Annotated in this window: 40 protein-coding genes (1 of these 40 only partly in view); 22 read left to right on the forward strand and 18 right to left on the reverse strand. The window is 65.1% G+C overall.

What is annotated here, in order from left to right:
- The 5 genes from JQ617_RS32885 to JQ617_RS32905 all read right to left on the reverse strand — a co-directional run.
- Positions 1-498, reverse strand: the 5' portion of a protein-coding gene (locus JQ617_RS32885) for a suppressor of fused domain protein (protein ID WP_212030001.1). The gene continues 144 nt to the left of window position 1, outside the view; only the first 498 of its 642 coding nucleotides appear in the window; the start codon lies at positions 496-498; the stop codon falls past the left edge of the window.
- 147 nt (positions 499-645) lie between these two features.
- The gene (locus JQ617_RS32890) at positions 646-1719 is read right to left on the reverse strand and encodes a malate/lactate/ureidoglycolate dehydrogenase (RefSeq protein ID WP_212030002.1); all 1074 of its coding nucleotides are present in this window, start codon (positions 1717-1719) and stop codon (positions 646-648) included.
- An 11-nt stretch (positions 1720-1730) separates the two neighbouring features.
- Positions 1731-2642: an NAD(P)-dependent oxidoreductase gene (locus tag JQ617_RS32895; RefSeq protein ID WP_212030003.1), complete on the reverse strand. Its 912-nt coding sequence runs from the start codon at positions 2640-2642 to the stop codon at positions 1731-1733.
- A gap of 12 nt (positions 2643-2654) precedes the next feature.
- The gene (locus tag JQ617_RS32900; protein ID WP_212030004.1) at positions 2655-3905 is read right to left on the reverse strand and encodes a Zn-dependent hydrolase; all 1251 of its coding nucleotides are present in this window, start codon (positions 3903-3905) and stop codon (positions 2655-2657) included.
- 123 nt (positions 3906-4028) lie between these two features.
- Positions 4029-4946, reverse strand: a complete 918-nt coding sequence (locus JQ617_RS32905; RefSeq protein WP_212030005.1) for a LysR family transcriptional regulator — start codon at positions 4944-4946, stop codon at positions 4029-4031.
- A 119-nt stretch (positions 4947-5065) separates the two neighbouring features.
- On the opposite strand from JQ617_RS32905, the gene JQ617_RS32910 reads away from it, so the two are divergent.
- From JQ617_RS32910 to JQ617_RS32935, 6 genes are all read left to right on the forward strand, one after another.
- Positions 5066-5881, forward strand: coding sequence for a putative hydro-lyase (locus JQ617_RS32910; RefSeq protein WP_212030006.1), 816 nt, complete (start codon positions 5066-5068; stop codon positions 5879-5881).
- An 89-nt stretch (positions 5882-5970) separates the two neighbouring features.
- Entirely contained in the window at positions 5971-7215 is a 1245-nt protein-coding gene (locus JQ617_RS32915) for an ABC transporter substrate-binding protein (RefSeq protein WP_212030007.1), read from the forward strand.
- 196 nt (positions 7216-7411) lie between these two features.
- Positions 7412-8245, forward strand: a complete 834-nt coding sequence (locus JQ617_RS32920) for a branched-chain amino acid ABC transporter permease (RefSeq protein WP_232995254.1) — start codon at positions 7412-7414, stop codon at positions 8243-8245.
- On the forward strand, positions 8245-9228 hold the full coding sequence (locus tag JQ617_RS32925) for a branched-chain amino acid ABC transporter permease (protein WP_212030008.1): 984 nt from the start codon (positions 8245-8247) through the stop codon (positions 9226-9228). The genes JQ617_RS32920 and JQ617_RS32925 overlap by 1 nt, the downstream gene beginning before the upstream one ends.
- Positions 9225-9956, forward strand: coding sequence for an ABC transporter ATP-binding protein (locus JQ617_RS32930; protein WP_212030009.1), 732 nt, complete (start codon positions 9225-9227; stop codon positions 9954-9956). The genes JQ617_RS32925 and JQ617_RS32930 overlap by 4 nt, the downstream gene beginning before the upstream one ends.
- Positions 9940-10644, forward strand: a complete 705-nt coding sequence (locus JQ617_RS32935) for an ABC transporter ATP-binding protein (protein WP_145663667.1) — start codon at positions 9940-9942, stop codon at positions 10642-10644. The genes JQ617_RS32930 and JQ617_RS32935 overlap by 17 nt, the downstream gene beginning before the upstream one ends.
- Positions 10645-10833: 189 nt before the next feature.
- Here JQ617_RS32935 and otnC read toward each other — a convergent pair whose 3' ends face one another.
- The gene (otnC, locus tag JQ617_RS32940) at positions 10834-11520 is read right to left on the reverse strand and encodes a 3-oxo-tetronate 4-phosphate decarboxylase (RefSeq protein ID WP_212030010.1); all 687 of its coding nucleotides are present in this window, start codon (positions 11518-11520) and stop codon (positions 10834-10836) included.
- 102 nt (positions 11521-11622) lie between these two features.
- Here otnC and ltnD point away from each other — a divergent pair, with 102 nt between their 5' ends.
- The 6 genes from ltnD to JQ617_RS32970 all read left to right on the forward strand — a co-directional run bounded on the left by ltnD (position 11623) and on the right by JQ617_RS32970 (position 21115).
- Entirely contained in the window at positions 11623-12540 is a 918-nt protein-coding gene (gene ltnD / locus JQ617_RS32945) for an L-threonate dehydrogenase (RefSeq protein WP_212030011.1), read from the forward strand.
- A 16-nt stretch (positions 12541-12556) separates the two neighbouring features.
- On the forward strand, positions 12557-13339 hold the full coding sequence (otnI, locus tag JQ617_RS32950; RefSeq protein ID WP_145663663.1) for a 2-oxo-tetronate isomerase: 783 nt from the start codon (positions 12557-12559) through the stop codon (positions 13337-13339).
- On the forward strand, positions 13336-14610 hold the full coding sequence (otnK, locus tag JQ617_RS32955; protein ID WP_212030012.1) for a 3-oxo-tetronate kinase: 1275 nt from the start codon (positions 13336-13338) through the stop codon (positions 14608-14610). The genes otnI and otnK overlap by 4 nt, the downstream gene beginning before the upstream one ends.
- 166 nt (positions 14611-14776) lie before the next feature.
- Entirely contained in the window at positions 14777-16468 is a 1692-nt protein-coding gene (locus tag JQ617_RS32960) for a methyl-accepting chemotaxis protein (RefSeq protein ID WP_212030013.1), read from the forward strand.
- A gap of 278 nt (positions 16469-16746) precedes the next feature.
- Positions 16747-19926: an efflux RND transporter permease subunit gene (locus tag JQ617_RS32965; protein WP_212030014.1), complete on the forward strand. Its 3180-nt coding sequence runs from the start codon at positions 16747-16749 to the stop codon at positions 19924-19926.
- Positions 19913-21115, forward strand: a complete 1203-nt coding sequence (locus tag JQ617_RS32970) for an efflux RND transporter periplasmic adaptor subunit (protein WP_145663654.1) — start codon at positions 19913-19915, stop codon at positions 21113-21115. Before JQ617_RS32965 ends, JQ617_RS32970 begins: the two co-directional genes overlap by 14 nt.
- A 255-nt stretch (positions 21116-21370) precedes the next feature.
- Here JQ617_RS32970 and JQ617_RS32975 read toward each other — a convergent pair whose 3' ends face one another.
- Positions 21371-22879, reverse strand: a complete 1509-nt coding sequence (locus JQ617_RS32975; RefSeq protein ID WP_212030015.1) for an acetyl-CoA acetyltransferase — start codon at positions 22877-22879, stop codon at positions 21371-21373.
- 202 nt (positions 22880-23081) lie between these two features.
- Positions 23082-24215 carry a nitronate monooxygenase gene (locus JQ617_RS32980; RefSeq protein WP_145663648.1) on the reverse strand — a complete coding sequence of 378 codons (1134 nt, stop codon included), beginning with the start codon at positions 24213-24215 and terminating at the stop codon, positions 23082-23084.
- Positions 24216-24469: 254 nt separating this feature from the next.
- Between JQ617_RS32980 and JQ617_RS32985 the strand changes: the two genes are divergently transcribed.
- Entirely contained in the window at positions 24470-26128 is a 1659-nt protein-coding gene (locus JQ617_RS32985) for a flavin-containing monooxygenase (RefSeq protein WP_212030016.1), read from the forward strand.
- Between the two features lie 117 nt (positions 26129-26245).
- Positions 26246-27124 carry a glutathione-dependent disulfide-bond oxidoreductase gene (gene yghU / locus JQ617_RS32990; protein WP_212030017.1) on the forward strand — a complete coding sequence of 293 codons (879 nt, stop codon included), beginning with the start codon at positions 26246-26248 and terminating at the stop codon, positions 27122-27124.
- Positions 27125-27225: 101 nt separating this feature from the next.
- Here the strand turns inward: yghU and JQ617_RS32995 are convergent, their stop codons facing one another.
- From JQ617_RS32995 to JQ617_RS33010, 4 genes are all read right to left on the reverse strand, one after another.
- Entirely contained in the window at positions 27226-27843 is a 618-nt protein-coding gene (locus tag JQ617_RS32995; protein ID WP_212030018.1) for a flavin reductase family protein, read from the reverse strand.
- A 134-nt stretch (positions 27844-27977) separates the two neighbouring features.
- Positions 27978-29255: an acyl-CoA dehydrogenase family protein gene (locus JQ617_RS33000; RefSeq protein WP_063691163.1), complete on the reverse strand. Its 1278-nt coding sequence runs from the start codon at positions 29253-29255 to the stop codon at positions 27978-27980.
- A 298-nt stretch (positions 29256-29553) separates the two neighbouring features.
- A complete protein-coding gene (locus JQ617_RS33005) occupies positions 29554-29934 on the reverse strand; it encodes a VOC family protein (RefSeq protein ID WP_212030019.1) in 381 nt (126 codons plus the stop codon).
- Between the two features lie 112 nt (positions 29935-30046).
- A complete protein-coding gene (locus tag JQ617_RS33010; protein ID WP_212030020.1) occupies positions 30047-30826 on the reverse strand; it encodes an SDR family NAD(P)-dependent oxidoreductase in 780 nt (259 codons plus the stop codon).
- Positions 30827-31009: 183 nt separating this feature from the next.
- On the opposite strand from JQ617_RS33010, the gene JQ617_RS33015 reads away from it, so the two are divergent.
- From JQ617_RS33015 to JQ617_RS33025, 3 genes are read left to right on the forward strand one after another with little or no spacing between them, the layout of a single operon-like run.
- Positions 31010-31798, forward strand: coding sequence for an enoyl-CoA hydratase/isomerase (locus tag JQ617_RS33015; protein WP_212030021.1), 789 nt, complete (start codon positions 31010-31012; stop codon positions 31796-31798).
- Positions 31795-32781, forward strand: a complete 987-nt coding sequence (locus tag JQ617_RS33020; protein ID WP_212030022.1) for a phosphotransferase family protein — start codon at positions 31795-31797, stop codon at positions 32779-32781. The genes JQ617_RS33015 and JQ617_RS33020 overlap by 4 nt, the downstream gene beginning before the upstream one ends.
- 3 nt (positions 32782-32784) lie before the next feature.
- Positions 32785-33162, forward strand: coding sequence for a DUF6285 domain-containing protein (locus tag JQ617_RS33025; RefSeq protein WP_212030023.1), 378 nt, complete (start codon positions 32785-32787; stop codon positions 33160-33162).
- A 310-nt stretch (positions 33163-33472) separates the two neighbouring features.
- Here JQ617_RS33025 and JQ617_RS33030 read toward each other — a convergent pair whose 3' ends face one another.
- The gene (locus JQ617_RS33030; RefSeq protein ID WP_212030024.1) at positions 33473-34252 is read right to left on the reverse strand and encodes an enoyl-CoA hydratase-related protein; all 780 of its coding nucleotides are present in this window, start codon (positions 34250-34252) and stop codon (positions 33473-33475) included.
- 213 nt (positions 34253-34465) lie between these two features.
- Between JQ617_RS33030 and JQ617_RS33035 the strand changes: the two genes are divergently transcribed.
- Positions 34466-35740 carry an acyl-CoA dehydrogenase family protein gene (locus tag JQ617_RS33035; protein WP_212030025.1) on the forward strand — a complete coding sequence of 425 codons (1275 nt, stop codon included), beginning with the start codon at positions 34466-34468 and terminating at the stop codon, positions 35738-35740.
- 260 nt (positions 35741-36000) lie between these two features.
- Here JQ617_RS33035 and JQ617_RS33040 read toward each other — a convergent pair whose 3' ends face one another.
- Positions 36001-37581: a fatty acid--CoA ligase gene (locus JQ617_RS33040; protein WP_212030026.1), complete on the reverse strand. Its 1581-nt coding sequence runs from the start codon at positions 37579-37581 to the stop codon at positions 36001-36003.
- 362 nt (positions 37582-37943) lie between these two features.
- The gene (locus JQ617_RS33045; RefSeq protein ID WP_145663616.1) at positions 37944-38816 is read right to left on the reverse strand and encodes an SDR family oxidoreductase; all 873 of its coding nucleotides are present in this window, start codon (positions 38814-38816) and stop codon (positions 37944-37946) included.
- Positions 38817-38921: 105 nt separating this feature from the next.
- Between JQ617_RS33045 and JQ617_RS33050 the strand changes: the two genes are divergently transcribed.
- The 4 genes from JQ617_RS33050 to JQ617_RS33065 all read left to right on the forward strand — a co-directional run bounded on the left by JQ617_RS33050 (position 38922) and on the right by JQ617_RS33065 (position 42923).
- Positions 38922-39731, forward strand: a complete 810-nt coding sequence (locus JQ617_RS33050) for a crotonase/enoyl-CoA hydratase family protein (protein WP_212030027.1) — start codon at positions 38922-38924, stop codon at positions 39729-39731.
- A gap of 167 nt (positions 39732-39898) precedes the next feature.
- Entirely contained in the window at positions 39899-41443 is a 1545-nt protein-coding gene (locus tag JQ617_RS33055; protein WP_212030028.1) for an acyl-CoA synthetase, read from the forward strand.
- 130 nt (positions 41444-41573) lie between these two features.
- Positions 41574-42368: an enoyl-CoA hydratase/isomerase family protein gene (locus JQ617_RS33060; protein ID WP_212030029.1), complete on the forward strand. Its 795-nt coding sequence runs from the start codon at positions 41574-41576 to the stop codon at positions 42366-42368.
- Between the two features lie 150 nt (positions 42369-42518).
- Positions 42519-42923, forward strand: a complete 405-nt coding sequence (locus JQ617_RS33065; RefSeq protein WP_063691139.1) for a YccF domain-containing protein — start codon at positions 42519-42521, stop codon at positions 42921-42923.
- A gap of 28 nt (positions 42924-42951) precedes the next feature.
- Here the strand turns inward: JQ617_RS33065 and JQ617_RS33070 are convergent, their stop codons facing one another.
- From JQ617_RS33070 to JQ617_RS33080, 3 genes are all read right to left on the reverse strand, one after another.
- Positions 42952-44148, reverse strand: coding sequence for an MFS transporter (locus JQ617_RS33070; RefSeq protein ID WP_212030030.1), 1197 nt, complete (start codon positions 44146-44148; stop codon positions 42952-42954).
- A gap of 237 nt (positions 44149-44385) precedes the next feature.
- The gene (locus JQ617_RS33075) at positions 44386-46473 is read right to left on the reverse strand and encodes an ATP-binding protein (RefSeq protein WP_212030031.1); all 2088 of its coding nucleotides are present in this window, start codon (positions 46471-46473) and stop codon (positions 44386-44388) included.
- On the reverse strand, positions 46466-47968 hold the full coding sequence (locus tag JQ617_RS33080) for an ATPase domain-containing protein (RefSeq protein ID WP_212030032.1): 1503 nt from the start codon (positions 47966-47968) through the stop codon (positions 46466-46468). The genes JQ617_RS33075 and JQ617_RS33080 overlap by 8 nt, the downstream gene beginning before the upstream one ends.
- Between the last annotated feature and the right edge of the window lie 1350 nt (positions 47969-49318).

Below are 49318 nucleotides of genomic sequence, written 5' to 3' on the forward strand. Positions count from 1 at the left end.
ATCGCCCGCGATCTCCAGCGCCTCGGCGATCTCCTTGTCGGGGCCGATGACCGGCGTCAGAAACAGGAATGTCTGGAAGTCCGTGCCCGCCACCGGCGGCCTCGGCAGCGCGACTCGATGGCCGAAGCCGAACCAGGTCGTGTCGATGAACGGTAAATTGGCGAGCCAGCGCAGATTGTCGCAGACATCCGGCGTCGGCTTGCGGACGTACCACATCAGCTCGGCGCGGTGCTTGGCATCTCCACGTACTCCCGGCATCCGCTGCTCGCTCATGCCGTTGGTCAGGAGCACGTAGCCTTCGTCGGATCCCTCCTGGCACACCGGCACGAAATCGCGACCGAAGGCGTGGATGTCGATGCGGCGCTCGGCGATGTCGGGGAAGCTGTACTCGGTCTCGCCAAGCTCGCTCTCATAGACGTCGAGCCGATGACGGTAGAGGTCGACGGCCTGGGGCAGCGCGCTGGAGCCGGAGACGAGCTTTGCGAGACGGGAGAACATGTGAACCTCTGAGGCGGTGTGGACCGGGATATCCGCGTTGTCGCAAGACAACGCGGGCCGGTTCAAATCCGTCCCGCGGGTGCGCTGATGTTTCGCCGTAGTCCAGACTCCCGTGCGCGATTGTACAGTCGCGCCGGGAGCTATCGATCAGCCCGCGATCTTCTCGATCGCCGCCTGATCCAGCCCGAACTTCTTCCCCGCCTCGAGAATCTCCTGCCAGGTGGTCGGATCGACCGGAATGCCTTCGGCGAGGCGCTTCTTCTTGGTCTCGCGCTCGGGCTCGCCCGCGATCTTGACCTTCTCTACGCCCGGACCGGGAGGCGAGCCGGTATGCCAGGCCACAAAACTCTCGACCTCGCCCGCGAGGTTTTCGCCGGTGCCGAGCTTGCCCGGATCGATGACGATCGAGAGCATGCCGTTGAGGACGTTGTACTTGCCGTCGGACGGACCCTTGACCACCTGCCCGCCGGAGAGCGCGCCGCCGAGGATCTCGCACACCAGCGCGAGCCCCGAGCCCTTGTGCTCGCCGAACGGCAGGATGGCGCCGTGCGGCGGGATCACGGTGTAGCGCGGATTGGTGGTCGGCTTGCCTTCATTGTCGATGATGGTGCCGGGCTCGAGCTCGACGCTCTTGTTGTGGGCGACGCGGGTCTTGCCTTGCGCGATCCGGCTGGTGGCGAAGTCGAGCACGATCGGATCCTTGCCCCGGCGCGGAATGCCGACGCAGAACGGGTTGGTGCCGTGGCGCGCATCGCTGCCGCCCCAGGGCGCCACGATCGGGCGCGAGATCACGTTGACGAAATGGATCGAGACCAGGCCGTGGTCGATGCACTGCTCGGCCCAGTGGCCGATGCGGCCGATATGGTGCGAGTTGGAGAGGCCGACGAGGCACACGCCGTTTTTCTTGGCGCGCTCGGCCGCCAGCTCCATCGCTTCATGGCCGATCACCTGGCCATAGCCGGTGACGCCGTCGAGGGTGAGAAGCGGGCCGGTATCGAGCACGGTCTTGACGTGCGCGTTCACGGCGAGGCCGCCGTTCACGACGCTCTGGGCGTAGCGCGGGATCATGCCGACGCCGTGCGAGTCGTGGCCTTTGAGATTGGCTTCGACGAGATTGGTGGAGACGAGCTCGGCTTCACGGTCCGAGGAGCCGCCGGCCTTGACGATGGCGCGGATGGCGTTGGTGAGCGGCTCTGCCTTGAAGGTGCGATAGTCGGCCATTGTTGTTGCTCTTATCCTTTCACGATCCGGCGGCAGTGGATCCATGCCGCTTCAATCAGGTTCTCGCTTGCTTCCGGCGTCCGGAATGCCGAATGCGCCGACAGTGTCACGTTCGGAATCTTCGTCAGGGGGTGATCCGCGGGCAGCGGCTCGATGTTGAAGACATCGAGGCCGGCGTGGCGAATGTGGCCCGACTTCAGCGCGTCGATCATGGCGGCTTCGTCGACGATCGCGGCGCGGGCGGTGTTGACGAGGATGACGCCGGGCTTCATCGCAAAGATCTTCTCGCGCGTGATCATGCCGCGCGTCTCGTCGTTGAGCAGCAGGTGCAGCGACACGACGTCGCTCTTCGCCAGCACCGTGTCCAGATCGGTAAACTCGACACTCGGGTGGCTCTTCGGCGAGCGGTTCCAGGCGATCACCTTCATGCCCGAGCCGGACGCGATGCGCGCGACCTCGGCGGCGATGCCGCCGAAGCCGATCAGGCCGAGCGTCTTGCCGGTGAGCTGCATGCCGTCTTCGCGCAGCCAGCTGCCGGCACGCATCTCGCGGTCCATCATCGCGATGACGCGGGCCGAGGCCCACATCAGTGCGATCGCGGATTCCGCCACGGCGGTGTCGCCATAGCCCTTGATCAGATGCACGGAGATGCCGAGCTCGGCAAGCTCCTCCGGGTTCATGTAGCTGCGCGCGCCTGTGCCGAGGAACACGACGTGCTTCAGCCCGGTGCACTTCTTCGCCACCTCGGTCGGCAGCGCGGTGTGATCGACGATCGCGATCTCGGCGCCGTCGAGAATCTCCGGATATTGCTCGGGCTTGATATCGGGATCCCGGTGGATCCGCACCTTGGGATCACCGGATTTCTCCAGCCGCTCCATGATCACGGCGAGGGCTTCGTTGGCGTCGACGAAAACTCCGCGCATGGCTTTCTCCGGTCAGGATGCGACGCCGGCGATCGCCAGCACGGTATGCATGAGCACGTTGGTGCCCGCGGCGCAGTCGGGCTGCGTGGCATCCTCCAGCTCGTTGTGGCTGATGCCGTCCTTGCAGGGCACGAACACCATCGCCGCCGGGATGACGGTGTTGAGGTTGCAGGCATCGTGGCCGGCGCCGGAGGTGATGCGGCGGGAGGAATAGCCGAGCGTCTTCGCGGCGTTCTCGACCGCTGCGATCAGCTTGGGATCGAAATGCGTCGGCGGCTTGCGCCAGACGAGATCGACCTTCACGTCGACCTTGCGGCGCGCGGCGATCTCGGCAATCGCGGCACGCAGGTCACGATCGAGCGCGTCCATGATCGCGCCGTCGGCGCTGCGGCAGTCCATGGTGAAGGCGATCTCGCCGGGAATGACGTTGCGCGAGGGATTTGTGATCACGGCTTCGCCGATGGTGCCGACCGCGTTGGGGCCGAGCTTCTTCGCAATGGCTTCCATTGCCAGCACGATCTCGGACAATGTCGCCAGCGCATCGCGCCGCAGCGGCATCGGCGTCGAGCCTGCATGACTTTCGAACCCGGAGATCTTGCCGTCGTACCAGAGTACGCCCTGGCCGGAATCGACCACGCCGATGGTCTTGCCCTCGGCCTCCAGGATCGGGCCCTGCTCGATGTGCAGCTCGACGAAGCAGCCGAGCTTCTGGAAGCCGACCGGCTTGTCGCCGCGATAGCCGATGCTGTCGAGCGCCTGGCCGACGGTCGTGCCGTCGATATCCTTGCGCGACAGGATGTCGTCGGTGGTGAAATCGCCGACATAGGCGGCGGAGGCCATCATCGCCGGTGCGAAGCGCGAGCCTTCCTCGTTGGTCCAGTTGACCACGCAGATCGGCGCATCGGTCTCGATCCCGGCGTCGTTCAGCGTGCGGATCACTTCCAGCGCGCCGAGCGTTCCCAGGATGCCGTCATACTTGCCGCCGGTCGGCTGGGTGTCGAGATGCGAGCCGATGCCGACGGGCAGCTTCGACATGTCGCGGCCCTTGCGCAGGCCGAACTGCGAGCCGAGTGCGTCCGTGTGCACCTCGAGGCCGGCGTCCTCGCACGCCTTGCGGAACCAGTCGCGCACCTGCTTGTCTTCGTTGCTCAGCGTCAGCCGTCGCACGCCGCCCTTGGCCGTCGCGCCGAATTGCGCGGTCTCGTGGATGGAGCCCCAGAGGCGGGCGGAATCGATTTGCAGGTTGGTGGCGGCTCGGCTCATGCGGTCGTTTTCCATTTGTCGCTGTCATTCCGGGGCGCCCGAAGGGCGAACCCGGAATCTCGAGATTCCGGGTTCGATGCTATCGCATCGCCCCGGAATGACGGGAGAAAGTCCGGCCCTTTTTCAATGACCCGCCAGCGCGGGCGCGTCAACCGCGAGGCTGCTCTGCGCAATCTGCCGTGCAAGCTCGGCGACGCGCTCGACGGCGACGACGTCGGGGGAGGCGAGCCAGCTCGCCGTGAACGTCAGCGGCGCGATGGCGAGCTCGGTATCGAGCAGTTGCAGTCGCCCGTCGGCGAGCTCGTTCTCGACGATGGCGTCGGGGATCACGGCGATGCCGAGGCCTTCGACCGCCATGTGGATGACGGTGGCCAGCGACGCGGAAGCGTGCAGCCGGATCGGCGGCAGCTCGGGCCGGTCGAACACCTCGCGCACGACCTCGTAAGGCTTGGTCTTGCGCGGGAAGGTGATGATCGGAAACCGCGCCAGCTCGGCCGGCGTCACCGGACCCTTGCCGAGGCCGAGCGAGGGACTTGCGAGGAATCCGATCGGATAGTCGGCAAGCACGCGGTTGTGCACGCCGGAGGCGGACAGCGGTCCCACCACGAACGCAAGCTCGATCTCCTGCGCGAGCAGCCGCGCGGAGAGGTTCGGCGTGATGTCGACCTCGATCTCCAGCGACAGGTTCGGATAGATCTCGTTCACGCTCTTCACGAGGCGCGGCAGCCAGGTGTGCACGATGGTCTCGGCGACGCCGAGCCGCATCACGCCGCGCATGGCGGAGCGGTCGCCGATCTCAGCCATCATCTGTGCGCGCAGGCCGATCAGCTTCTCCGCATAGACCATCATCTGCCGTCCGCTCGGTGTCGGCGAAGCGACGCGATGATCCCGGTTGAGCAGCTTGACGCCCATCTCGCGTTCGAGCTGGGCGATGCGCTGGGAGATCGCCGGCTGGGTCGTATTGAGCCGTGCCGCGGCGCCGCGGAAGCTGCCGAGCTTCACAACCCAGAGGAAGGTTTCGATCGACCTGAAGTCCAGCATTGGAAGGATTTTCCCGATCGATAAAACCAATTTATCGATATCGATTAGAAAGGAAGATTAGACTTTATAGCACGCTTGGTGTTGGCTGTCTTTGTCGAGTTTATAGGCAGGTCAATCAGATGACTGTTTTGGTGGCAGCGCAGCAAACTGAAACGCCCGACACGCTTTCGAGCCGCCAGGCCCGGCTCGATTATCGCGCCGGCAAGGTGGGCTCCACGGCCGGGGTCGCCCCCGGCTTCGTCCAGGGCAATCTCGCGATCCTGCCGGCGGAATACGCCGGCGCCTTTCACCGCTTCTGCCAGCTCAATCCGAAACCGTGCCCGATCATCGGCATGTCCGACGTCGGCAGCCCGCACATCCCCGCGCTTGGCGCCGATCTCGACATCCGCACCGACGTGCCGCGCTACCGCGTCTGGCGCGACGGCGAAGTCGTCGACGAGCCGACCGACGTGACGAAATATTGGCGCGACGATCTCGTGACCTTCGTGCTCGGCTGCTCGTTCTCCTTCGAAGAGGCGCTGCTCGACGAGGGCATGCCGATCCGCCACATCGAGCAGGACGTGCGGGTGCCGATGTACCGCACCAACATCGCGTGCGGCGAGGCCGGCCCGTTCGCCGGTCCCATGGTGGTGTCGATGCGCCCGTTCAAGCCGGCCGATGCGATCCGCGCTGTGCAGATCACCTCGCGTTATCCGGCCGTGCACGGCGCGCCCGTGCATCTCGGCCATCCGCATCTCATCGGCATCAAGGACATCGCCAAGCCCGACTACGGCGACCCGGTGCCGGTTGCCGATGACGAGATCCCGGTGTTCTGGGCCTGCGGCGTGACGCCGCAATCGGTCATCAACGCCGCAAAGCTCCCGTTCGCGATCACGCATTCGCCCGGCCTGATGCTGGTGACGGATCTGAAGAACAGGACCATGGCCGTGATTTAGTGGGCAGCGTTTGCTGCTTCTTCGGGCTTTACCGCATCCATCAATCGCTTCATTCGATCAGCCGGAATTCCGTAACAGAGGACTTTGCCATGACGATCTCTCGCCGCGACGTGTTGCTGGGTGCCACCGCCACAGCAGCGCTGGTGCCGCTCGCTGCACGCGCCCAGACCACCGAGGTCGTGATTGGCGTGATCTATCCGTTCTCCGGCGGCAGCGCGCAGCAGGGCGTCGACGCGCAGAAGGCCTATGAGACCGCGCTCGAAGTCATCAACAAGGACACCGACTTCGATCTGCCGCTGGCCAAGGGCGAAGGCCTGCCGGGGCTCGGCGGCGCCAAGGTGCGCCTCGTGTTCGCCGATCACCAGGCCGATCCGCAGAAGGGCCGCGCCGAAGCCGAGCGCCTGATCACGCAGGAGAAGGTCTCCGCGATCATCGGCACCTATCAGAGCGCCGTCGCCGTCACCGTCAGCCAGATCTGCGAACGCTACCAGATCCCGTTCGTCTCTGCCGACAACTCCTCGCCGAGCCTGCATCGCCGCGGCCTCAAATATTACTTCCGCGCCGCGCCGCACGACGAGATGTACTCGGCCGCGATGTTCGACTTCTTCGATGCCATGAAGAAGAAGGGCACCAAGATCGAGACGCTGTCGCTGTTCCACGAGGACACCATCTTCGGCACCGACTCCGGCAATGCCCAGGCCAAGATCGCCGGCGAGCGCGGCTACAAGATCGTCACCGACATCAAGTATCGCGCCAACTCGCCCTCGCTCTCGGCCGAGGTGCAGCAGCTCAAGACCGCCAATGCCGACGTGCTGATGCCCTCGAGCTACACCACCGACGGCATCCTGCTGGTCAAGACCATGGCCGAGCTCGGCTACAAGCCGAACGCGATCGTGGCGCAGGACGCCGGCTTCTCCGAGAAGGCGCTCTATGACGCCGTCGGCGACAAGCTCGAAGGCGTGATCTCGCGCGGCACCTTCTCGCTCGACCTCGCGCAGAAGCGCCCGATGGTCGGCAAGATCAACGAGATGTTCAAGGCGCGCTCGGGCAAGGACTTCAACGATCTCACCTCGCGCCAGTTCATGGGCCTGATCATCCTCGCCGACGCCATCAGCCGCGCCAAGTCGGCCGACGGCGAGAAGATCCGCGATGCGCTCGCGGCGACCGACATCCCGGGCGAGCAGACCATCATGCCCTGGAAGCGCGTCAAGTTCGACGAGGCGGGCCAGAACAACGATGCCGATCCGGTGCTGCTGCAATATGTCGGCGGCAAGTTCGTCACCATCTTCCCGCCGCAGGCCGCGATCGCCGAGGCGATCTGGCCGATGAAGTAAGACTGGGACGCGGGAGCTCAGATGGAGCTCCCGCCCTCATCCTGAGGAGCGGGCGGAGCCCGCGTCTCGAAGGACGAGGGCTGGGCCATCCTTCGAGACGCGCGCTCGTGCGCGCTCCTCGGGATGAGGACGTATTTCGGGGGACAGACTTTTGACAGCCCAAGCCATTATCCAGAGTCTCGCGAGCGGCCTGCTCATGGGCCTGCTCTACGGATTGATCGCAGTCGGCCTCGCGCTGATCTTCGGCCTGATGGACGTCACGAACTTCGCCCATGGCGAGTTCCTGATGATCGCGATGTACCTGTCCTTCTTCCTGTTCGCGTTCTTCGCGATCGACCCCTTGCTGTCGGCGCCTCTGGTCGCGGCGGCGCTCTTCGTCTTCGGAGCGGTGATCTACCTGCTCCTTGTGCGCTTCGCCATGCGGGCCAAGGCCAATGCCGGCATGGTGCAGATCTTCACCACTTTCGGCCTCGCCATCGTCATGCGCGGCCTCGCGCAGTACTTCTTCACGCCTGATTATCGCAGCATTCCGCAGTCCTGGCTCGGCGGCAAGACCATCTCGATTGCCGGCATCTTCCTGCCGGAGCCGCAACTGGTCGGCGCGCTGGTCTCGATCCTCGCCTTCGTAGGTCTCTATTTCTTCATCCACCGCACCGACTTCGGCCGTGCGATCGAAGCCACCCGCGAAGATCCGGGCGCGGTCGCGCTCGTCGGCATCGACAAGAACCGCGTGTTCGCGTTCGGCTGGGGCCTCGGCGCCGCGCTGGTCGGCCTCGCCGGCGCGATCATGGCGGTGTTCTTCTACATCTATCCTGACGTCGGCGCGTCCTTTGCCTTGATCGCCTACGTCACCGTGGCGCTCGGCGGCTTCGGCAGCGTGTTCGGCGCCTTTGCCGGCGGCATCATCGTCGGTCTCGTCGAAGCGGTCACCGCGCTGGTGCTGCCGCCGTCGCTGAAATCGGTCGGCATCTACGCGGTCTATCTGCTGGTCGTTTTCATCCGGCCGCGCGGCCTGTTCGGATCGATCTGATGGACAAGGATTTTGCAGCGCGGCGCCGCCGCGACCTCATCATCGCCGCGGTGCTCGCCGCGATTGCGGCGCTGACGCCCTTGTTCGTGAAGGACGTCGTCGTCCAGAACATCATGATCCTGACGCTGATGTATGCGGGACTGTCGCAGAGCTGGAACATCCTGTCGGGCTATTGCGGGCAGATCTCGCTCGGCCACGCGCTCTATTTCGGCCTCGGCGCCTACACCACCGAGCTGCTGTTCACCAAGTTCGGCGTGCTGCCCTGGTTCGGCATGCTGGCGGGCGGCGCGGTGTCGGCGCTGATCGCGATGGGGCTCGGCTATCCCTTCTTCCGCCTGCGTGGCCATTACTTCGTGATCGCCACCATCGTTATCGCCGAGATCGGCCTGCTGCTGTTCCACAACTGGGAATGGGCAGGCGCCGCGATGGGCATCACCATTCCGATCCGCGGCGACAGCTGGCTGAAATTCCAGTTCCTGCGCACCAAGCTGCCGTACTTCTATTTCGCACTGGCGCTGTGCTGCCTTGCCTGGTTCGTGACCTGGTGGCTGGAAAACTCCAAATGGGGATTCTGGTGGCGGGCGGTCAAGGACAATCCCGAGGCGGCCGAGAGCCTCGGTGTCGACGTGTTCAACTCCAAGATGGGCGCGGCTGCGGTCTCCGCCTTCCTGGTTGCCGTCGGCGGCAGCTTCTATGCCCAGTTCGTCTCCTACATCGATCCCGAAAGTGTCATGGGCTTCCAGTTTTCGCTGCTGATGGCGCTGCCCGCCGTGCTCGGCGGCATCGGCACCCTGTGGGGCCCGGTGCTCGGCGCCGCCATCCTGATCCCGCTGACCGAGCTGACGCGCTTCAAGTTCGGCGGCTCGGGGCGTGGCGTCGACCTCATCGTCTACGGCACGCTGATCGTCATGATCTCGCTGGCCTTGCCGCGGGGACTGCTCAGCCTGTTCTCCCGCCCGAAGAAGACGGGAGCCGCACGATGACCGCGCTGCTTGAAACCCGCGGCGTCTGGCAGCGCTTCGGCGGCCTCGTCGCCAACAGCGACGTCTCGATCTCGGTCGGCCGCGGCGAGATTGTCGGCCTGATCGGGCCGAACGGCGCCGGCAAGTCGACGCTATTCAACCTGATCGCCGGCGTGCTGCCGCCGACGCAAGGCTCGATCATCTTCGACGGCGAGGACGTCACCAATCTGCCGGCGGCCGCGCGCTGCCAGCGCGGGGTGGGGCGCACCTTCCAGGTCGTCAAGAGCTTCGAGACCATGAAGGTCATCGACAACGTCATCGTCGGCGCGCTGGTGCGCAACACGGTGATGCGCGAGGCGCGCCGCAAGGCGCATGAGGTGCTGGAATTCACCGGCCTTGCCGCCCGCGCCGACGTGCTCGCCAGCGATCTCGTGCCGGCCGAGAAGCGCCGCCTCGAAGTCGCCCGCGCGCTCGCGACCGAGCCGAAGCTGTTGCTGCTCGACGAAGTCCTCACCGGCCTCACGCCGACCGAGGCGCAGACCGGTGTCGCGCTGGTGCGCAAGGTGCGCGATGCCGGCATCACCGTGCTGATGGTCGAGCACGTCATGGAGATCGTGATGCCGCTGGTCGACCGCGCCATCGTGCTCGATCTCGGCAAGGTGCTGGTCGAGGGCAAGCCCGCCGACGTCGTCCGCGATCCCAAGGTGATCAAGGCATATCTGGGAGATCGTCATGCTGTCGGTGCGTGAAGTCACCACCGCCTATCAGGGCCTGGTCGCGATCTCCGCGGTCTCGATCGAGGTCGAGAAGGGCGAGATCGTCTGCGTCGCCGGCGCCAACGGTGCGGGCAAGTCGACGTTGCTGAAATCCATCGCCGGTGCCGAGCGTCCGCGCTCGGGCTCCGTGACGTTCGACGGCAAGCGCCTCGACGGCATGGCGCAGCACCACATCACCGCCACCGGCATCGCCTATGTCCCGGAGAACCGCCGCCTGTTTCCGCGCCTGTCGGTGCGCGACAATCTTCGCCTCGGCAGCTATCTTTTCCGCGGTGAAGCGGAACGCGAGAAACCGCTCGATCTCGTCTTCAGCCTGTTTCCGCGCCTGTCCGAACGCCTGGAGCAGCGCGCCGAGACGCTGTCCGGCGGCGAGCAGCAGATGCTGGCGATCGGCCGCGCGCTGATGACGCGCCCGCGCCTCTTGATGCTCGACGAGCCGTCCCAGGGCATCATGCCGAAACTGGTCGACGAGATCTTCCAGGCCGTGAAGCGCATCCGCGACGCCGGCATGACCGTGCTGATCGTCGAGCAGCGCATGGCCGAGTGCCTGGAGATCGCCGACCGCGCCTACATCCTGCAAACCGGCCGCGTGCTGATGCAGGGCCCGGCAGCCGAGATCAAGGGCAATCCGGACGTGCGCAAGGCGTATCTGGGGCTGTGATGCTGCCGTAGCCCGGATGAGCGAAGCGACATCCGGGGCAGGTGGTCCCGCATATCGCTTCGCTCATGCGGGCGACAGGTGGGGCCACAACCGCCGCCATTGCGAGCGCAGCGAAGCAATCCAGACTGCCGCCGAGGAAAGACTCTGGATTGCTTCGCTGCGCTCGCAATGACGAGGTTAGAGCCGGGCTCAATGCCCGTGCCCGTGCTCCGGCAGCGTCACCCCGAATACCTTCACCAGATCCTTCACCTGTTCCGGCGACAGATAGCGCGGGTTCAGCCCGCGCAGCAGCAGGTACAGCTTCGCCGTCTCCTCCAGCTCTTCGGTCGCGAACACCGCGGCTTCCAGCGTGTCGCCCGCGACCACCGGGCCGTGATTGGCGAGCAGCACGGACGAGTATTTTCCGGCCAGTCCCTTGATCGCATCCGCCACCGCGGGATCGCCGGGGCGGTAATAGGGGACGAGCGCGGTGGCGCCGCATTTCATCAGGTAATAGGCCGTCATCGGCGGCAACGCGGCGCGCGGATCGATCTCGGGCAGCATCGAGAGCGCGACCGAATGCGTGGAGTGCAGGTGCACGATCGCGCGTGCGCTGCCGCGCGTGTCGTAGAGCGCGGTATGCAGCGGAACTTCCTTGGTCGGGGCATCGCCCGACACCAGCCGGCCCTGATCGTCCAGCCGCGACAGCTTTGCCGGATCGAGGAAGCCGAGCGAGGCGTTGGTCGGCGTCACCAGCCAGCCGCCGCCGTCCAGCCTGACGCTGATATTGCCGGAGGAGCCGGGCGTCAGCCCGCGCTCGAACAGGGACCGTCCGAAGCGGCAGATATCCTCGCGCAGCCTTGTCTCGTTGCTCGTTTCGGTTTTCATGGCCGTCATGTCTGCTTGTCTCACGCTTTGGCAGCGCGGCCAAGCCGTGTTATGCGGTTGCCAAGCTGCCGCAAAGGGCGGCCATTCGGGAAACGTTCAAGGGTCAGTTGCATGTCCGCCTCCAGCTCACAGAACCAGCGTATCGCCGTCGTCGGGCTCGGCTCGATGGGATTTGGCATGGCGACCTCGCTGAAGCGCGCCGGCCATGCCGTCACCGGCTGCGATGTCTCGGCTGACGCGGTGGCGCGGTTCGTGAAGGACGGGGGCGCGGGCGCCAGGACGCCGGCCGAGGCGGCCAGGAATGCCGACATCGTCGTCAGCGTCGTCGTCAATGCCGCGCAGACCGAGGCGATCCTGTTCGGCAAGGACGGCGCGGCCGAGACCATGCCGAAGGACAGCGTGTTCATCTCCTCCGCCACCATGGACCCGGACGTGGCGCGGCGCCTCGCCAAGCAGCTCGAGGCGACCGGCCGGCATTATCTGGATGCGCCGATCTCCGGCGGTGCGCAGCGCGCAGCCCAGGGCGAGCTGACGATCCTTGCCTCCGGCAGCGCGGCCGCCTTCGCAAAGGCGCGGCCGGCGCTCGATGCCATGGCGGCAAAGCTCTACGAGCTCGGCGATGCCGCCGGGCAGGGCGCCGCGTTCAAGATGATCAACCAGCTTCTCGCCGGCGTGCACATTGCCGCTGCGTCGGAAGCGATGGCGTTCGCGGCCAAGCAGGGCCTCGACATCCGCAAGGTCTACGAGGTGATCACGGCCTCCGCGGGCAATTCCTGGATGTTCGAGAACCGCATGCCGCACGTGCTCGACGGCGACTACACGCCGCGCAGCGCGGTCGAGATCTTCGTCAAGGACCTCGGCATCATCCAGGACATGGCGCGCAGCGCCAGATTTCCCGTGCCGGTCTCGGCCGCCGCGCTCCAGATGTTCCTGATGACGGCGGCCGCCGGCATGGGCCGCGATGACGATGCCTCGGTGGCGCGCATGTATGCGCAGGTCACCGGCGTCGAGCTGCCCGGCGACAAGTAGAGCCAGGAGGATTCCCATGCCCCGTTTCGCCGCCAACCTCTCGATGATGTTCACCGAGGTCCCGTTCCTCGATCGCTTCGATGCCGCCGCGCAGGCCGGCTTCACCGCCGTCGAGTTTCTCTTTCCCTACGAGCATCCCGCCGAGACGGTCGGGGAGCGGCTCAAGCGCAACGGCCTGACCCAGGCGCTGTTCAACCTGCCGCCGGGCGACTGGAATGCCGGTGAGAAGGGTTTTGCCGCGCTGCCCGCGCGCTTCAACGAGCTCAAGGCGAGCCTCGAGACCGCGCTGCCCTATGCCAAGGCAACCGGCGTCAAGCGGTTGCACCTGATGGCCGGCATTGCCAATCGCGGCGAGCGCGTCGCGATCGAGGCCTTCTACAAATCGGTGACCTGGGCTGCGGAGTTCTTCGCGCCCCACGGCATCGACATCGTGCTGGAGCCGATCAATGCGCGCAACGTGCCCGGCTATTTCCTCAACGATTTCGGTTTCGCCCGCGACCTGATCCAGGAGCTGCGGCTGCCGAACCTCAAGCTGCAGTTCGACATCTATCACTGCGGAATCATCCATGGCGACGTCACCATGCGGCTGCGCGAGATGATGCCGATCATCGGCCACATCCAGATCGCCAGCATCCCCTCGCGCAACGAGCCCGACGGCGAGGAGCTGAATTATCCGTTCCTGTTCGAAGAGCTCGACCGGCTCGGCTATGCCGGCTTCGTCGGCTGCGAATACAATCCGCGCGGCAAGACCACCGATGGCCTCGCCTGGTTCAAGCCTTATGCGGGAGTGAAGCCGTGACCCTTGCTCTGGGCTGCATCGCCGACGACTACACCGGCGCCTCCGATCTCGCCAACACGCTGACGCGCGCGGGCCTGCGCACGGTGCAGACCATCGGCATCCCCGCCGACGATCTGGCGCTGCCCGAGGTCGACGCCGTCGTGGTGTCCCTGAAGAGCCGGTCGATCGAGGCCGGCCTTGCGGTCTCGCGCTCGCGCGCGGCAGACAAATGGCTGCGTGGCCGCGGCGCGAGCCACGTGCTGTTCAAGATCTGCTCGACCTTCGATTCGACCGACGCCGGCAACATCGGCCCCGTCATGGACGCGCTGCGCGCCGATTGCGGCGAGGCGAACGTGCTGGTGACGCCGGCCTTCCCGGAGACCGGCCGCACCGTCTATCAGGGCAACCTCTTCGTCGGCGCGGTGCCGCTCAACGAGAGCCCGCTGAAGGACCATCCGCTCAACCCGATGCACGATTCCAACCTGGTCCGCGTGCTGGCGCGCCAGAGCAGGACGCAGATCGGCCTCGTCGACCTCGCCACCGTCACCCGCGGCGCGGATGCCGTGCGGGCGCAGCTGGCGGGGCTCGCCGCCAACGGCATTGGCGCTGCGATCATCGACGCCGTCTTTGACCACGATCTCGAGACCATCGGTCTCGTCGCCGCCGAGCACCGGCTGTCGGTCGGGGCCTCCGGCATGGGACTTGGGCTGGCGCGGGCGCTGGTGTCCAGCGGCAAGGTCAGATCGGCCGCAGCCAGCGGAGAGGCCGGCGCGGCCGTCGGCGGACCGGCGGCCTGCCTTGCCGGAAGCTGCTCGCAGGCGACGCTCAGGCAGATCGCCAGCGCCGAAAAAGTCATGCCGGTGCTCCATCTCGACCCGGACCGTATTCTTACGGGAGGAGGCGAGGCGCAGCGCGCGCTGGACTGGGCAAAGCCGCGACTCGCTGAAGGACCGGTGCTGATCGCATCGAGCTCGACGCCCGATCAGGTCACCGCGCTCCAGGCCCGTCACGGCCGTGACGCGGCCGGGCATGCCATCGAGCAGACGATGGCCGACATCGCCCAAGGCCTTGTAAAATCAGGCGTGCGGCGTTTGGTCGTCGCCGGCGGCGAGACGTCCGGCGCCGTCGTCGATCGATTGAAGATTCCCGGCTTTCTCGTAGGGGTGGAAATCGCCGCGGGCGTCCCGGTGCTGCGCGCGGTCGGTGTTGAAGGCGATATGCTGCTCGCGCTGAAGTCCGGAAATTTTGGCGGCGCGGAGTTTTTCTCGGACGCGCTTGGGCTCATGCGCTGAACGCAGGGCATTCTTAGCCCCTCATTCATCTCTTTCGGCTTCGGTACGTGTGCGGAGTCGTAGTTAACAACTGCCCAGTCGCTTTGTTGTTGGATGCCGGCGTCGCAACTTTTGGTTGATCAACCATTTCCGGACGCGCCGCCGCGCCAACGCAAAGAGACCGCTCATGTTCGCCAAGATTTCCATCCGCGCCAAGATCATCAGTGTCGTGGCGTTCCTGTTGGTCGCGATGGCCGGCATGGGCATCCTCGCCGTCATGAAGATGCGGTCGATGAATGCCAACACCACCGACATCACCACGAGCTGGATGCCGAGCGTGCGGGTGCTGGGCGAGCTCAGGGCCTCCGTCATCACCTACCGCAACGTGGTCCGTCAGCACATGCTGTCCGAGACGCTCGAGGAGAAGCTCGCGAACGAGAAGACCGCGGGCACGGTGAACGAGGCGCTCGCCAAGGCCCGCAAGAACTACGAGCCGATGATCACCTCTCCCGAGGAGCGGCGGCTGTACAACGAATGGGCCAAGCTCTGGGAAGAGTACAAGAAGGGCACCGAAGAGGTGATGGCGCTGTCGCGCAAGGAGGCCGGCAAGGTCCCGCATGAGGCGCAGGAGCTGAACACCAAGACGGTCAACAAGATCGGTCTTGCCTCGGATGAGGTCCTGACGAAGGACATCGAGCTCAACACCAAGGGCGGCGACCAGGCCGCGCAGGATGCAGCGGACAGCTATTCCTTCGCCTTCATGCTGGTCTCGATCATCCTCGGCGCCGCCATCCTCGCCGGTATCGGCATCAGCTTCTATCTCGTCCAGGACGTCTCGAAGGGCATCAACTCGATCATCGAGCCGATGCAGGCGCTGGGTCGGGGCGACCTCTCGGCCGAAGTGCCGCATCGCGGCGAGAAGACCGAGATCGGCGCCATGGCCGACGTGCTCCAGATCTTCAAGGAGGCGCTGATCGCCAAGAAGGCCGCCGACGAGGCCGCCGCGGCCGATGCCGAGGCCAAGATCGAGCGCGGCCGCCGCGTCGACAACATCACCCGCGAGTTCGAAACGATGATCGGCGAGATCGTCCAGACCGTTTCGTCGGCTTCGACCCAGTTGGAGGCTTCCGCTTCGACCCTGACCTCGACCGCCGACCGCTCGCAGCGGCTGGCGACCACGGTTGCGGGCGCTTCCGAGGAAGCCTCGACCAACGTGCAGTCGGTGGCCTCGGCCACCGAGGAGATGGCCTCGTCCGTCGGCGAGATCAGCCGTCAGGTCCAGGAATCGGCCCGGATGGCAGGCGATGCCGTCGGCCAGGCCCGTGCCACCACCGAGCGCGTCAGCGAGCTCTCCAAGGCGGCCTCCCGCATCGGCGACGTCGTCGAGCTGATCAACACCATCGCCGGCCAGACCAATCTCCTGGCACTGAACGCGACCATCGAGGCCGCGCGCGCGGGTGAAGCGGGTCGCGGCTTCGCCGTCGTCGCTTCCGAGGTGAAGGCGCTTGCCGAGCAGACCGCGAAGGCGACCGGCGAGATCGGCCAGCAGATCTCCGGCATCCAGGCGGCGACCAACGATTCGGTCGGCGCCATCAAGGAAATCTCCTCGACCATCGAGCGCCTGTCGGAAATCTCCTCGGCGATCGCCGCGGCCGTGGAAGAGCAGGGCGCGGCGACGCAGGAGATCGCCCGCAACGTGCAGCAGGCGGCGCAGGGCACCCAGCAGGTCTCCTCCAACATCACCGACGTGCAGCGCGGCGCGACCGAGACCGGCACCGCCTCCTCGCAGGTCCTGTCGGCGGCGCAGATGCTGTCGAACGACTCGAGCCGGCTGAAGACTGAAGTCAGCAAGTTCCTGACCAACGTCCGCGCTGCGTAAGCTGCGCCGACAGGCATCCATTGACGAAAGGGCGGCGCGCCAAGCGCCGCCCTTTTCCGTCTCAAGCTCGACGTCGCCAAGTTCCTGGGCTCGGTCCGCGCCGCCTGAGGCGTCTGGCTGCATGGCTGCGATGTAGATTTCGCAGTGCGGTAGCAGGGAAGTGAATGCAGCGAAGGCGCCGGAGATTAGCGTTTCCTCCGGTGCTCGGGTAAAGGGGAAAAGGGGGATCCCCGTGGGGCGGATTCCATATTCTCGCTTGACCTGGAATTGCCTGGCGCATGATTGCTCTGGTCCGTATTGCCCTGAGCCGACCCTATACTTTCGTCGTGCTCGCGCTCCTGCTGCTGATCATCGGGCCGCTCGCCGCGCTGCGGACGCCGACCGACATCTTTCCTGACATCCGCATCCCCGTGATCGGCGTGGTCTGGCAGTACACCGGCCTGCCGCCCGACCAGATGTCGGGCCGCATCACCACGCCGTTCCAGCGCGCGCTCACGACCACCGTCAACGACATCGAGCACATCACCGCCAATTCCTATAACGGCTTCGGCATCATCAAGATCTTCTTCCAGCCGAACGTCGATATCCGCACCGCCAACGCGCAGGTCACCGCGATCTCGCAGACGCTGCTCAAGCAGATGCCGCCGGGCGCGACGCCGCCCTTGATCCTGAACTACTCCGCTTCGACCGTGCCGATCATCCAGGTGGCGCTGTCGGGCGACGGCCTCACCGAGCAGAACCTCGCCGATATCGGCATCAACAATCTGCGCACGCCGCTGGTCACCGTGCCCGGCGCGGCGATCCCGTATCCGTTCGGCGGCAAGCAGCGCCAGGTCCAGATCGACCTCGATCCGACCGCGCTCCAGGCCCGCGGCCTGTCCGGCCAGGACGTCGCCAACGCGCTGGCCGCGCAGAACCTGATCACGCCGGTCGGCACCCAGAAGATCGGCACTTTCGAATACAACATCCAGCTCAACAACTCGCCGCTCAGGATCGACGAGCTCGGCAATCTGCCGATCAAGACCGTCAACGGTGCGATGGTCTATGTCCGCGACGTCGCGACCGTACGCGACGGAAATCCGCCGCAAACCAACATCGTCCATGTCGACGGCAACCGCTCGGTGCTGATGATGGTGCTGAAGGCGGGCGCGACCTCGACGCTCGATATCATCTCCGGCATCAAGCAGAAGGTGATCGACGTCAAGGACCAGCTGCCCGATGCGCTGAAGATCGGCTTCATCGGCGACCAGTCGGTGTTCGTCCGCGGTGCGATCGAGGGCGTCGCCTTCGAGGGCGTGATCGCCGCGCTGCTCACCAGCGTCATGATCTTGCTGTTCCTCGGCAGCTGGCGCTCGACCATCATCATCGCGGTCTCGATCCCGCTGTCGGTGCTGGGCGCCATCATCATGCTGTCGGCGATCGGCGAGACGCTGAACATCATGACGCTCGGCGGCCTTGCGCTCGCGGTCGGCATCCTCGTCGACGATGCCACCGTGACGATCGAGAACATCAACTACCATCTGGAGCAGGGCAAGCCGGTCGAGCAGTCGATCCTCGACGGCGCCAACCAGATCGTGACGCCGGCCTTCGTCTCGCTGCTGTGCATCTGCATCGTGTTCGTGCCGATGTTCTTCCTCACCGGCGTCGCGCGCTTCCTGTTCGTGCCGATGGCGGAAGCCGTGATGTTCGCGATGATCTGGTCGTTCATCCTGTCGCGCACGCTGGTGCCGACCATGGCGAACTACCTGCTCAAGGCGCATGTCCACCACGAGGGCGAGCCGCCGAAGTCGCGCAATCCGCTCGTCTGGTTCCAGCGCGGCTTCGAGAAGCGGTTCGAACGCATTCGCGGCGGGTACCACAATCTGCTGGGGCTGGCGCTGGCGCATCGCGCGGTGTTCGTGGTCGGCTTCCTCTGCGTGGTCGGCACGTCCTTCGCGCTGGTGCCGTTCCTGGGCCGCAACTTCTTCCCCGCCGTCGATGCCGGCAACATCCTGATGCATGTCCGCACCCAGGTCGGCACCCGCGTCGAGGAGACCGCCAACCAGCTCGCCGACGTGCAGAAGGCGGTGCGCAAACTGATCCCCGGCGAGATCGAGACCATGACCGACAACATCGGCATGCCGATCTCGGGCATCAACATGACCTACAACAACACCGGCGTGATCGGGCCGCAGGACGGCGACATCCAGATCAAGCTGAAGGAAGGCCACAAGCCGACGGAAGAGCACGTGAAGGTGCTGCGCGAGCAGCTGCCGCGGCTGTTCCCCGGCGTCAGCTTCGCGTTCCTGCCCGCCGACATCGTCAGCCAGATCCTGAATTTCGGCGCGCCGGCGCCGATCGACCTGCAGATCCGCGGCGCCAATCTCGCCGCCAACTTCACCTATGCCAACAATCTGCTGGCCAAGGTCCGCAAGATTCCCGGCGTGGCCGACGCGCGCATCCAGCAATCGCCGAACGCGCCGACCTTCAACATCGATGTCGATCGCACCCGCGCGCAATATGTCGGCCTGACCGAGCGCGACGTCACCAACAGCCTCGTGGTCAACCTCGCCGGCTCCTCGCAGGTGGCACCGACCTACTATCTCAACCCTGATAACGGCGTGTCCTACTCGATCGTGATGCAGACGCCGCAATACCAGATCGACTCGCTCAGCGCGCTGCAGACGCTGCCGATCACCGCGGCCGGTAATTCGCAGTCGCCGATCCTCGGCGGCATTGCCGACATCAAGCGCTCGAGCTCGAGCGCGGTGGTCTCGCAATACGACATCCAGTCGATGGTGCAGATCTTCGCAACGACCTCGGGCCGCGATCTCGGCGCGGTCGCCGCCGACATCCGCAAGGTGATCGCCGACACCGCCAAGGACGTGCCGAAGGGCTCCTCCGTGGTGCTGCTCGGCCAGGTGCAGACCATGAACAGCGCCTTCACCGGCCTGCTGTTCGGCCTGTTAGGGGCCGTCGTGCTGATCTACTTCCTGATCGTCGTGAACTTCCAGTCCTGGTCCGATCCGTTCGTGATCATCACCGCGCTGCCGGCCGCGCTCGCCGGCATCGTCTGGATGCTGTTCATGACCGAGACGACATTGTCGGTGCCGGCGCTGACCGGCGCCATCATGTGCATGGGCGTCGCCACCGCCAACAGCGTGCTCGTGATCTCCTTCGCCCGCGAGCGTTATGAGGAACTCGGCGATCCCATTGCGGCCGCTCTCGAAGCCGGCTTCGTCCGGTTCCGCCCGGTGCTGATGACGGCGCTCGCCATGATCATCGGCATGGCGCCGATGGCGCTGGGGCTGGGCGAGGGCGGCGAGCAGAATGCGCCACTTGGCCGCGCCGTGATCGGCGGCCTGATCTTTGCAACATTCGCCACGCTGATGTTTGTTCCCGTGGTGTTCAGTATGGTACACAAGAAACAAGGCGCCAAAGCCGCCGCCCCATTGGAGACCCCGCATGTCGCCCACTGAACCCCGCTCCCCGGTGTCGCACCGGAAACTGGGCATCTTCGGCGTGGTGGCGCTGGTCGCAGCGGGCCTCATCGTCGGCACCGGCATTCGTGCCCGCGAGGAGCAGGGCTCCAAGCTGAAGGAGTGGACCGACGACCAGGCCGTTCCCAGCGTCGCGGTGACCCAGCCCAACGCCAAGGCCCTCAATTCCACCATCGACCTGCCGGGCCGGCTCGAGGCCTATTACCGCGCGCCGATCTTCGCCCGCGTCCCCGGCTATCTCAAGAGCTGGAGCGCCGACATCGGCGCCCGCGTCAAGGCCGGTCAGGTGATCGCCGAGATCGAGGCGCCCGACCTCGACCAGCAGCTGCTTCAGGCCCGCGCCGACCTCGCCAGCCAGCAGTCCAGCGCCAAGCTGTCGGAAGCGACCCTCAACCGCCGCAAGACGCTGGTCGCCTCCAACTTCGTCTCCGCGCAGGAGATCGACGAGCGCACGGCTGATCTCTCCAACAAGAACGCGGCGGTCCGCTCGGGCCAGGCCAATGTCGAGCGGCTGGAAGCACTGGCCGGCTACAAGAAGATCACCGCGCCGTTCGACGGCGTCGTCACCGCGCGCGACACCGATGTCGGTGCGCTGATCAATGCCGGCGGCGGCTCGGGCCCGGCGATGTTCGTGGTTTCCGACATCACCAAGCTGCGCGTCTACGTCAACGTTCCCCAGAACTACGTGCCGGCGATCAAGATCGGCGCCAAGGCCACCATCGCGCTGCCCGAATATCCGAACCGGACCTTCCAGGCGACGGTGGAGGCGTCATCGCAGGCCGTTGACGTCGCTTCGGGCACCACGCGCATGCAGCTCGGCCTCGACAATTCGAGCGGAGAACTGATGCCGGGCGGCTATGCCAGCGTGAAGCTGAACCTGCAGCGCGATTCCGCCCCGCTCAGCATCCCCGCCAGCGCGCTGATCTTCAACGGCAGCGGTCTGCGCGTGGCGACGGTCGGGCCCGACGACAAGGTGCTGTTCAAGACCGTGACCATCGCGCGCGATCTCGGCCGCGAGATCGAGCTTGCCTCGGGCATTGCCGCGGATGATCGCGTCATCACCGCGCCGCCGGATGGCCTCTCCGACGGCGATGCCGTGCGCGTGGTCGGTGCCGGCGCCAAGGGCAAGCCGGCGACGGCATCGGAAAAGCAGGCGCCGAAGAGCTAGCTCGCTCTCGTAGTCCGCTCTCGTAGGGTGGGTTAGCCGAAGGCGTAACCCACCACTATGTGTCTCCGCGGAGGCAGAAGAGGTGGGTTACGCCGAACCCAGCCTACGAGCTCGTGCCCCGGACGCAGCGCAGCACGCAGTGGTGCGCTGCTGAGCCGGGGGCCCATCTCTCCGCGCTGTACCTCTAAGCTTTCTGGGTCCCGGCTCTGCGGAGCGGCAGTCCATGCCGCACCGCGTCCGGGACACGAGAACAAGCTACGCCACCCGCCACTCCGGCACGCCATCGGCGGCCATCGTGATCTCGCCGAGCGAGCTCACCGGCGTGCGATTCATGTCGAGCAGGTGCGCCAGCGTCGCGTCGTCGCTCGCGGGAATCCGCGCCAGCGTGCGCCGGTCGTCTTCCGTGCGCAGCATCACCACGCCGTGCTCGACATCGCCGCCACGGCCATAGAGCACCGTAAAGCTCTCGACCTTGCTCTTGCCTGAGGCCTCGGTCACGAACTCCGGCACCGCGCGCTTGTTGCGATCGGCTTCGCCTTGCACGCTCGTCTCCTGCGCCAGGACATCGCGCGGCGGCGTCTTCGAGACCACCAGGGCATGGTGCTTGGTGACGAAGCCGCCTTGCCCGTAGAGCAGGCCGAGCCGGGCGCCGTCGCGCAGGCGCCGCACCATCGCGCAGGCGGCATGGGTCATGTAGGTGTTGAGCGGCGCGCCGAAGAAGGTGAGGCCGCCGGTTACGGTCGGCTGCACGTCGGCGGAAAGGCCGAGCGTCCGCCGCGCCATCTTGGGCACGCAGGGGAAACAGCTGTAGAGCTCGATCGCGTCGAATGCTCTGCCGTCGCCGCCGGCAAGGTCCATCACGCTCTTGAGTACCGCGTTCTGCGGATGGCTCTCGTAGAACTGGTCGCGCAGGAGATAGTCGCGCGGCTCCTCCGCCGATGCGCCGCCGAGCGGGTAGATCAGCTTCTCATCGGCAATCCCGGCCGCGCGCGCCTTGGCGAGGCTGGTGAGCAGCAGCGCGCCGCCCATGTTGACGCTGGGGTTGGCGACCATGAGCTTGTTGTAGGGCCACGCGATCAGCCGGTTGTCGGCGGTCGGCGTCGTGATCTCCTCGGGCGCATAGCGCCGCTTGAGCCAGGCATTGGGATTCTGCGCGGCCGCTTCCGAATAGCGCGACCACAGCGTGCCGGATTCAGCCATGGCCTCGCGCGGCGTCTGGCCCCAATGCGCCGATGAGGCCGCCTCGTAGAACGGATAGACCGTGACGGGCCGGAACACGCCGAGCTTCACCGCCAGCGGCTTCTGGAACGCCGCGCCGCGCTTGGGCTCCTCGACGTCATGGGCGAACGGCGTCCACGGCAGTTTAGCCCCGGCGCGCTCCGCCTTGGTCGCGGTCGATTGCGCCTCGGCGCCGCAGACCGCGGCGACGGTGCACTCGCCGCGCGCAATGCGCTTGGCGGCTTCGTGGATGTAGCGGATCGGGCTCTCGCCGCCGACCGGGCCGTAATAGCAATGCGCCGGCGTAGCGCCGAGGCGCTCTGCCAGCAGCTTCTCCGGATCGCGATAGCGCCAGCTCAGGAAGTTGACGACGTCGAGGGACTGCACCTCGCCGAGCAGCTTTGCCCCGGCATCAGCCTCGGCGCGTTGCAGCGCCTGCTCGAGCAGGTCGAGCGGCTCGAGGCCCTCGGTAATCTCCTTGGGGCGATCGACGATCTCGCCGATGCCGACGATGACGGGGATGCGGTCTTCGGGGGTATTGGTCATTTCTTCTCAATTCGCTTTCTTGGTCTTTGGCACGTCGTCGCCCTTCGAGGCTCGCTGCGCGGCGCTACACATCGCGCTGCTCGCACCTCAGGGTGACGGCTACGGAGGAATCGTCATCCTGAGGTGCGAGGTCGGCGGCGCACTCGCGCCGCTGGCCGGGCCTCGAAGGATGGGCCGCGAACACCAGGCCAGCCACGGGCAACTACTCCGCCACCAGCGCATTCATGTGCTCGACGGCTTCGGCAAAGTCTTCCTTGAACTCCTGCACCACGGCACCCGCCGACTTCACGCTGTCGATCAGACCGACGCCCTGGCCGACAAAGTAGCTGACGAGATCGCGCGCCCGCGCATTTCCGCTCGCCGCCGCGCGATCGATCGAATGGAACGCGTCGCGGCTGATGATGCTCTGCAGCGGCATCGGCAGCGCGCCTGGGCTGTCCGGCGCGCGGTCCCAGGCATCGGTCCAGACCGAGCGAAGCTGCCGCGCCGGCTTGCCGGTGCGGCCCTTCGAGCGCACCGCGTCGCGCGAGGACGCGGCGATCATCTTCTCGCGAAAGATCTCCGTGGTCTCGGCTTCGACGGTGGCAAGCCACACCGAGCCGGTCCAGGCGCCGGCCGCACCCATCGCCATGCAGGCCGCCATCTGCCGTCCCGTCATGATGCCGCCCGCGGCCAGCACCGGCACGTCGCGGATGGGCTTGATCGCCTTGATCACCTCGGGGACCAGCACCATGGTCGAGACCTCGCCGCAATGGCCGCCGGCCTCGGTGCCCTGCACCACCAGGATGTCGACGCCGGCCGCGACCTGGCGCAGCGCGTGCTCCTTGGCGCCGACGAGAGCGGCGACCGGCACGCCGTGCTTCTTGCCCATCTCGATCATCGCCTTCGGCGGCACGCCCAGCGCATTGGCGATCAGGCGGATCGGATGATTGAAGGAAACCTCGAGCAGCTGCATCGCGGTCTTTGCGTCGAACGGCTGCGGCTGGTCAGCGGCAACTTCAGTGGTCGTCAGCTCGATGTCGTACTTCTTCAGGAGATCGCGCGTGTAGGCGCGGTGCTCCTGCGGCACACGCGCCTCCAGGCTCTTCCAGGTGACGTCCTTCTCGCCCGACGTGGAGATGTTCTCGGGGATCAGCACGTCGATGCCGTAGGGCTTGCCGTCGACGTGATCGTCGATCCATTTCAGCTCGCGCTCGAGCGTATCGGGCGTGTGCACGGTGGCCCCCAACACGCCAAAGCCACCGGCGCGGCTGACGGCGGCAACGACGTCGCGGCAATGGCTGAAGGCGAGCAGCGGGAACTCGATCCCCAGCATGTCGCAGATCGGCGATTTCATGGTTCTCTCCCCGGCGGCCTTCGCGTTTGCTGTTGTTGCTTTCCCCGCGAAGGCGTTCGACGCTAGCTCATCATCGCCTGCGATGCCATGCCGGATTCGGCCGCGCATCTTGCGTGCAGGCGTCGTGTGCCGGACGAGCCATTCCGCTCTACAAAATTAGCAGGCCTGCGCCCGCCGATTTGCCTCTTGCGCTTCGGTCGCCTTGCGAGAATGCTGGCGCACAACAACAGAAAACAACGAGGGAGCGCCAACCGATGTCGCCAGCGCAGTCGAGTCCGGCCGAGGCCGCGGAGACCGTCGATGTTGTCGTCGTCGGCGCGGGCTTCGCCGGCCTGTACATGCTGCACCGCCTGCGCGGGCTCGGTTTCTCGGCACGGGTCTACGAGCAGGGTGGCGGCGTCGGCGGCACCTGGTACTGGAACCGCTATCCCGGCGCGCGCTGCGATGTCGAGAGCATGCAGTATTCCTACTCCTTCTCGGAGGAGCTGCAGCAGGAATGGGACTGGAGCGAGCGCTACGCGCCGCAGGCGGAGATCCTGAAATACGCCAACCACGTCGCCGATCGTTTCGATCTTCGCCGCGACATCCAGTTCAACACCCGTGTCGAGCGCGCGGTGTTCGACGCGCGCGAGAAGGGCTGGTCGGTGACGACGTCCGACGGCAAGGCGGTTTTGGCGCAGTTCGTCGTGCTCGCCACCGGCTGCCTGTCGAATGCGCGCAAGCCCGACATCAAAGGCCTCGAGACCTTCAGGGGGCCTGTCTATCACACCGGCAACTGGCCGCATGAAGACGTCGATTTCACCGGCCTGCGCGTCGGCCTGATCGGCACGGGATCGTCAGGCATCCAGTCGGCGCCCATTATCGCCGAGCAGGCGAAACATCTCACCGTGTTTCAGCGCACCGCGAATTTCTCGATTCCGGCCCGCAACGCCGCGCTCACCGCCGGGGAGCGCGATGCGTTCCGCAAGAACTATCCGGAGATCCGCCGCTTCGCCCGCGAGGTCGCGCGCAATGGCATCTATGCCGAGCAGCCCGACCGCGGCGCGCTCGACGATGCCGAGGATGTCAGGCGCGCCAAATTCAAGGCGCGATGGGACCGCGGCGGGCTCACCTTCATGTACGTCTACAACAATCTCGGCCTCGACAGGGCTGCGAACGACACCGCCGCCGACTATGTGCGCGGCAAGATCGCCGAAATCGTGAAGGACCCGGCGACGGCAAAACTGCTGCAGCCGAACAGCCATCCCATCGGCACCAAGCGCATCTGCATCGACACCGATTACTTCAAGATCTTCAACCGGCCGAACGTCTCGTTGGTCGATATCAAGGCCAATCCGATCGAGGAGATCACCCCGAGCGCGGTGCGTGTCGCCGGAAAGGATCACGAAGTCGACGCGCTGGTGATGGCGACGGGCTTCGACGCCATGACCGGCTCGGTCGCGAAGATCGACATTCATGGCCCGGGCGGTCAGACGCTGAACCAGAAATGGGCGGAAGGCCCCAAGACCTATCTCGGGCTGATGAGCGCCGGCTTTCCGAACCTCTTCATCATCACCGGCCCCGGCAGCCCGTCCGTGCTGTCGAACATGATCGTGTCGATCGAGCAGCATGTCGACTGGATTGCCGATTGCCTGACCCACATGCGCGAGCGCGGCCTTGCGACGATGGAAGCGGGAGGGGACGCCGAGGAGAAATGGGTCGCCCACGTCAACGAGGTCGCCCATGGCACGCTCTATCCGCAGGCCAATTCCTGGTACATGGGCGCCAACGTCCCGGGCAAGCCGCGCATCTTCATGCCCTATATCGGCGGGGTCGGCGTCTACCGCCGGATCTGCGACGAGGTCGCCGCGAAGGGATACGAGGGCTTCGTGATGGAGGCCGAGATGCAGCCGCGCAGGGCCGTGACGGGGTAGCCCTGGGTTGCATGACGCGGCCTCGAGGCCCGCGCCGGACGCAGGGCCGGCGGGGCTTGTCATCGGCCGCCCACGGGCTAATTAATGCAGGCGCATCTTTTTGCCGGAGCCCCCCGCATGACCGACGCCCCCGCCTACGTGCCGCCCAAAGTCTGGACCTGGAACAAGGAGAATGGCGGGCAGTTCGCCAATATCAACCGGCCCATTGCCGGCGCGACCCACGACAAGGAGCTGCCGGTCGGCAAGCATCCCCTTCAGCTCTATTCGCTGGCGACGCCGAACGGGGTGAAGGTCACGGTGATGCTGGAGGAGCTCTTGGCGCTCGGCCACAAGGGCGCCGAATATGACGCCTGGCTGATCAGGATCGGCAACGGCGACCAGTTCGGCAGCGGCTTCGTCGATATCAACCCGAACTCCAAGATCCCCGCGCTGATGGATCGCTCCGGTCCGGAGCCGATCCGGGTGTTCGAATCCGCCTCGATCCTGTTCTACCTCGCCGAGAAGTTCGGCGGTGCCTTCCTGCCGAAGGAGATCAAGGCCCGCGCCGACACCATGTCGTGGCTGTTCTGGCAGATGGGCAGCGCGCCCTATCTCGGCGGCGGCTTCGGCCACTTCTACGCCTATGCGCCGTTCAAGATCGAATACGCCATCGATCGCTTCGCGATGGAGGTCAAGCGTCAGCTCGACGTGCTCGACCGTCGCCTCGCCGACAACGAGTACCTCGCGGGCAAGGAATATACGATCGCCGACATGGCGGTGTGGCCGTGGTACGGCGCGCTCGCCAAGGGGCTGGTCTACGGCGCCGGCGAATTCCTCTCCGTGCAGGACTACAAGAACGTGCAGCGCTGGACCGACCAGATCGCGCAGCGCCCGGCCGTCAAGCGCGGCCGCATGGTCAACCGCGTCTCCGGCGATCCCGCCAGTCAGCTCCACGAGCGCCACGACGCCGGCGATTTCGAGACCAAGACGCAGGACAAGCTCGCGCCGGCGACCTGACGTCTCGTAGGGCGGATTAGCCGAAGGCGTAATCCGCCGCTTTCATTCCGTAAAAGTTCGGCGGATTACGCTTCGCTAATCCGCCCTACGGTTTCCTCGCCCTACGACTTCTTCACACCTTCCGCCGCCGGAAACACCACGCGGTCGTCCGTGCGGCAATAGCGGTCGGCGAACATGCGGCCGATCGGATGATAGCGGTCCATGTGCACCCGCATCGCCTTGTCGTCCCACAGCTCGTCGCGGATGTGGAAGTGGATGCCTTCGCCCATGATCAGGCGGCGATCGTCGTTGACGTCGATCAGCTTCCAGAGCTTGCACTCCATCGCCCAGGGCGCGTCGGCGAGCCGCGGCACGGCGATTGCCGTTGAAGGCGCGAGCTTCAGGCCGAGATAGTCGGGTTCGCCGATATCGGGCGGAAAGTCGCCGCTGGACTCGTGCATCGCCTGCGCCAGCGGCTCGTCGGCGAGGTTGACCACGAACTCGCCGGTGCGCTGGACGTTGAGGAAGGTGTCCTTGTCTTGCCCGTTCGGCTTGCGGTTCGCCGCGAACATGCAGAGCGGCGGATCCTCGCAGAAGGCGTTGAAGAAGCTGAACGGCGCGGCGTTGACGACGCCGGTCGGGCCGACCGAAGTCACCCAGGCGATCGGCCGAGGCAGGATGAAGGACGTCAGCACCTTGTAGCGCTCGCGTGGCGTCAGCTCGCTGGCGGCATAGTCCATGGGGTTCCTCAAGGGAAGACTCTCGTAGGGTGGGCAAAGCGAAGCGTGCCCACCACTTCTTGATGGTGGGCGCGGCGCGAAGAGCGCGCCTTTGCCCACCCTACGGCACTCTCCGAATGGAGAGAGGCGACGCCTTACGCCATGCTCAGCTCGTGCCGTCCGACCACCATCCAGTGCACCTCGTCCGGACCGTCGGCGAAGCGGAGGTGACGGACGTCCTGGTACATCTCGGCGAGCGGGGTCCAGTGCGAGATGCCGGTGGCGCCGTGCATCTGGATGGCCTGGTCGATGATCTTGCAGGCGCGCTCGGGCACCATCGCCTTGACCATGGAGACCCAGACGCGGGCCTCCTTGTTGCCGAGCACGTCCATCGCCTTGGCGGCCTTCAGCACCATCAGCCGCATCGCCTCGATCTCGCAGCGGGCCTGCGCGATGATCTGCATGTTGCCGCCGAGATGGGCGATCTTCTTGCCGAAGGCTTCGCGGGTGAGGCCACGCTGCACCATCAGGTCGAGCGCCTTCTCGGCCTTGCCGATGGTGCGCATGCAGTGATGGATGCGGCCGGGTCCGAGGCGGAGCTGCGAGATCTCGAAGCCGCGGCCTTCACCGAGCAGCATGTTCTCCTTCGGCACGCGCACATTGTTGAAGCGCATGTGCATGTGGCCGCGCGGGGCGTGGTCCTGGCCGAACACGTACATGGGGCCGAGCACCTCGACGCCGGGCGTGTCGCGCGGCACCAGGATCTGCGACTGCTGCTTGCTGGGCGCCGCGTCCGGATTGGTCTTCACCATCACGATGAGGATCTTGCAGCGGGGATCGCCGAGGCCGGAGATGTAGTACTTCTCGCCGTTGATGACCCATTCGTCGCCGACCAGCTTTGCCGTGGTCGAGATGTTCTTGGCGTCGGAGGAGGCGACGTTCGGCTCGGTCATGACATAGGCCGAACGGATTTCGCCGTTCATCAGCGGCTTCAGCCACTTCTCCTTCTGCTCCTTGGTGCCGACGCGCTCCAGCACCTCCATGTTGCCGGTGTCCGGTGCCGAGCAGTTCATGGTCTCGGAGGCCAGCGGGCTCTTGCCGAGCTCGGCGGCGATATAGGCGTAGTCGAGGTTCTTCAGGCCCTGGCCGGTCTCGTCGTCGGGCAGGAAGAAGTTCCAGAGGCCTTCCTGCTTGGCCTTGTTCTTCGCCTTCTCCAGCACTTCGAGCTGCTTCGGCGTGAAGCTCCAGCGGTCTTCCTTGGTCTCGCCGGCCTTGGCGAACTCGATCGACATCGGCTCGACGGTGTCGCGGATGAACTTTTTGACGTGGTCGTAAAGCGGACGGACCTGGTCCGACATGCGGAGGTCGTTGAGCTCGTCGCCGGGGTTGAGGGTGTAGTTCGTGGTGCGGGGAATGTAGGTGTGTTTTGTCATTGTTCCTCCCGGAGGCGCTGAGTTCGTGCTGGCCGGGAGAATAGTCGCAGCGCCGCCAAAGTGCGAGCGCGTATTTTCTCGCACGAGCCATCCCACGCGATGGAATTTCGCAGGGCGTTTGAAATGTTGTTTGAATGGGGTGTGTTGGGCGCGCCGGGCACGCCCGCGCCTCACTTTCCGCCGTCATCGCCCGACTTGATCGGGCGATCCAGTACTCCGAGACGGTCGTGATTGGACCGAGAAGCCGCGGCGTACTGCATTCCCCGCCTTCGCGGGGAATGACAGCATCCTGGCTAGATCAGCTCGGCAGCCGGTGCATCGCGCAGATCTTGTTGCCGTCGAGGTCGCGCAAATAGGCGAGATAGAGCTTGTTGCCCGCGCCCTCGCGGATGCCGGGCGGATTCTCGATCGGCGTTCCGCCGGCGGCAATTCCGGCGGCATGCCACTTGTCGACCTGCTCGGGCGAGTTGGCGGCAAAGCCGATCGTGCCGCCGTTCGCACAGGTCGCCGGCTCGCCGTTGATCGGCTTGGTCACCGAGAACACGCCGGTCTTGGTGAAATAGAAAATACGGTGGCCGTCGACCTTGGCCGGGCGCACCTCGAGCGTGCTGAGCAGGTTGTCGTAGAACGCCTTGGCCTTGTCGAGGTCGTTGGTGCCGATCATGATGTGTGAGAACATTTGCCTTGCCCCTCAGAGTTTGTGGCCCGGATGGAGCGTAGCGTAATCCGGGCTGTTCGCTTCTTGTTGTCCCGGATTGCGCTTTGCTCCATCCGGGCTACGAGCTCAGAAATCAGAACGCCGTATAGCCGCCGTCGATCACGAACGTATCGGCCGTATGATACGACGACGCCTTGCTCATCAAATAGACGGCGATGCCGCCGAAGTCGGATGCCTCGCCGAAGCGGCGCATCGGAATCCGCGGCATCACGTTGGCGACGAACTTCTCGTTGGCCATGATGCCGGCGGTCATGTCGCTCTTGATCCAGCCGGGCAGGATCGCGTTCGCCGTGACGCCATGGCGCGCCAGCTCGACGCCGAGCGCGCGCACCAGCGCGTTGATCGCGGCCTTGGTGGCCGCGTAGTGCTCGTTGCGCGCGGTGCCGAAGATCGAGGCGAGGCTCGAGGTCGCCACCAGCCGGCCGAAGGGGTCGCCGGCATTGGCGCGCTCGGTCATGTGCCTGGCTGCGGCCTGGAAGGCGTGGAAGACGCCGTCGAGATTGGTGGCGAACATCGTGCGCCATTCCTCCTCGGTGCGCTCGATGAAGGAGCGCCGTCCGCCGCCGCCGATGCCGGCATTGGCGAAGCAGCCGTCGACCCGGCCGAAGGTGTCGAGCGTTGCCTTCATCGCGGCATTGACCGAGGCCGGATCGGTGACGTCGCAGACGCGGGTATCGACCTTGCCTGACAGCCCCGCCATGCTCGCGGCAGCGGCCTTGTTCTTGTCAGCATTGCGGCCCCAGATCGAGACGTTGCAGCCCTGGCCTGCGAGCGCCTGCGCGATGCCGAGCCCGATACCGCCATTGCCGCCGGTGATCACGGCGACGCGTCCGGTGAGGTCGAAAAGGTTCATGGCGTTTCCTGTATTTTGCAAATTCCTGGCAATCCCGGCATGAAGCGCATCAGCCGCTGCGCGCAAGATTGCTTGCTATGCTCCGATCACCATGGACAAGACCGCGACAAAAATCAAATATGCGCGCCGGAACAGGCAAATTCCGGTCTGCGAAACATCGCGGCCGCAACCGACGAGGAAACAATGCAGTTCAAGCACGTCACGCTCGATTTCGATGGTTCGGTCGCCATCCTCAGGCTCGACCATCAGGAGGTGATGAACGCGGTCTCCGTGGACATGCTCGGCGGCCTTGCCGAGGCGCTCGACACGATCGAGGAGAAGAAGGACGAGGTGCGCTGCGTCGTGCTGACCGGCGCGGGCCGCGCCTTCTGCACCGGTGCGAATTTGCAGGGCCGCAACAACCAGTCGAAGAAAACCAAGGCCGGCCTGACGCTAGAGACCGGCTTCCATCCCTTCCTGCGCCGCATCCGTAATCTGCACTGCCCGATCATCACCGCGGTCAACGGCCCGGCGGCGGGCGCGGGCATGAGCTTCGCGCTGCTCGGCGACATGATCCTGTGCGCCCGCTCGTCCTATTTCCTGCAGGCCTTCCGCCGCATCGGCCTCGTGCCGGATTGCGGTTCGACCTGGCTCTTGCCGCGCCTCGTCGGCCGCGCGCGCTCGATCGAATTGTCGCTGATGGGCGAGCGGCTGCCGGCGGAGAAGGCGCTGGAATGGGGCCTCATCAACCGCGTCTATGACGACGGCGTGCTGATGGAGGAGGCGATGAAGCTCGCGCACGAGCTGGCCAGCGGTCCGACCGTGGCGCTGGCGCTGATCCGCAAGCTCTATTGGGACAGCCCGGAAAACTCCTTCGAGGATCAGCTCAATCTCGAATTCCAGTGCCAGCTCCGCGCCGGCGACACCCAGGATTTCCGCGAAGGTGTCGGCGCGTTCCTGGAGAAGCGGCCTGCGCAGTTCAAGGGCAAATGATCGAGGCGGAGCTTTCGCGCAGCGTCCAGCGCTGGTGCAAGGGCGCGACCGGCGTCACCGGTGCGGCAAAACTGTCCGGCGGCGCCAGTCAGGAGACCTGGCGCTTCGACATCGTCCATCCCGACGGGCCGATCGGCGCGATCCTGCGTCGTTCGCCCAAGGGCTATGGCGCAGCTCCAACGCGCGCGGCGGGGCTCGCCGCCGAAGCGCAGCTAATGCAGCTCGCCTTCGAGGCCGGCGTGCCGTCGCCGCGCGTGATGCATGTGCTCCTGCCGGAGGAAGATCTCGGCACCGGCTTCATCATGCAGCGGGTCGAAGGCGAGACCATCGCGCGCAAGATTCTTCGCGATGACGAATACGCGGCGGCGCGGCCGCTGCTCGCGCGCCAGATCGGCGGCGTGCTGGCCGGGCTGCACAGGCTGCCGCAGGACAAGCTGCCGGAGCTGCGCAGCCGGGGCGCGACCCAGGAGATCGCCGAGTTCGAGCGCGACTATCGCAGCCTGAACTGGCCCAAGCCCGTGTTCGAGCTGGCGCTGCGCTGGCTGCGCGACCACGATCCGGGCCCGTCGGGTGAGACCACGCTGGTGCACGGCGATTTCCGCAACGGCAATCTCATCATCGGCGCGGATGGTGTGCGTGCGGTGCTCGACTGGGAGCTCGCCCATCTCGGCGATCCCATGGAGGATCTCGGCTGGGTCTGCGTCAACTCCTGGCGCTTCGGCGAGATCGACAAGCCCGTCGGCGGTTTTGGTTCACGCGAGGACCTGTTCGCTGGTTATGAAGCTGCCGGCCGCAAGGTCGATCCCGTGCGCGTAAAGTTCTGGGAAGTGATGGGGACACTGCGCTGGGGCATCATGTGCGGCGGCATGATGCAGCGGTTCCGCGAGGGACCCGACCATTCCATGGAGCGCGCCATGATCGGCCGTCGCGCCAGCGAGACCGAGATCGATCTGTTGCGGCTTTTGGCGCCGCGCGGGAGCTGACGCATGCAGGACGAACCGACACCGATCGAGCTGACCAAATCGGTCGCCGATTTCCTCCGGGGCGACATTGCGCCGCTGATCTCCGGCCACCAGGCCTTCAAGCTGCGCGTCGCCATCAACATGCTCGACCTCGTCACGCGCCAGCTGACGCAGGAGGAGGGGAGCGATGCGGCGGAGGTGGAACGGCTTCGTGCATTGCTCGGCATCGACGGCTCTGTCACCGAGCTCAACCGCGCACTCGCCGAGCGCATCGCAAAAGGCGAGCTCGATTTGGCAACGCCCGGCCTCGCCGAGCATCTGTGGGCGACCACGATGGACAAGCTCGCGGTGGATCAGCCGAACTACGCCTCGTACAAGCGGGAGCTGGAGCGCAATCCGTAGGATGGGTAGAGCGAAGCGAAACCCATCATCTCGTACTCGCTACTCCATTGATGGGTTTCGCTTCGCTCTACCCATCCTACGCACTCTATCCGCCGTCATTGCGAGGAGCCCTTGCGACGAAGCAATCCAGGCTCTCTCCGCGGAGGCAGTCTGGATTGCTTCGCTGCGCTCGCAATGACGGTGTTGAGGGAGCGGTGTCTTACGCTCCACCGTCATGCCCGGGCTTGTCCCGGGCATCCACGTTCTCTGTATCGCGCGTCAGGACGTGGATGGCCGGGACGTGCCCGGCCATGACGGGTGCCGAGAAAGCCTATTTCCCCACCCATTTCGGTGGCCGCTTCTCCGAGAATGCCTTCGGGCCCTCGATGTAATCCTGCGAGGCCGCCATCGCCTGCACGGCCGGATAGTCGCGCTGCTCCGCGATCGCCTGCTCCAGCGACACGCCAAGTCCGCGCTGGATGGCCTGCTTGGAGGCGCGGATCGACATCGGCGAGTTCTTGGTGATCAGCTCGGCCCAGCGCAGCGCGGCGCTGAGCGCCTCGCCCTGCGGCACCACCTCGTTGACGAAGCCGAGCTCGAGACCCTCCTTGGCGCTGACATGGCGTGCGGTGAGGATCATGCCCATGGCGCGCTTCAGCCCGATCTGGCGCGGCAGCCGGTGCAGGCCGCCGGCGAGTGCGGCGAGGCCCACGCGCGGCTCGGGCAGGGCGAAGGTCGCGTTCTCCGAGGCGATGATCAGGTCGCAGGCGAGCGCGATCTCGAAGCCGCCGCCCATGGCGACGCCGTTCACCGCGGCGATGATCGGCTTGTCGCAGTCGAATCGCGAGGTGAGGCCGGCAAAGCCGCCCTTGTCCCAGCCGCGCTTGCCGCCCGCCGCCTGCCACTTCAGATCATTGCCGGCGCAGAACGCCTTGTCGCCGCTGCCGGTGACGATCGCGATCCACTGCTCGGGATCGGCGGAGAACTCGTCGAACACCTTCTGCAACTCGAAATGCGCATCCGTGTGCAGCGCGTTGTAGACCTCGGGCCGCGACAGCGTGACGATCGTGATCGGCCCCTTGCGTTCCACCTTGGAAAATTTCAGCTCCATCGCGCGCTCCCGCATTTTCTCTTGAAGGAATATTGGCGTCATACTACCGCGCGCCCGCGTCGGAGCACCATCGAATTGCGCTGGTGCGCTTTGCATAGCCGGCACGTCTCGGCTTGCTTGACTTGGCCGTGCTCTTCTCACCTTAATCGTGCGAAGCAAAAATGCGCCTAGCGCCTTAACGCAAAACGATAAAATCAATCCGGGAGAGAACCTGTGGATTTCTCATTGCCTGCCGATCTTGTCGCCTATCTCGGAGAGCTCGACCGTTTCATCGAACGCGAGATCAAGCCGCTCGAGGAGGCCGACGACAACATCCGCTTCTTCGACCATCGCCGCGAATGGGCGCGCACCGATTTCGAGAATGGCGGCCTGCCGCGCCACGAATGGGAGCAGCTTTTGCGCAAGGCCAAGGATCTCGCCGACGCTGCCGGCCATCTGCGCTTCCCGGTGTCGAAGCAATATGGCGGCAAGGACGGCTCCAATCTCTGGATGGCCGTGATCCGCGAGCACTTTGCTGCCAAGGGCCTCGGCCTGCACAACGACCTGCAGAACGAGCACTCCATCGTCGGCAATTTCCCTGTCGTCACCATGCTCGACCGCTACGGCCGCGACGACCAGAAGGCGATGATCGACGGCTCGATCAAGGGCAAGTATCGCATCACCTTCGGCCTGACCGAGCCGCATCACGGCTCGGACGCGACCCACATGGAGACGCGCGCGGTGCCGGCCACCCGCGACAACGTCAAGGGCTGGATCATCAACGGCGAGAAGATGTGGACGACCGGCATGCATGTCGCCACGCACTGCGCGCTGTTCGCGCGCACGTCGGGCAATGACGGCGATGCCCGCGGCATCACCTGCTTCCTGGTGCCGGCCAAGAGCCACGGCGTGAAGGTCGAGGAATACATGTGGACCTTCAACATGCCGACCGACCATCCGCGCGTCAGCTTCACCGATGTGTTCGTGCCTGAAGATGCGCAGTTCGGCGAGGTCGGCCGCGGCCTGTCGCTGGCGCAATGTTTCGTCCACCAGAACCGCATCCGCCAGGCGGCGAGCTCGCTGGGCGCTGCCGTGTACTGCATCAACGAGAGCGTGAAGTACGCGCGCGAGCGAAAACCGTTCGGCCGGGCGCTGGCCGAGAACCAGGCGATCCAGTTCCCGCTGGTCGAGCTCGCCACGCAAGCCGAGATGCTGCGCCTGTTGATCCGCAAGACCGCTTGGGAGATGGACCAGCTCACCGAGGAGCAGATCGAGCGCACGCTCTCCGACCGCGTCTCGATGTGCAACTACTGGGCAAACCGCCTCTGCTGCGAATCCGCCGACCGTGCCATGCAGGTCCATGGCGGCATGGGCTATTCACGCCACAAGCCGTTCGAGCACATCTACAGGCATCACCGCCGCTACCGCATCACCGAAGGCAGCGAGGAGATCCAGATGCGGAAGGTGGCGGGGTTCCTGTTCGGCTATATGGGGCCGGGGAAGCATTGAGGCCGTTCCGGCCTCGTAGGATGGGTAGAGCGAAGCGAAACCCATCATGCGTCCGCAATTTTGGAAAGACGATGGGTTTCGCTTCGCTCTACCCATCCTACGGACTGCGCGCGACCGATTCACTGGATTGCTTCGTCGCAAGAGCTCCTCGCAATGACGAGGAGAGAGGCGCGCAGATGCTTCCCCACCGTCATTGCGAGCGCAGCGAAGCAATCCAGAGATTTCGCTGCGGAGAGACTCGTGGTTGCGCGCAGCGGCGTTCAATTCACCCGCCGGTCCTTCCCGGCCCAATACGGCTCGCGCAATTGCCGCCGCAGGATCTTGCCGCTCGGGTTGCGCGGCAGCGCCGGCAGAAACTCCACGCTCTTCGGCGTCTTGTAGCCGGCGATGCGCTCGCGGGTGAAGTTGATGATGTCGGTGGCGGTGGCCTCCTTGCCCGGCTTCATCACCACGACAGCCTTCACCGCTTCGCCCCATTTGTCGTCGGGCACGCCGATCACGGCGGCCTCGGCGACGTCGGGGTGATCGCACAGTGCGCTCTCGACCTCGGCGGGGTAGATGTTCTCGCCGCCGGAGATGATCATGTCCTTGATGCGGTCGTGGATGTAGAGGTAGCCGTCCTCGTCCATGTAGCCGGCATCGCCCGTGCGCAGCCAGCCGTCGCCGCGCAGCGTCGATGCGGTCGCTTCAGGCAGATTCCAGTAGCCCGCCATGTTGGAGCCCGAACGGGTCGCGATCTCGCCGACCTCGCGCGGCGGCAGCGGCTTGCCGTCCGCATCGAGGATTGCGATCTCGACGCCCGGCAGCGCCTTGCCGGCCGAGCGCATCCGCTCCAGACCCTCGACGTGATCCTCCGGCGGCAGCGCGACGATGGTGCCCGTCGTCTCCGTCATGCCGTACATCTGCACGAAGCCGCATTTGAAGATTTCGATGCACTCCTTCAGCAGCGCCGCCGGGATCGGCGAGGCGCCGTACAGCATGTATTTCAGCCTGGAGAAATCGACCGTCTTCGCGCGCGGCTGCCGGACCACGAACTGCATCGCCGCCGGCACCATGAACAGTTTGGTGATGCCGGATTGCTCGAAGAAGTCCAGCACCTTGGTCGGATCGAATTCGCGCGCGATCACGCCGCGGGCGCCGTGATAGAGCCCCATCACGCCCCAGCCGGAGCCGCCGATGTGGAAGATCGGCATCGCGACCAGCGACACGTCGTCCGTGGACCACCGGTTCCATTCCGGCTTGTTCTCGGCATTGCCTGTCTGCACCAGGTTGAGGAAGTTCGCATGGCTCAGCATCGCGCCCTTCGGCTTGCCCGTCGTGCCCGAGGTGTAGAGCTGGATCGCGATGTCTTTCGTGTCGATCGGCACCCTGGGGTCGTCGCCGCTTTGCGCATCGCGCCAGGCGGCAAAGTCCTGCCATTCCGGCGCGCCGCCTTCCGTGGTGATGATCGTGCGCACGCCGGGAAGCTGGTCCTTGATCTGGCGCACCTGGGTGATGAACTCAGGCCCTGCGAACAGCACCGGCGCCTTGCAGTCGCCGACGATGAAGGCGACCTCGGGCCCCGCGAGCCGCCAGTTCACCGGCGCCATCACCACGCCGGCCTTCATCGCGCCCATCAGCAGCTCGAAATAGAGGTCGCTGTTCTTGCCGAGATAGGCGATGCGGTCGCCTTTCTTCACGCCCATCGCGAGGAGCGCGTTGGCCACCTTGTTGGTCTTGATGTCGAACTCGGCAAAGCTGGTGGCGCGGCCCTCGAACTCGTAGGCGATGGCACTGCCGCGGCTCGTCGCGCGCTCGCGCACCATGTCGGCGAGGTCAGCCAGTTTCGGTGATGCGGACATGTCTCTCCCGTGGTGTTTTGCTTTTTATGCGAGGGAGTGTGGCGGCATCTTGGGTTGAAGACAAGGTGACCCCCACTGTCGTCCCGGCGAAAGCCGGGACCCATAACCACTAGACGCAATTTGGCGAAGGCGCGTCATCACCAATCTTCGCAAAGCCAAACTCGGTGGTAATGGGTCCTGGCTTTCGCCAGGACGACGATTGGGAAATCGTCGCTGTCGGCAAGCGCGGTCTCGTGTCCCGGACGCGCTGCAGCGCCCTTGCGCTGCTGCGCAGAGCCGGGACCCATGCCGCTACCGCGCTTGAAGAGAGATGGGCTCCGGCAGCGCACCACGCCGAAGGCGGCGGGGGCACGAGAGGGCAACTACCCCCGCTTCGCGCGGTCCTTCTCGTTCTGCGCCATGATGCTCTCGCGCGCGGTTTTCCAGTCGTCGTCGCTCCAGTCGCGGAGCTGGTAGAAATTGCCGCCCATCGCGAGCGCCTGGGCGCCGTCCATGGCGATGGTCTCGCCGTTGATCCAGTCGCAGCCGCCGGAGATCAGGAACACCGCGAGGTTCTGCAGCTCCTCCATGGAGCCGACGCGGCCCATCGGGTTCATCGCCTTGGTGCGCGCGCCGGCCTCGTCGCCGGGCTTGATGCGCTTGCTCATGCCCTCGGTCGGAATCTCGCCCGGCGCGATGGTGTTGAGGCGGATGCCGTAGCGGCCCCATTCGGTCGCAAGCGACATCGTCATGGCGTGGATCGCCGATTTGCTCATCGCCGACGGCACCACATAGGGCGAGCCGTTGCGAACCCAGGTCACCGTGATCGAGACGACATTGCCGGGCTGCTTCAAGGCGATCCAGCGCTTGCCGATCGCCTGCGTCACGTAGAACGTGCCGTGCATGACGATGTTGGCGACGGCATCGAAGCCGCGCGGCGAGAGTTCTTCCGAGCGCGAGATGAAATTGCCGGCGGCGTTGTTGATGAGATCGGTGAGGGGCGCCTCGCGGAAGATGTTCTCGACCATCTCCTCGACCGCGAGCGCGTTGCGGATGTCGACGCCGTGGCTGGTGACGCGGCCGCCATACTCCGCCATCAGCTCGGTCGCGGTCTCGTCACACACGATCTTGCGCCGGCCGCAGATATGCACCTCGGCGCCGAGCTGGAGGAAGCGCGCCGCCATCGATTTGCCGAGCCCGGTGCCGCCGCCGGTCACGAGAATGCGCCGCCCAGCCAGAAGATTTTCCTTGAACATGGCTGTTTCTCCCGTACGGATTGTCAGTTAATTGGTCGATTGACTAAATCCGGCCGCCGTCTTTCTGTAAAGCGGCACCGAACAAGAACAGGGGAGAATTCATCCATGGAAGAGCGCGTCTCGATCTCGATCTCGGAAGGCGTCGCCGACGTGCGCCTGGTGCGCGCCGACAAGATGAATGCGCTCGATCAGGCCATGTTCGAGGCCCTTGTCGCGGCAACCGAGCGTCTTTCGAAGGAAAAAGGCGTGCGCGCCGTCGTTCTCTCCGGCGAGGGGCGCGCCTTCTGCGCCGGTCTCGACATGGGGCGTTTTGCCGCCATGAAGGAGAAGGGCGGCAACGGAATTCCGGGTGGCGAAAATCGCGATCTCACCAAGCGCACCCATGGGCAGGCGAACTTTCCGCAAGCGGCGGTATGGGGATGGCGTCAGCTTCCGGTGCCGGTGATCGCCGCCGTGCATGGCGTCGCTTTCGGCGGCGGCTTCCAGCTCTCGCTCGGCGCCGACATGCGCTTCCTCAGCGCCGATGCGCGGATGTCGATCATGGAGATCAAATGGGGCCTCGTGCCCGACATGGCGGGCACGCCGATCCTGGCTTCGCTCGTGCGCGACGACATCCTGCGCGATCTCACCTATACCGGCCGCATCTTCTCCGCGCAGGAGGCGATGAGCTATGGCCTCGCCACGCGCATCTGCGATGACCCGCGCGCGGCAGCGCTCGAAGTCGCGCGCGAGATCGCGGGCAAGAGCCCCGATGCGATCCGCGCCGCCAAGCGCCTGCTCAACAACCTCTCGGTCGATCCGGGCCCCGCGCTGCTGGCCGAATCCGTCGAGCAGCAGAAGCTGATCGGCAGCGCGAACCAGACCGAAGCCGTGCGCTCCAATCTGGAGAAGCGCGCGGCGAAGTATGCGGATTGATTGTCTCTCCGTCATGGCCGGGCAAAAGCGCCAAGCGCGTCTTGGCGCAAGATGTCCCGGCCATCCACGTTCTTGATCTAGGCGACGGAGAAGAACGTGGATCACCGGGACAAGCCCGGTGATGACGACTAACGAACACCGCCGCTGAACAACAAAGAAAAGCAAAAATGAGCGAAACGTCCCCATTCCTCGGCATCGTCTCCGGCGAGCGCCGCCGTTCGCACGCCGAGGTCGCCCATCGTGCCGACCGTATCGCGTCCGGCCTCGCCAGGATCGGCGTGCGCCAGGGCGATTGCGTCTGCATGCTGATGCGCAACGACATCGCCTTCCTGGAGGCCGCCTATGCAGCGATGCGCCTCGGGGCCTATGGCGTGCCCATCAACTGGCACTTCAAGCCGGAGGAGATCAACTACATCCTCAAGGACACCGGCACGTCCGTGCTGATCGGACACGCCGACATGCTGCATGCCTTGCGCGATGCGATCCCGAAAGGCGTCACGGTGCTCAGCGTGCCGACGCCGCCGGAGATCCTGTCGAACTACAAGATCGACCCCGACCATCTGGCGACACCGGACTTCGCGACCGATCTCGAATCCTGGCTCGTGCAATTCCAGCCCTATGACGGCCCGGTCGTGCCGCAGCCGATGAACATGATCTATACGTCAGGCACGACCGGCCATCCCAAGGGCGTGCGCCGCAATGCGCCGACGCCGGATCAGCAGGCCGCCGGCGAGCGCATGCGCGCGATGATCTACGGGCTGAAGCCCGGCGCCCGCGCGATCCTGCCGGGCCCGCTCTATCATTCCGCGCCGAACTCCTTCGGCATCCGCGCCGGAAAGCTCGGCGGCGCGCTGGTGCTGATGCCGCGCTTCGAGGCCGAAGAATTTTTGCAGCTGATCGAGCGTTACAAGATCGACACCATCTTCATGGTGCCGACCATGTTCATCCGCCTGATGAAGCTGCCGGAGGCGGTACGCAAAAAGTACGACGTCTCCTCGCTGCGCCACATCATCCACGCCGCCGCGCCGTGCCCGGCCGACGTCAAGCGCGCCATGATCGAATGGTGGGGGCCGGTGATCTACGAATTCTACGGCTCGACCGAATCCAGCGCCGTCACCTTCGCGACCTCGGAGGACGCCCTGAAGAAACCCGGCACCGTCGGCAAGATATCGCCCGGCGCCGAGCTGCGCTTCATCGGCGAGGACGGAAGCGTGCTCGGCGTCGGCGAGATCGGCGAGATCTACTCCCGCATGGCCGAGATGGCCGATTTCACCTACCACAACAAGCCGGAGAAGCGCGCCGAGATCGACCGCGACGGTTTCATCACCTCCGGCGACGTCGGCTACATCGACGCGGACGGCTACGTCTTCATCTGCGACCGCAAGCGCGACATGGTGATCTCGGGCGGCGTCAACATCTACCCGGCGGAGATCGAGTCCGTGCTGCACGCCGTGCCCGGCGTGCATGATTGCGCGGTGTTCGGCATCCCCGACGCCGAGTTCGGCGAGGCGCTGATGGCCGTGGTCGAGCCGCAACCCGGCATCACGCTCGACGCCGCCGATGTCCGTGCGCGATTGAAGACCTCGCTCGCCGATTACAAGGTGCCCAAGCACATCGAGATCCGCAGCGAATTGCCGCGCGAGGATTCCGGAAAGATCTTCAAGCGCCGCCTGCGCGATCCCTATTGGGAGCAGGCCGGGCGGAAGATCTGACAATTCGACGAGAACCCCGTAGGATGGGTAGAGCGCAGCGAAACCCATCATGCGTCAGCAAATGAAGACGTTGATGGGTTTCGCTTCGCTCTACCCATCCTACGAAACAACGGTTGGGGAAACATCTGTCATGACCGACGCCGCGAACGAAGTCCTCTACACGGTCGCCGACCACATCGCGACCATCACCCTGAACGCGCCGGAGCGGATGAACACCATCTCCGGCCCGATGCTGAACGATCTCGCGCGACTCCTGACCGAGGCCAACGAGGACAGGAACGTCCGCGTCGTCATCCTCACCGGCAAGGGCAGGGCATTCTGCGCCGGCCTCGATCTGCGCAAGGAGCGCGACGGCAACGGCCTCAGCGCCGCCTCCTCGCCGACCACGATCAATCTCCGCAACACCCCGCCGACCGTGTTGCAGGCGATGGACAAGCCGACCATCTGCGCCGTCAATGGCGGTGCGGCCGGCTACGGCATGGACACCGCGCTCGGCTGCGACATCCGCATCATGGCGGAGTCCTCGAAGCTCGCCGCCGCCTTCGTCAAGCGCGGCGTCGTGCCGGAGTCCGGCGGCACCTGGCTGTTGCCGCGCATGCTCGGCTGGGCCAAGGCCTCCGAGCTGATCTTCACCGGCCGCACGCTCAGCGCCCGCGAATGCCTGGAATGGGGCCTCGCCAACGAGGTCGTGCCGGATGCCGAGCTGATGACCCGCGCCAATGCGATTGCCCGCGAGATCGCCGCCAACGCGCCGCTGGCGGTGCAGGCCTCCAAGCGCATGATGCGGATGGGCCTCAACGAAAACTTCCACGACCACGTCCACCACGTCTATCTCCAGCTCCTGCCGCTGTTCAAAACCCAGGACATGGCCGAAGGCATGAAGGCCTTCATGGAGAAGCGCGAGCCGAAATTCGAGGGGCGGTAGCCCCGTAGCCCGGATGGAGCGAAGCGAAATCCGGGGCCGCCGGAGCCTGCGGCATGCCCCCGGATTGCGCTTCGCTCCATCCGGGCTACGTCTTCGCAGCGACAGAATTCGTTCCTATATGAAGGGGACCACTGACCTCCGGATCATGCCATGACCCCCGTTTCCATCCTGCTCAACATCCTCTGGATCCTCATCGGCGGCGCCTGGATGGCGTTTGGCTGGGTGATCGCCGCGGTCATCATGGCCGTCACCATCATCGGCCTGCCCTGGGCGCGGGCGGCGTTCAACATCGCCGTCTACACGCTGCTGCCGTTCGGCTCGCGCGCGGTCAACCGCTACGATGTCACCGGTGTCGAGGATATCGGCACCGGCCCCCTCGGCGTGATCGGCAATATCATCTGGTTCGTGCTCGCCGGCTGGTGGCTGGCGCTTGGCCACCTTCTGACCGCATTGGTTCTCGCGGTCACCATCATCGGCATCCCCTTCGCCTGGGCCCATCTCAAGCTCGCCGGCATCGCGCTGTGGCCGATCGGCAAGGTGATCGTGCCGGCCTGAGGCCAGCTCGCCGCTGCGCCTGGCGCCGTCAAATCTCCCTCCACCAGCGCCACGTCGCGGCCATGGCCAGCAGGCCAAGCGCGCCGGTGAGGGCCGTGGCGTTGTGCGATCCGATGCGGTCCGCGAGCCATCCCAGCCACACGAAGCCGATCGGTCCGACGCCGATGCAGACGGTGAGGACGCCGAGAATGCGCGAGCGCATCTCAGGCGGCGAAGCAAGATAGACCAGCGTCGCCTGCATCGTTCCAAAGCCGGCGCCACCGATGCCCGTCAGGAGCAATGCTGCACCTGCCACGGCAGGGCTTTGTGCCAATGCGAAAACCACCACCATGAGCATGTAGCTGAGGACGCCGCAAATATAGGCCCGGGCGTACCATCTCTGTGTGAGCCATAGCGCGAGCACGAGCGCGCCTGCAAAAGCGCCGATTCCGTCCATGGTCGTGAGCAGGCCCACGCCCTCCGGGCCGAGATCGAGACGGTCGCGCCCGATCACCGGGATCATGCTGGTGAACGGCCACGCAAAAACGTTGTAGATCACGGTCACGAGCAGAACACCGCGGAGGCGCTTGTCGTTGTGCGCGAAAGCGATGCCCTCGGCTATGCCCGCCAGCACCGGCCCCGGCTTCGCGTCATGGGCAATGCGCGCGCGGATCGTCAGAACCATGAGCAGCGCCGCGCAGTACATCGCCATGCTCAGGATCAGGACGCCGTGGAGACGCGCTCCGGCCAGCAGCGTTCCGCCGATGACGGGGCCGACCATGCGGCTTGCATTGCTGGCGCCGACGTCGAGCGACATCGCCAGGCTCATTTTTTCGCGGCCGACGACCTCGCCGATCATCACGCGCCGCACCGGGTTGTCGGTGCACCAGCCGCAGCCGTTGACGAAGCTGGCGAATGCGAGATGCCAGATATCGAGCTGTCCGGTCGCGTTCAGAATTGCGAGGACGGCGGAAGTGCCGGCCATCAGCAGCACGACGGCGAACAGCATTCTGCCGCGATCCAGGCGTTCCGCGAATGCGCCGAGAAACACGCCGAACAGCCCCATCGGAAGCAGACGGAGCATGGTCATCATCGCGACGAGAAACGCGGATTCGGTGCGCTGGTAGACGACAACCCCGACCGCGACGGTCTCCACCCAGCGTACGGTGGCGTTGATCAGGCCGACCCACCACAAACGCCAGAAGTCCGGGGTATCGATGATTCGCCGGAAAGGCGACTTGCTCACGGAGTGTTTCCTCGCGGGGCCTTCTTGCCCCTTGCGTTTCCACTACCGGAAGGTGGTCGCACTAAACAAGCCCTCTTCGACGCGCGACAGCCATCCTGGAGCCGTGTTTCAAGGTTGTGGCCGGTCGCGCTGAACAGGCCCGGCACCGGCGGCGATCGCGCCTCGCGTTATCCTGCAGCGGCGCGAATGAAAGAGATCGCGTCGTTGTCCGGGCAAAAGTCGCCCGGGCGATGCGGGTTACTCTGCCAACATCTCTCCGATCTTCGCCGCGAGCTCTTCGACCTGAAACGGCTTGCTGATCATCGCCATGTTGGTTCCAAGAAAGCCCGCACGGATCGCCGCGTTTTCGGCGTAGCCCGTCACGAAAAGGATCGGAACGGCCGGATAGAAATCCCGCGCGACTTCGGCAAGCTGCCGGCCATTCATGCCGGGCAATCCCACGTCGGAGATCATCAAATCGATCGGACAGCCGCTTTCGAGCAACTTGATTGCCGCTCCCGCATCCGGAGCTTCCAGCGTGCGGTAGCCCAATTCCGAAAGCACTTCTCCGATCAGCAGGCGCACCGAAGGATCGTCTTCGACGAGCAACACGGCTTGCCCCGAACCTTGCGGCGCAACCTCGGCATGGTCGACAACCTTCACGCTGGCCTGTCGAGCAGCCGGCAGGTAGATCTTGACAGACGTACCCTGACCCGGGGTCGAGTGAATGCGAACCTGTCCGTTCGACTGGCGCGCGAATCCATAGACCATTGAAAGGCCGAGGCCGGTACCCTGGCCGACAGGCTTGGTGGTGAAGAACGGATCGAATGCCTTCCGGATGAGGTCGGGTGTCATGCCGACGCCCGTGTCCGAGACGGCAATGACCACATACCGACCTGGCGAGATGTCGGGGCGCGCCTTGGCATAAGCCTCGTCGAGATCAACCACCGCCGTCTCGACAGTGAGCTTGCCGCCATTCGGCATTGCGTCGCGGGCGTTGATGGCGAGATTGAGGATCGCGCTTTCCAGTTGATTGGCGTCGACGATAGCTGCGGGAACACCGTCCCTGGCTTCGATGGCGATCGATATGTTTTCGTCGACAGTATGGTGGAGCAGGTCGGAAAGCGAAAGCACGAGGCCGTTGATGTCCGTCGGCTTGCTGTCGAGCGACTGGCGCCGGGAAAAGGCGAGCAGCCTCGCCGTCAGATTGGCTGCCCTGCGAGCGGACGTGGATGCCGCCTCCATGAAACGGTCCATGTCGTCGTAACGTTTTGTGGCGATCCTCCGCTTCATCAGGTCGATCGCCCCGATAATGCCCGTCAGCATATTGTTGAAGTCGTGCGCGATTCCACCCGTGAGCTGACCCACGGCCTCCATCTTCTGCGCTTGCACCAGCGCCGCTTCTGCCCTGGAACGCTCGCCTGCCTCCTTGCGAAGTTCGGCCAGCGCCGCTTCAAGGTCCGCGGTGCGTGCCGCGACCTGAGTTTCCAGGGTCTGCGCCGCCTGCGCCAGCTTCTCCTGGGTGCGCTTCTGCTCGTCGATGTCGACAACCACGCTGATGGCGCCGGCAATCGAACCATCGTCGCCCCGAAGCGGGACGCTGCTGACACGCGTCCATACAGGACCGGATTCAAACCCCGTATAGCGAAACTCGGTTCCGACGACTTGTTCGCCTCGTAGCGCGCGAGCAGTCGGAAAATGATCGCGGGACAGCCGTTCGCCATTCGAGCCATGTCCCTGCCAGTGGCCCTCAGCCTCGACATCGAACGCGGCGCTCTTGCCCGTTTTGGTAAAGCGCCTGAACGCAGGATTGGCGATCATGCTCATGCCGGTCTTGTCGAGAAACGCGACTCCCACCGGCAGATTGTCGAGCAGCGTACTCAATCGAGTCCGCTGCGTCTCCAACTCGGCGAGTTGATCGCGCATCAGGAACTGGCGTTGTCGGGCCCGCATGGCGGAATCGATGGTGCTGAGCAGCGACTCTGAGCTGAGGGGACGCTCGATCAGGACGACGTTGGTCAAGTTCGCCGGCAACCGCCGGCGAACTGCCTCGTTCTGAGAGTCTCTCCCGGCCCGGCGACCGGTGAGCAAGATGAAAGGAACGTCTGACCAGGCCGGTTGGGAGTTCAAGGCAAGTTCAAGCGGTACGAGGTCGCCGGCGAGCGCCTCTTCGGTCACCAGGATCACGCCGGCGCGGCCGTCCAGACGCTCGGCCACCTCGACGAAGGTGGCGCAGATGTTCGAGTCGTATCCGTTCGCTGCGAGAAGGCCCGAGACACTCTGTGCGTCGCGCCCGTAGGGAGCGATGATCAGGATACAATGACCTTCGGCCGTCGATCTATTCACCTGAACCGCGATCTTCCATGAGTGGTCTTTCCGCGCCGGCGTATTCGGGAGTCCCCGTCAATACGCCCTTGAATTGCGATAGCGGTTCGCCGACCCGTACGCCGCGATCGTCGATGCGCATCTCTCGAATGGTGTCCTCATGCTTCCCGGACCGGTTCTTAACGATGGAGATGGCCTTTCTGATCCGCCCCGAGGCTTCGAAATATCGCAGAAGGATGACGGTGTCTGCCAGGTACGAAACGTCCAGGCCGTGGGTCTGCATGCTGCCGAAGAAGCCGCTTTGCGGATTGATCAGCAAGGACAGGACACCGGACTGGCTCAAATACGAAAGCAACTCGTGAAGCTGAAGGATGAGCTGCTGCTCCTGCGGCATTGCCGCCATGTAGCCGCTCAGGCTGTCGATCAGGACCATCCTGACGGAACGCTTCTTGACTTCCGCGAGCACGCCCGCGGCAAATTCTCCGGGGGAGATTTCGGCCGGGTCGATCTGGCGGATGACCAGCCGTCCTTCGTCGATGTGGCGGCGAATGTCGAAACCCATCGCTTGGGCGCGACCGATGAGGGTGCTGACACGTTCGTCGAACTGATAAACGGTCGCAGGTTCGCCACGGCCGCAGGCCGCTGCCAGATATTGAAGCGCCAAGGTCGTTTTTCCGGCGCCGGCAGGACCGGTTATCAGGACGCTTGTGCCTCGAAACGGGCCCCCGTTGAGAAGCGCGTCAAGCTCCTCGATGCCGCTCGGTACGCGGTCGGTCGAGAACTCGGTGTGATGATCGGCGGCGATCAGGCGGGGGTAGACGTCCAGCCCGCCGGTGCGGATGACGAAGTCATGGTACCCCGCGACGAAATCAACGCCGCGAAGCTTCTGGATCTGCAGGCGGCGCCGGGCCGCGCCGAAATCCAATGTCAGGCGCGACAGCGTAATGACACCGTGGCAGAGGCTATGCAGGTGGTTGTCGGAACTTCCGCTCGACCCCGTCAAATCGTCCACCAGCAGCACGGTCGTACGCAGACCCGAGAAGAACTGCTTCAGGACGAGAAGTTGCCGCCGATATCGAAGTGGATCCTGCGCGAGCAGTCGCATTTCCGAGAGGCTGTCGAAGACAACCCGGCTCGGCTTGATTTGCTCGACCTGCGCCTGAATGAGCTTGATCGTCTCACCAAGCTCCATTTCCCAGCTGTGAAGAATTGATTGGTCTTTGCCGGGACCGAGAACCTCGTCCGCAGAGCTCAGTTCAAAAATATCAATGCCATCGAGATTCCAGCCGTGGGTACCGGCGACGACTTCAAGCTCGCTCGTCGTCTCGGACAGTGTGATGTAGAGTCCACGTTCACCCCTGGACCGTCCTTCGAGGAGAAACTCCAACGCCAGCGTCGTCTTCCCGGAGCCGGGAGCACCCTCGACAAGGTATAAGCGATTGCCGGGCAAGCCGCCCCTGAGAATGGCATCGAGCCCTGCGTTTCCTGTCGAAATACGTTCGTTGTCTGTGATCATGGTGTGGCGGTGGATCCTTGGAATTCGGGACCTTTATTCCACAACTCGCAATCGCAACCTAGCTTGCGAAGCGGAAGGCTTGGCGGGAGGCGTGGTGGAACGTTTCCCATTCAAAATGAGCTTGCCCGTTTCGCAAGCGCGAAACAGCAAGGCATCATACGGTTCGCCTCCCAAAATCAGTGTGTGTTACTGAACATAGGAACAAATTGATATTTGTTAAGTTGCCTTGTCTGGACGGGAACTGAGCAATGTCCGACGAAGAACTGGCAAGCAAAGCCGAACGTGCGCTTGTTGCGCTCGGCCTTGGGACCGCCGCTTTGATCATGTGCGCGGGCCTGCTGATCCTGAGGTAAGTGACGGGGACGGCCGCTTCGATTGGTTGCGGAGAGCGCTTCCGCTAGCGGCCGACAGACGAACGAAGGAGCGACTGCCGCGGGATCCGCTCTTTGCAGCGGGCGGACATCGGTCGGTGTGCGGCACTGCCGCGTCCAGCGGTTGCCATGGCGCCAATGCCTCGCATTGCCGTCGGGCAAAACACCCCACATGCAGGTCAAGCGCCATGGCGCAAGATATTCTGATTGACCGAAATCATGGCTTCGGTTAAACCGCATTCCATCCCGGCCCGTCAAAGGGACGTTTCGCGATCGTCACGATACGTAGGCCGGGATGCGATGGACGCGGCAGCGCCGGCGCGGGGCGGGATGGCAGGGCGGGCGAGCCCCGTGAGCCATCCATCATCCGCGAACGACACGGCGCTGTCACAGCGTTTCCTTTTGGCTTCGGGGGCGAGCACGCGCGAGCTTCCGGATGTTTCGGGAGGAACGTCCGCGGACGGTAAAAGCGTGTGGTCCTGACGCCCGGGGTCTGTGCGTCAAGGCTTGCGGTGGTGAGCGGCCCGACCGGGCGCGCGCATCGATCATCCGCAAGGCGACGGGGGCAATAGTGCATCGCTCCCCGGGGAGAGCGCGCCATAAGCCGTAAAACCATTGCGCAGGGAAGGCCGGGACGTCCCGGCGTCACCTGTGGTCACCCCGCGTGCGTTTCTCGCGTGCGGATCCTGGGTGCCAGCCGGCGCCCGGCCTTCCCTGCGCCCTCTCTTCTCGACGAGGGCAGAACGGACAGCACAGCTTCGGGCGCCTGCGCCGCGAGAAGGCGAAGGCATGCTTATACTGATTGAAGAGAGAGCTCTCCTGCCCCGGACGCAGCGCAGCGCCCCTTTAGCGGTGCGCTGCAGAGCCGGGGCCCATATTGCGGCAAGGTGCTTGGCCGCTCCTGGGTCCCTGTGTCTTGAAAGTCTGTCAGGATGGGTTGGGCGGGAAGCCGTTGGGTCCTTGGCGCTTGACGCCGTGA

Source organism: Bradyrhizobium sp. KB893862 SZCCT0404 (assembly GCF_018130885.1).
GTDB lineage: Bacteria > Pseudomonadota > Alphaproteobacteria > Rhizobiales > Xanthobacteraceae > Bradyrhizobium > Bradyrhizobium stylosanthis.

Bases quoted from the DNA above. Each gene is read 5' to 3' on its own strand.
- JQ617_RS32980 (WP_145663648.1), bottom strand. From the start codon at position 24,215: ATGAAATCGCCGATCTGCGACATGCTGGGGATCGAGTTCCCGCTGCTC.
- JQ617_RS33015 (WP_212030021.1), top strand. From the start codon at position 31,010: ATGCAGTTCAAGCACGTCACGCTCGATTTCGATGGTTCGGTCGCCATC.
- JQ617_RS32910 (WP_212030006.1), top strand. From the start codon at position 5,066: ATGACTGTTTTGGTGGCAGCGCAGCAAACTGAAACGCCCGACACGCTT.
- JQ617_RS32970 (WP_145663654.1), top strand. From the start codon at position 19,913: ATGTCGCCCACTGAACCCCGCTCCCCGGTGTCGCACCGGAAACTGGGC.
- JQ617_RS32975 (WP_212030015.1), bottom strand. From the start codon at position 22,879: ATGACCAATACCCCCGAAGACCGCATCCCCGTCATCGTCGGCATCGGC.
- JQ617_RS33055 (WP_212030028.1), top strand. From the start codon at position 39,899: ATGAGCGAAACGTCCCCATTCCTCGGCATCGTCTCCGGCGAGCGCCGC.
- JQ617_RS32895 (WP_212030003.1), bottom strand. From the start codon at position 2,642: ATGCGCGGAGTTTTCGTCGACGCCAACGAAGCCCTCGCCGTGATCATG.
- otnC (WP_212030010.1), bottom strand. From the start codon at position 11,520: ATGACGGCCATGAAAACCGAAACGAGCAACGAGACAAGGCTGCGCGAG.
- ltnD (WP_212030011.1), top strand. From the start codon at position 11,623: ATGTCCGCCTCCAGCTCACAGAACCAGCGTATCGCCGTCGTCGGGCTC.
- JQ617_RS33045 (WP_145663616.1), bottom strand. From the start codon at position 38,816: ATGTTCAAGGAAAATCTTCTGGCTGGGCGGCGCATTCTCGTGACCGGC.
- JQ617_RS33065 (WP_063691139.1), top strand. From the start codon at position 42,519: ATGACCCCCGTTTCCATCCTGCTCAACATCCTCTGGATCCTCATCGGC.
- JQ617_RS32915 (WP_212030007.1), top strand. From the start codon at position 5,971: ATGACGATCTCTCGCCGCGACGTGTTGCTGGGTGCCACCGCCACAGCA.
- otnI (WP_145663663.1), top strand. From the start codon at position 12,557: ATGCCCCGTTTCGCCGCCAACCTCTCGATGATGTTCACCGAGGTCCCG.
- JQ617_RS32965 (WP_212030014.1), top strand. From the start codon at position 16,747: ATGATTGCTCTGGTCCGTATTGCCCTGAGCCGACCCTATACTTTCGTC.
- JQ617_RS32960 (WP_212030013.1), top strand. From the start codon at position 14,777: ATGTTCGCCAAGATTTCCATCCGCGCCAAGATCATCAGTGTCGTGGCG.
- JQ617_RS33010 (WP_212030020.1), bottom strand. From the start codon at position 30,826: ATGAACCTTTTCGACCTCACCGGACGCGTCGCCGTGATCACCGGCGGC.
- JQ617_RS32930 (WP_212030009.1), top strand. From the start codon at position 9,225: ATGACCGCGCTGCTTGAAACCCGCGGCGTCTGGCAGCGCTTCGGCGGC.
- JQ617_RS33000 (WP_063691163.1), bottom strand. From the start codon at position 29,255: ATGACAAAACACACCTACATTCCCCGCACCACGAACTACACCCTCAAC.
- JQ617_RS33080 (WP_212030032.1), bottom strand. From the start codon at position 47,968: ATGATCACAGACAACGAACGTATTTCGACAGGAAACGCAGGGCTCGAT.
- JQ617_RS33005 (WP_212030019.1), bottom strand. From the start codon at position 29,934: ATGTTCTCACACATCATGATCGGCACCAACGACCTCGACAAGGCCAAG.
- JQ617_RS32995 (WP_212030018.1), bottom strand. From the start codon at position 27,843: ATGGACTATGCCGCCAGCGAGCTGACGCCACGCGAGCGCTACAAGGTG.
- JQ617_RS32900 (WP_212030004.1), bottom strand. From the start codon at position 3,905: ATGAGCCGAGCCGCCACCAACCTGCAAATCGATTCCGCCCGCCTCTGG.
- JQ617_RS33020 (WP_212030022.1), top strand. From the start codon at position 31,795: ATGATCGAGGCGGAGCTTTCGCGCAGCGTCCAGCGCTGGTGCAAGGGC.
- JQ617_RS32925 (WP_212030008.1), top strand. From the start codon at position 8,245: ATGGACAAGGATTTTGCAGCGCGGCGCCGCCGCGACCTCATCATCGCC.
- JQ617_RS33025 (WP_212030023.1), top strand. From the start codon at position 32,785: ATGCAGGACGAACCGACACCGATCGAGCTGACCAAATCGGTCGCCGAT.
- JQ617_RS32920 (WP_232995254.1), top strand. From the start codon at position 7,412: ATGGGCCTGCTCTACGGATTGATCGCAGTCGGCCTCGCGCTGATCTTC.
- JQ617_RS33040 (WP_212030026.1), bottom strand. From the start codon at position 37,581: ATGTCCGCATCACCGAAACTGGCTGACCTCGCCGACATGGTGCGCGAG.
- JQ617_RS32890 (WP_212030002.1), bottom strand. From the start codon at position 1,719: ATGGCCGACTATCGCACCTTCAAGGCAGAGCCGCTCACCAACGCCATC.
- JQ617_RS32935 (WP_145663667.1), top strand. From the start codon at position 9,940: ATGCTGTCGGTGCGTGAAGTCACCACCGCCTATCAGGGCCTGGTCGCG.
- yghU (WP_212030017.1), top strand. From the start codon at position 26,246: ATGACCGACGCCCCCGCCTACGTGCCGCCCAAAGTCTGGACCTGGAAC.
- JQ617_RS33060 (WP_212030029.1), top strand. From the start codon at position 41,574: ATGACCGACGCCGCGAACGAAGTCCTCTACACGGTCGCCGACCACATC.
- JQ617_RS32985 (WP_212030016.1), top strand. From the start codon at position 24,470: ATGTCGCCAGCGCAGTCGAGTCCGGCCGAGGCCGCGGAGACCGTCGAT.
- JQ617_RS33050 (WP_212030027.1), top strand. From the start codon at position 38,922: ATGGAAGAGCGCGTCTCGATCTCGATCTCGGAAGGCGTCGCCGACGTG.
- JQ617_RS32905 (WP_212030005.1), bottom strand. From the start codon at position 4,946: ATGCTGGACTTCAGGTCGATCGAAACCTTCCTCTGGGTTGTGAAGCTC.
- JQ617_RS33030 (WP_212030024.1), bottom strand. From the start codon at position 34,252: ATGGAGCTGAAATTTTCCAAGGTGGAACGCAAGGGGCCGATCACGATC.